General features: G+C 71.8%; 52 protein-coding genes and 1 tRNA gene (2 of these 53 running past the window's edge). 33 read left to right on the top strand and 20 right to left on the bottom strand.

Annotation, left to right across the window (positions count from 1 at the left end):
- From ABTW72_RS06350 to ABTW72_RS06330, 5 genes are all read left to right on the top strand, one after another.
- Positions 1 to 1,381, top strand: the 3' portion of a protein-coding gene (locus ABTW72_RS06350) for an MFS transporter (RefSeq protein ID WP_350855007.1). Its footprint begins 8 nt before the window's first position; the window shows 1,381 of its 1,389 coding nt (coding positions 9–1,389); its start codon lies off the left edge, out of view; its stop codon occupies positions 1,379 to 1,381.
- Between the two features lie 51 nt (positions 1,382 to 1,432).
- Positions 1,433 to 2,086 carry a GAP family protein gene (locus tag ABTW72_RS06345; RefSeq protein ID WP_350855004.1) on the top strand — a complete coding sequence of 218 codons (654 nt, stop codon included), beginning with the start codon at positions 1,433 to 1,435 and terminating at the stop codon, positions 2,084 to 2,086.
- A gap of 72 nt (positions 2,087 to 2,158) precedes the next feature.
- The gene (locus ABTW72_RS06340; RefSeq protein WP_350855001.1) at positions 2,159 to 2,941 is read left to right on the top strand and encodes an SDR family oxidoreductase; all 783 of its coding nucleotides are present in this window, start codon (positions 2,159 to 2,161) and stop codon (positions 2,939 to 2,941) included.
- A gap of 37 nt (positions 2,942 to 2,978) precedes the next feature.
- Positions 2,979 to 3,173, top strand: a complete 195-nt coding sequence (locus ABTW72_RS06335; RefSeq protein ID WP_030331904.1) for a hypothetical protein — start codon at positions 2,979 to 2,981, stop codon at positions 3,171 to 3,173.
- Positions 3,174 to 3,268: 95 nt separating this feature from the next.
- On the top strand, positions 3,269 to 3,817 hold the full coding sequence (locus tag ABTW72_RS06330) for a YbaK/EbsC family protein (RefSeq protein WP_091396461.1): 549 nt from the start codon (positions 3,269 to 3,271) through the stop codon (positions 3,815 to 3,817).
- A 74-nt stretch (positions 3,818 to 3,891) separates the two neighbouring features.
- On the opposite strand, the gene ABTW72_RS06325 is transcribed toward ABTW72_RS06330, so the two are convergent.
- From ABTW72_RS06325 to ABTW72_RS06310, 4 genes are read right to left on the bottom strand one after another with little or no spacing between them, the layout of a single operon-like run.
- The gene (locus tag ABTW72_RS06325; RefSeq protein WP_350854997.1) at positions 3,892 to 4,533 is read right to left on the bottom strand and encodes a DsbA family oxidoreductase; all 642 of its coding nucleotides are present in this window, start codon (positions 4,531 to 4,533) and stop codon (positions 3,892 to 3,894) included.
- Between the two features lie 20 nt (positions 4,534 to 4,553).
- Positions 4,554 to 4,982, bottom strand: coding sequence for a SufE family protein (locus ABTW72_RS06320; RefSeq protein ID WP_124858574.1), 429 nt, complete (start codon positions 4,980 to 4,982; stop codon positions 4,554 to 4,556).
- Between the two features lie 35 nt (positions 4,983 to 5,017).
- Positions 5,018 to 5,443: a CBS domain-containing protein gene (locus ABTW72_RS06315; protein WP_030487636.1), complete on the bottom strand. Its 426-nt coding sequence runs from the start codon at positions 5,441 to 5,443 to the stop codon at positions 5,018 to 5,020.
- Between the two features lie 57 nt (positions 5,444 to 5,500).
- On the bottom strand, positions 5,501 to 7,270 hold the full coding sequence (locus tag ABTW72_RS06310; RefSeq protein ID WP_350854993.1) for a proline--tRNA ligase: 1,770 nt from the start codon (positions 7,268 to 7,270) through the stop codon (positions 5,501 to 5,503).
- A gap of 231 nt (positions 7,271 to 7,501) precedes the next feature.
- Here ABTW72_RS06310 and ABTW72_RS06305 point away from each other — a divergent pair, with 231 nt between their 5' ends.
- The 3 genes from ABTW72_RS06305 to ABTW72_RS06295 are packed head-to-tail and all read left to right on the top strand — an operon-like array spanning position 7,502 to position 9,640.
- Complete coding sequence (locus ABTW72_RS06305; RefSeq protein ID WP_091396442.1) at positions 7,502 to 8,269, top strand: SGNH/GDSL hydrolase family protein; 768 nt, start codon at positions 7,502 to 7,504, stop codon at positions 8,267 to 8,269.
- Between the two features lie 2 nt (positions 8,270 to 8,271).
- On the top strand, positions 8,272 to 8,718 hold the full coding sequence (locus ABTW72_RS06300; protein WP_350854991.1) for an imidazolonepropionase-like domain-containing protein: 447 nt from the start codon (positions 8,272 to 8,274) through the stop codon (positions 8,716 to 8,718).
- Positions 8,719 to 8,737: 19 nt separating this feature from the next.
- Positions 8,738 to 9,640 (top strand): sulfurtransferase, encoded by a 903-nt coding sequence (locus ABTW72_RS06295; protein WP_112621191.1) that lies wholly within the window; start codon positions 8,738 to 8,740, stop codon positions 9,638 to 9,640.
- 103 nt (positions 9,641 to 9,743) lie between these two features.
- On the opposite strand, the gene ABTW72_RS06290 is transcribed toward ABTW72_RS06295, so the two are convergent.
- The 3 genes from ABTW72_RS06290 to ABTW72_RS06280 all read right to left on the bottom strand — a co-directional run bounded on the left by ABTW72_RS06290 (position 9,744) and on the right by ABTW72_RS06280 (position 12,134).
- Entirely contained in the window at positions 9,744 to 10,937 is a 1,194-nt protein-coding gene (locus ABTW72_RS06290; RefSeq protein ID WP_350854987.1) for a hypothetical protein, read from the bottom strand.
- Entirely contained in the window at positions 10,934 to 11,482 is a 549-nt protein-coding gene (locus tag ABTW72_RS06285; RefSeq protein WP_112678078.1) for a SigE family RNA polymerase sigma factor, read from the bottom strand. The genes ABTW72_RS06290 and ABTW72_RS06285 overlap by 4 nt, the downstream gene beginning before the upstream one ends.
- 70 nt (positions 11,483 to 11,552) lie before the next feature.
- Positions 11,553 to 12,134, bottom strand: coding sequence for a TetR/AcrR family transcriptional regulator (locus tag ABTW72_RS06280; RefSeq protein WP_350854983.1), 582 nt, complete (start codon positions 12,132 to 12,134; stop codon positions 11,553 to 11,555).
- A 107-nt stretch (positions 12,135 to 12,241) separates the two neighbouring features.
- On the opposite strand from ABTW72_RS06280, the gene ABTW72_RS06275 reads away from it, so the two are divergent.
- Positions 12,242 to 13,399, top strand: a complete 1,158-nt coding sequence (locus tag ABTW72_RS06275) for an FAD-dependent oxidoreductase (RefSeq protein ID WP_350854980.1) — start codon at positions 12,242 to 12,244, stop codon at positions 13,397 to 13,399.
- On the opposite strand, the gene ABTW72_RS06270 is transcribed toward ABTW72_RS06275, so the two are convergent.
- Positions 13,396 to 14,619: an MFS transporter gene (locus ABTW72_RS06270; RefSeq protein WP_350854977.1), complete on the bottom strand. Its 1,224-nt coding sequence runs from the start codon at positions 14,617 to 14,619 to the stop codon at positions 13,396 to 13,398. The genes ABTW72_RS06275 and ABTW72_RS06270 overlap by 4 nt on opposite strands.
- 120 nt (positions 14,620 to 14,739) lie before the next feature.
- Here ABTW72_RS06270 and ABTW72_RS06265 point away from each other — a divergent pair, with 120 nt between their 5' ends.
- From ABTW72_RS06265 to ABTW72_RS06245, 5 genes are all read left to right on the top strand, one after another.
- Complete coding sequence (locus ABTW72_RS06265; protein ID WP_350854974.1) at positions 14,740 to 16,527, top strand: HSP90 family protein; 1,788 nt, start codon at positions 14,740 to 14,742, stop codon at positions 16,525 to 16,527.
- Between the two features lie 2 nt (positions 16,528 to 16,529).
- Complete coding sequence (locus ABTW72_RS06260; RefSeq protein ID WP_350854971.1) at positions 16,530 to 19,412, top strand: hypothetical protein; 2,883 nt, start codon at positions 16,530 to 16,532, stop codon at positions 19,410 to 19,412.
- 99 nt (positions 19,413 to 19,511) lie between these two features.
- Positions 19,512 to 20,111 (top strand): TetR/AcrR family transcriptional regulator, encoded by a 600-nt coding sequence (locus ABTW72_RS06255; protein ID WP_030331931.1) that lies wholly within the window; start codon positions 19,512 to 19,514, stop codon positions 20,109 to 20,111.
- A gap of 71 nt (positions 20,112 to 20,182) precedes the next feature.
- Positions 20,183 to 21,520, top strand: a complete 1,338-nt coding sequence (locus ABTW72_RS06250) for an acetyl-CoA carboxylase biotin carboxylase subunit (RefSeq protein WP_350854968.1) — start codon at positions 20,183 to 20,185, stop codon at positions 21,518 to 21,520.
- Positions 21,521 to 21,689: 169 nt separating this feature from the next.
- A complete protein-coding gene (locus ABTW72_RS06245) occupies positions 21,690 to 22,610 on the top strand; it encodes a hydroxymethylglutaryl-CoA lyase (protein ID WP_350854965.1) in 921 nt (306 codons plus the stop codon).
- A 54-nt stretch (positions 22,611 to 22,664) separates the two neighbouring features.
- On the opposite strand, the gene ABTW72_RS06240 is transcribed toward ABTW72_RS06245, so the two are convergent.
- Positions 22,665 to 23,225, bottom strand: coding sequence for a snapalysin family zinc-dependent metalloprotease (locus ABTW72_RS06240; protein ID WP_091396410.1), 561 nt, complete (start codon positions 23,223 to 23,225; stop codon positions 22,665 to 22,667).
- Between the two features lie 168 nt (positions 23,226 to 23,393).
- Here ABTW72_RS06240 and ABTW72_RS06235 point away from each other — a divergent pair, with 168 nt between their 5' ends.
- The 3 genes from ABTW72_RS06235 to ABTW72_RS06225 all read left to right on the top strand — a co-directional run bounded on the left by ABTW72_RS06235 (position 23,394) and on the right by ABTW72_RS06225 (position 28,941).
- A complete protein-coding gene (locus ABTW72_RS06235) occupies positions 23,394 to 24,926 on the top strand; it encodes an acyl-CoA carboxylase subunit beta (protein ID WP_350854962.1) in 1,533 nt (510 codons plus the stop codon).
- Between the two features lie 78 nt (positions 24,927 to 25,004).
- Positions 25,005 to 26,153 carry an acyl-CoA dehydrogenase family protein gene (locus tag ABTW72_RS06230; protein ID WP_091396403.1) on the top strand — a complete coding sequence of 383 codons (1,149 nt, stop codon included), beginning with the start codon at positions 25,005 to 25,007 and terminating at the stop codon, positions 26,151 to 26,153.
- Between the two features lie 133 nt (positions 26,154 to 26,286).
- Complete coding sequence (locus ABTW72_RS06225) at positions 26,287 to 28,941, top strand: ATP-binding protein (protein WP_350854959.1); 2,655 nt, start codon at positions 26,287 to 26,289, stop codon at positions 28,939 to 28,941.
- Positions 28,942 to 29,170: 229 nt separating this feature from the next.
- Here ABTW72_RS06225 and ABTW72_RS06220 read toward each other — a convergent pair whose 3' ends face one another.
- Positions 29,171 to 29,689 carry a MarR family winged helix-turn-helix transcriptional regulator gene (locus ABTW72_RS06220; RefSeq protein WP_350854957.1) on the bottom strand — a complete coding sequence of 173 codons (519 nt, stop codon included), beginning with the start codon at positions 29,687 to 29,689 and terminating at the stop codon, positions 29,171 to 29,173.
- A gap of 99 nt (positions 29,690 to 29,788) precedes the next feature.
- On the opposite strand from ABTW72_RS06220, the gene ABTW72_RS06215 reads away from it, so the two are divergent.
- Both ABTW72_RS06215 and ABTW72_RS06210 read left to right on the top strand, forming a co-directional pair.
- Positions 29,789 to 30,370 (top strand): YceI family protein, encoded by a 582-nt coding sequence (locus ABTW72_RS06215; RefSeq protein ID WP_091396394.1) that lies wholly within the window; start codon positions 29,789 to 29,791, stop codon positions 30,368 to 30,370.
- A gap of 310 nt (positions 30,371 to 30,680) precedes the next feature.
- Positions 30,681 to 32,159 (top strand): glutamate-cysteine ligase family protein, encoded by a 1,479-nt coding sequence (locus ABTW72_RS06210; RefSeq protein ID WP_112583970.1) that lies wholly within the window; start codon positions 30,681 to 30,683, stop codon positions 32,157 to 32,159.
- 52 nt (positions 32,160 to 32,211) lie between these two features.
- Here the strand turns inward: ABTW72_RS06210 and ABTW72_RS06205 are convergent, their stop codons facing one another.
- Positions 32,212 to 33,636, bottom strand: coding sequence for a hypothetical protein (locus ABTW72_RS06205; RefSeq protein ID WP_350854953.1), 1,425 nt, complete (start codon positions 33,634 to 33,636; stop codon positions 32,212 to 32,214).
- Between the two features lie 123 nt (positions 33,637 to 33,759).
- On the opposite strand from ABTW72_RS06205, the gene ABTW72_RS06200 reads away from it, so the two are divergent.
- Together ABTW72_RS06200 and ABTW72_RS06195 are read left to right on the top strand one after the other, a co-directional pair.
- Positions 33,760 to 34,440, top strand: coding sequence for a PASTA domain-containing protein (locus ABTW72_RS06200; RefSeq protein ID WP_350854950.1), 681 nt, complete (start codon positions 33,760 to 33,762; stop codon positions 34,438 to 34,440).
- Between the two features lie 161 nt (positions 34,441 to 34,601).
- Positions 34,602 to 35,414 (top strand): PASTA domain-containing protein, encoded by an 813-nt coding sequence (locus ABTW72_RS06195; RefSeq protein WP_350854947.1) that lies wholly within the window; start codon positions 34,602 to 34,604, stop codon positions 35,412 to 35,414.
- A 7-nt stretch (positions 35,415 to 35,421) separates the two neighbouring features.
- On the opposite strand, the gene ABTW72_RS06190 is transcribed toward ABTW72_RS06195, so the two are convergent.
- Together ABTW72_RS06190 and ABTW72_RS06185 are read right to left on the bottom strand one after the other, a co-directional pair.
- Complete coding sequence (locus ABTW72_RS06190; RefSeq protein ID WP_502892161.1) at positions 35,422 to 35,883, bottom strand: hypothetical protein; 462 nt, start codon at positions 35,881 to 35,883, stop codon at positions 35,422 to 35,424.
- 98 nt (positions 35,884 to 35,981) lie between these two features.
- A complete protein-coding gene (locus ABTW72_RS06185; RefSeq protein ID WP_350854941.1) occupies positions 35,982 to 36,266 on the bottom strand; it encodes a hypothetical protein in 285 nt (94 codons plus the stop codon).
- Positions 36,267 to 36,890: 624 nt separating this feature from the next.
- Here ABTW72_RS06185 and ABTW72_RS06180 point away from each other — a divergent pair.
- From ABTW72_RS06180 to ABTW72_RS06170, 3 genes are all read left to right on the top strand, one after another.
- A complete protein-coding gene (locus tag ABTW72_RS06180) occupies positions 36,891 to 37,772 on the top strand; it encodes a helix-turn-helix domain-containing protein (RefSeq protein ID WP_091396372.1) in 882 nt (293 codons plus the stop codon).
- Entirely contained in the window at positions 37,742 to 37,963 is a 222-nt protein-coding gene (locus tag ABTW72_RS06175) for a DUF397 domain-containing protein (RefSeq protein WP_091396369.1), read from the top strand. Before ABTW72_RS06180 ends, ABTW72_RS06175 begins: the two co-directional genes overlap by 31 nt.
- A 215-nt stretch (positions 37,964 to 38,178) precedes the next feature.
- Complete coding sequence (locus ABTW72_RS06170) at positions 38,179 to 38,577, top strand: hypothetical protein (protein ID WP_350854938.1); 399 nt, start codon at positions 38,179 to 38,181, stop codon at positions 38,575 to 38,577.
- On the opposite strand, the gene ABTW72_RS06165 is transcribed toward ABTW72_RS06170, so the two are convergent.
- On the bottom strand, positions 38,545 to 39,144 hold the full coding sequence (locus ABTW72_RS06165; RefSeq protein WP_350854935.1) for a hypothetical protein: 600 nt from the start codon (positions 39,142 to 39,144) through the stop codon (positions 38,545 to 38,547). The two genes, ABTW72_RS06170 and ABTW72_RS06165, sit on opposite strands and share 33 nt — an antisense overlap.
- A 217-nt stretch (positions 39,145 to 39,361) precedes the next feature.
- Between ABTW72_RS06165 and ABTW72_RS06160 the strand changes: the two genes are divergently transcribed.
- On the top strand, positions 39,362 to 40,918 hold the full coding sequence (locus ABTW72_RS06160; RefSeq protein WP_350854932.1) for a S8 family peptidase: 1,557 nt from the start codon (positions 39,362 to 39,364) through the stop codon (positions 40,916 to 40,918).
- Positions 40,919 to 40,984: 66 nt separating this feature from the next.
- Here the strand turns inward: ABTW72_RS06160 and ABTW72_RS06155 are convergent, their stop codons facing one another.
- The 3 genes from ABTW72_RS06155 to ABTW72_RS06145 all read right to left on the bottom strand — a co-directional run bounded on the left by ABTW72_RS06155 (position 40,985) and on the right by ABTW72_RS06145 (position 43,053).
- The gene (locus ABTW72_RS06155; RefSeq protein ID WP_091397518.1) at positions 40,985 to 41,791 is read right to left on the bottom strand and encodes a WecB/TagA/CpsF family glycosyltransferase; all 807 of its coding nucleotides are present in this window, start codon (positions 41,789 to 41,791) and stop codon (positions 40,985 to 40,987) included.
- Positions 41,788 to 42,903, bottom strand: coding sequence for an NAD-dependent epimerase/dehydratase family protein (locus ABTW72_RS06150; RefSeq protein WP_350854929.1), 1,116 nt, complete (start codon positions 42,901 to 42,903; stop codon positions 41,788 to 41,790). Before ABTW72_RS06150 ends, ABTW72_RS06155 begins: the two co-directional genes overlap by 4 nt.
- A 64-nt stretch (positions 42,904 to 42,967) precedes the next feature.
- Positions 42,968 to 43,053, bottom strand: a tRNA-Leu gene (locus ABTW72_RS06145).
- Between the two features lie 206 nt (positions 43,054 to 43,259).
- Here ABTW72_RS06145 and ABTW72_RS06140 point away from each other — a divergent pair.
- From ABTW72_RS06140 to ABTW72_RS06105, 8 genes are read left to right on the top strand one after another with little or no spacing between them, the layout of a single operon-like run.
- On the top strand, positions 43,260 to 44,048 hold the full coding sequence (locus ABTW72_RS06140) for an FHA domain-containing protein (protein WP_007454122.1): 789 nt from the start codon (positions 43,260 to 43,262) through the stop codon (positions 44,046 to 44,048).
- Positions 44,049 to 44,054: 6 nt separating this feature from the next.
- Complete coding sequence (locus ABTW72_RS06135; protein ID WP_030487599.1) at positions 44,055 to 44,540, top strand: FHA domain-containing protein FhaB/FipA; 486 nt, start codon at positions 44,055 to 44,057, stop codon at positions 44,538 to 44,540.
- Positions 44,537 to 46,012, top strand: coding sequence for a PP2C family protein-serine/threonine phosphatase (locus ABTW72_RS06130; protein ID WP_350854925.1), 1,476 nt, complete (start codon positions 44,537 to 44,539; stop codon positions 46,010 to 46,012). The genes ABTW72_RS06135 and ABTW72_RS06130 overlap by 4 nt, the downstream gene beginning before the upstream one ends.
- 30 nt (positions 46,013 to 46,042) lie before the next feature.
- Positions 46,043 to 47,536, top strand: coding sequence for an FtsW/RodA/SpoVE family cell cycle protein (locus ABTW72_RS06125; RefSeq protein ID WP_350854922.1), 1,494 nt, complete (start codon positions 46,043 to 46,045; stop codon positions 47,534 to 47,536).
- A complete protein-coding gene (locus ABTW72_RS06120) occupies positions 47,533 to 49,038 on the top strand; it encodes a peptidoglycan D,D-transpeptidase FtsI family protein (protein ID WP_350854919.1) in 1,506 nt (501 codons plus the stop codon). Before ABTW72_RS06125 ends, ABTW72_RS06120 begins: the two co-directional genes overlap by 4 nt.
- Position 49,039: 1 nt before the next feature.
- Positions 49,040 to 50,449, top strand: a complete 1,410-nt coding sequence (locus ABTW72_RS06115) for a protein kinase domain-containing protein (RefSeq protein ID WP_350854916.1) — start codon at positions 49,040 to 49,042, stop codon at positions 50,447 to 50,449.
- Positions 50,446 to 52,263: a Stk1 family PASTA domain-containing Ser/Thr kinase gene (gene pknB / locus ABTW72_RS06110; RefSeq protein WP_350854913.1), complete on the top strand. Its 1,818-nt coding sequence runs from the start codon at positions 50,446 to 50,448 to the stop codon at positions 52,261 to 52,263. The genes ABTW72_RS06115 and pknB overlap by 4 nt, the downstream gene beginning before the upstream one ends.
- 19 nt (positions 52,264 to 52,282) lie before the next feature.
- Positions 52,283 to 52,978 (top strand): SanA/YdcF family protein, encoded by a 696-nt coding sequence (locus ABTW72_RS06105; protein ID WP_350854910.1) that lies wholly within the window; start codon positions 52,283 to 52,285, stop codon positions 52,976 to 52,978.
- A gap of 53 nt (positions 52,979 to 53,031) precedes the next feature.
- On the opposite strand, the gene ABTW72_RS06100 is transcribed toward ABTW72_RS06105, so the two are convergent.
- The 3 genes in view from ABTW72_RS06100 to ABTW72_RS06090 are tightly spaced (at most 4 nt apart) and all read right to left on the bottom strand, a layout consistent with a single transcriptional unit that may run on beyond the window.
- On the bottom strand, positions 53,032 to 53,682 hold the full coding sequence (locus ABTW72_RS06100; protein WP_350854907.1) for an aminodeoxychorismate/anthranilate synthase component II: 651 nt from the start codon (positions 53,680 to 53,682) through the stop codon (positions 53,032 to 53,034).
- Between the two features lie 2 nt (positions 53,683 to 53,684).
- Complete coding sequence (locus ABTW72_RS06095) at positions 53,685 to 53,966, bottom strand: hypothetical protein (protein WP_350854904.1); 282 nt, start codon at positions 53,964 to 53,966, stop codon at positions 53,685 to 53,687.
- Between the two features lie 4 nt (positions 53,967 to 53,970).
- Positions 53,971 to 55,445, bottom strand: partial view of a class E sortase gene (locus ABTW72_RS06090; protein WP_350854901.1) — the 3' portion only. The gene runs 223 nt beyond the window's last position; the window shows 1,475 of its 1,698 coding nt (coding positions 224–1,698); its start codon lies off the right edge, out of view; it ends in the stop codon at positions 53,971 to 53,973.

Raw genomic sequence — 55,445 nt, 5'->3', positions numbered from 1 at the left:
CACAGTCGTCACCGCCACGCCCGCCGCACGGGGACTCTTCGCACCCCGGCTGCGAGCGATGACGGTGGGCAGCGTCGCGTTGATCTCACTCCTCGCGTTCGAGGCGTTGGCGGTCGGTACGGCGATGCCGACCGTCGCGCGCAGCCTGGACGGGCTGGCGCTCTACGGGATCGCCTTCGGTGGCCCGTTCGCCACCGGTGCGCTGGCCATGGTGGTCTCCGGCATCTGGTGCGACGCCCGGGGTCCCCGGGGGCCGATGTGGCACGGCGTCGCCTGGTTCGTGGTCGGGTTGCTGATCGCCGGGACCGCCCCCGTGATGAGCGCGCTGGTCGTCGGGCGGGTCGTGCAGGGTTTCGGCTCCGGACTGCTCTCGGTGGCGCTCTACGTGATCGTCGGGCAGGCGTACCCGCAGGAGCTGCACCGGCGGATCTTCGCGGCGTTCGCGGCGGCGTGGGTCGTACCGTCGCTGGTCGGGCCGGCGGTTGCCGGCCTGATCGTGCAGTACCTGGGCTGGCGGTGGGTTTTTCTGGCGGTGCCGGCGGTGGCGGTGCCGGCGGTGTTGCTGATCCATCCCGGCCTGCGGTCGCTGGCCCGGAGTGCGGCAACGAGCCCGCCGGCGGGTGCGGCCGCGCGGATCGGTTGGGCGTGCGGGGCCGCGGTGAGTGCCGCACTGCTGCACATCGGGGGACAGCAGCGCGGCGCCACCGCCCTGGTGCTGGTCGCGTTCGCCGTGGTCGGCCTGCTGGTCTGTGCCCCGCGCCTGCTGCCGGCCGGGTTCCTGCGAGCCGCGCGAGGGTTGGCCACCGTGGTGGGGCTACGTGGTCTGGCTTCGGCGGCCTTCGTCGGCGCCGAGGTGGTCATCCCGCTGATGCTCTCCCGGGAACGGGGGCTCTCGCCGACCGCAGCGGGACTGGTCCTCACTGTCGGCGCGCTGGCCTGGTCGGCGGGATCCTGGTTGCAGGGCCGGATCCCGGTGCCGGCGTCGCGGGCCAGCCTGCCGCGTGCCGGGCTGAGCTGCATCACGCTCGGCACCGCCACGGTGGCGCTGGCCGTACGGCCCGAACTGCCGGTGGCCGTCGCCGTGGCCGGTTGGGCGATCGCCGGTCTGGGCATGGGGCTGCTCTATCCGTCGTTGTCGGTGCTCACCCTGGAGTTGTCCGCGCCGGGTGAGCAGGGCCGCAACAGCTCGTCACTGCAACTGAGCGACTCCCTCTTCGCGGCGACGGTGCTCGCGCTGACCGGGGCCGTGTTGGCGGCGGGAAGTGCGCCGGGCCCGGCCAGCTACACGACGACGCTCGTGGTGACCGCGGGACTGGCGCTGCTCGGGGCGCTGCTCGCCGGCCGGGTGGTGGTGGGCGGGGGTGCGAGACCCGCCGGGTGATCGGCGGATTCGGCCGCGTCCCACCTGCTCGTGCCGGGAGGATGGCGGGCGATGAACTTCCTGACCGTGCTGCCGCTCGCCGTGGTCATGGTCGCCGGGACGCAGTTGGTGGTGGCGGTCTTCCTGGCCTCGTCGGATCGGCCACGGGCGGCGTCGCTGGGCTTCCTCGCCGGCGCGGGGCTGGTGGTCGCCGCCGGGGTGACGGTGGCCTGGTTGTTGACGAAGCTGGTGGGTGGAGTGGTCGCCGACGCCAGCGCCGTGGCCGGGAGGGTCGATCGCGGCCCCGCCATCGACCTGGTGGTGCTCGCCCTGCTGGTGATCCTGGCCGTGCTGATCTGGGTACGCCGGGGCCGCTCCGGACCGCCGCGCTGGCTGGGGAGCATCGAGCACGCCGGTCCGCCGCAGGCGCTGCGGCTGGGTGCGCTGCTCTTCGTGGCGACGCCCACGGACGACCTGACCATGGCCACCGTCGGGGCGAGTGTGGCCCGCCACGACCTGCCGTGGTGGCACCTGGTGCCGTTCGTGTTGGTCACCGTGCTTCTGCTCGCGCTGCCTCTGCTGGCGTTGCTGCTGCTCGGAAGCAGGGCCTCGCGGGTGCTGACCCGGATGCGGGAGTGGGCCGAGGGGCACGCCTGGATCGTCAACGAGGTCGTGATCGCGTTCTTCGCGCTGCTCACCGTGTTGGACCTGATCCGCTCGGGGTGAGCCGCCGCCCACCCCCGTCACAGGATGCCGCGCCGTTTCGTCAAGGTCAGGTCAAGCGAGTGGGAGGACGAGATGAGGGTTCTGGTCACCGGGGCGTCCGGCAATCTGGGCCGTGCCGTGCTGGGTCGGTTGCGCGACGACGGGATCAATGTCCGGGCCACCAGCCGCCGGCCGCCCGCCGGCTCGGACGTGGAGTGGGTGGTGTCCGACCTGGCCACCGGGGACGGGCTGACCGAGGCGGTGACCGGAGTGGACGCCGTGCTGCACCTGGCGTCGGCCCCTCGGGGTCGGCAGACCCACCAGGTGGACGTGTTGGGCACCCGCCGACTGGTGGTGGCCGCCGGCACGGCCGGTGTGCGGCACATCGTCTACATCTCGATCGTCGGGGTTGATCGGGTGCCGATCCCGTACTACCGCCACAAGCTCGCCGCCGAGCAGGTGATCGCGGCCGGTCCGGTGCCGTGGTCGGTGCTGCGGGCCACCCAGTTTCCCCAGTTCCTGGACGACATGCTGACCGCCAGTGCGCGGCTGGGCCCGGTGATCGGGGACCGGGCGGTGCTCGCCCAACCGGTGGACCCGGGCGAGGTGGCTGCGCGGCTGGCGGCCCGACTGGTCGCCGGCCCGTTGGGCGGCATCGAGGAGCTGGGTGGGCCGCAGGTGCTCCGCTTCGACGAGGCCGCCCGGGCGTGGCGAGCGGCCCGGGGCTCGCGCCGACCGTTGCTGCCGGTGCGGATTCCCGGCCGACTCGGTCGCGAGCTGCGAGCCGGTGGTCTGGCCACCGAGGCGCTGCCCCGGGGCGTGCGTACGTGGGCCGACCACCTGGCCGACACGTACGGGGGAACCGGCCGGAAATGAGAGCAACAACGGTTCACGTTCGCCTTACCGTGACGCCATGTTCGCTGTCGTCACCACTGTGATCCTCTACGTCTTCGGCTTCGTCTTCCTCTACGGCGTGATCCGGCTGGGTGTCCGGCACGCGTTCGAGGATCTGGAGCTGCAACGGGCCAAGGCCCAGCGTGAGGAGGAGTTGGCTGCTGCTCGCGACCGCTCCTTCATGCGCGACAACGCTTTCCTCGCCGGCAGTTGAGCGCCGGATCGATCCGGCCCGGCTCGGTGGCGTCGCCGGGGGGCCGGGGAGCCGCTGGGCGGTTCGGCGTCGCGGATGCGAGGATCGCACCCGTGATGGGAACGCTGAAGACCGAACCGGCCCGCGCCCGCCTGGATCTGCTCGCCCCGCCGGTCGCGGAGGCCATCGCGCAGTGGCCGGCCGACGCGCCGGTGGACGTCAACGACGTGCTGGTCGCACCGATCGACGCCGACCTCGCCGACACCGCGGCGTTCTGCGCGGCGTACGAGGTGGGGTTGGACGTGTCGGCCAACTGTGTCGTGGTGGCGGGCAAGCGCGAGGGCGTTGTCCGCTACGCGGCCTGCATCATCCTGGCCACCACGCGGGCCGACGTGAACGGGGTGGCCCGCCGGGCGCTGGACGTCCGCAAGGCGAGCTTCGCCCCGATGGACGACGCTGTCGAGTTGACCGGCATGGAGTATGGCGGCATCACCCCGATCGGGTTGCCGGCGCAGTGGCCGATCCTGGTGGACGCACGGGTCATCGCCACACCGCACGTGATCGTCGGGTCCGGCGTACGGCACAGCAAGATCGCGCTGCCGGGGCCGGCGTTGGGCGCGCTGCCCGGAGCCCAGGTGGTGGAAGGGCTGGCCAGGCCGGTCTGACCAGGCATCGGCATCGATGTTGTTGCACGTGAAACATCGTGATCATCGATGCCGGACGCCCGGCCGTCGGTGACTCAGTGTGAGTGCGCTGCGGACTCGCGCTGCTCGACCTCGGCGAACGCGGCGAGCAGCGTCTGCACCTCCTGCGCACCGGAGACCGCGTACTTCCCGGCCAGCACGAAGGTCGGCACGCTGGTGATACCCAGATCCCGGGCGGCGGCCAGGTCGGCGGCGACGTCGGCGACGCGCTCGTCGGAGTCGAGGAACCGGCGTGCGTCGGCCGCGTCCAGGCCGATCTCACCGGCCAGGGCGGCCAGCGCCTCCCGTGAGCCGACGTCGACCCCGTGGTTGAAGTGCGCCTGGTAGAGCGCCTCCACCATCTCGGCCGCCCTGCCCTGGTCGGTCGCCCAGGAGACCAGCCGGTGCGCCTCGAAGGTGTTGGCGATCACCGCGCGGTCGTAGTCGAGCCGCAGCCCGTCGGCCGCCGCGACCTGGGTCACGTGGTCGACCATCTGCCGGGCGCGCTCGGGGCCGCCGAACTTGCCGGCCAGCGCCTCCACCAGCGGCTGGGGCTGCGGCACCGGCGACGGGTCGAGCTGGAACGGTCGGTAGCGGACCGTCACCTCACCCTCGTAGCTGGCGAGGGCCTGATCCAGGCGGCGCTTGCCGATGTAGCACCACGGGCAGATGACGTCCGCGTAGATCTCGATCTCCATGATCGGTGCCAACCTCGCGGTCAGCCGAGTTGTTCCCGGATCTGCCGCTTGAGACGGCCCAGGATCGCCGTGCCGCCGCGAATGCGCAGCGGGCTGATCGCCTGGGCCAGCCCCATTCGCTGATAGAGGTCGTCCGGCACGGCCAGCACCTGCTCGGCGCTCGCCCCCGCCAACCCTTCGGCGAGGATCCCGGCGAACGCCCGGGTGGTGGGCGCCTCCGGCGGGCAGTCGAAGAGCGTCTCCACGGTGCCTTCCGGGGTCACCCGGGCGCGCAGGAAGAACGCCGTCTGACACTCGGGCACCTGTTCCATGCCCTCGCGCTCAGCGGCGCCCTCCGGCAGCGCCGGGATGACGTCCGCGTACTCCAGGAGCATCTCCAGCACCAGGTCGCGCGGCGCGGCGGCGAACTCGTCGACGATCTCGGCCAGTCGGGCCGGCATGTCAGCCATGCGTCGAGGCTACCGCCGTCGTGCCGGGGCCCCGGTCACACGGTGGGCGACTGCTCGCTGATCTCGCTGAGCGCGCTGGTGGGGTCGAGCTGCATGGCCAGGTCGCCGAGCGAGACGATCCCCACCAGCTTGCGGTCACTGTCACAGACCAGCACCCGTCGAATGCCCCGATCCCGCATGAGCGCCGCCGCCTCACCCGCCGTGCAGTGCTGCTCGATCATGACGACCTCGCGGGTGACGATCGAGCCGATGGTGGTGGCCGCAGGGGAGCTGTTCTCCGCCACGGCCCGCACCACGATGTCCCGGTCGGTGAGCATGCCGGCGAGGCTGGCGCCGTCGGTGACCACCACGTCACCGATGTCGGCCTCCTTCATCACCCTGGCCGCCTCGTCCAGGGTGGTCTCGGCCGGCAGGTACACGACCTGCTTGGTCATCACGTCACTGACCCGGTAACCGGTCATGAGAGCCTCCGAAGACGTTTCCACCCGATCCGACTGCACTACCCCGTGACGCGACAGCTACACCAGGCTCGCACGTTCCTGGCGTACCTCGTGGACGAGTCGATCCACCAGACCGTCCAGCGGCAACTCGGTGCGCCCGTCGTCGGCCCGCTCGCGCAGCTCGACGTACCCGTCGGCGAGACGGCGGCCGACCACGACGGCCCGGGGGATGCCGATCAGCTCGGCGTCGGTGAACTTGACCCCGGCCGAGACGTGCGTGCGGTCGTCGACGAGCACCCGCAGGCCAGCGGCGGCGAGACGCCCGCCGAGCTCCAGCGCCGCGTCGAGCTGCGGGCCCTTGCCCGCCACCACCAGGTGTACGTCACACGGCGCGACCGCCGCCGGCCAGACCAGTCCCCGGTCGTCGTGGTGCTGCTCGGCGATGGCCGCCACCGCCCGGGAAACCCCGATGCCGTAGCAGCCCATGGTCGGCCGGACCGGCTTGCCGGCCGGCCCGAGCACGTCGACCGCGAAGGCGTCGGTGAAGCGGCGGCCGAGCTGGAAGATGTGCCCGATCTCGATGCCCCGCCGGATGGTCAGCTCGCCCGCCTCGCACTCCGGGCAGGGGTCACCGGCGCGGACGTCGGCCGCCTCGATGGTGCCGTCGGGGGTGAAGTCCCGTCCGCACACCACGTCGGTCGCGTGTCGGCCCGGCTCGTTCGCCCCGGTCAGCCAGGCAGACCCGGTCACCACCCGAGGGTCGACCAGGTAGCGGATGCCCAGCTTGTCGAGCAGTTGCGGGCCGATGTAACCGCGCACCAGCTCCGGATGCTCGGTCCACTTCTCGAAGACGGTCACCTGTGCCGGGTGCAGTGCGGCACCGACCCGCTTCAGATCGACCTCCCGGTCACCGGGCAGCCCGACGACCAGGAGTTCGGCCCGGTCGGCACCCGGCTGACGAACGGACAACACGACGTTCTTCAGGGTGTCCGCGGCGGTCCAGCCGTCCCGACCGCCCAACCGGCGCGCGTTGGCCAGCTCGACCAGGCTTGCGATCGTCGGTGTCTCCGGGGTGTCGTGCACCTCGACGGCCGGCTGCGCGCTCGGGTCACCGGCGCTCGGGACCCGGGTGGCCACCGCCTCGGTGTTCGCCGCGAAGTCGCAGGAGGTGCAGCCGACGAAGGTGTCCTCGCCGACCGGCGTCGCCGCCAGGAACTCCTCCGACGCGGAGCCGCCCATCGCGCCGGACATCGCCCGCACCACCGTGTAGTCCAGCCCCAACCGGTCGAAGATCCGCTGGTACGCGGCGCGATGCCGCCCGTACGCCTCCCGCAGCCCCGCCTCGTCCAGGTCGAAGGAGTACGCGTCCTTCATCAGGAACTCCCGGCCACGCAGCAGGCCGGCACGCGGCCGCGCCTCGTCGCGAAACTTGGTCTGCACCTGGAACAGCGTCACCGGGAAGTCCCGGTACGAGGTGAACAGGTCCTTGACCAGCAGCGCCGCCATCTCCTCATGGGTGGGCGCCAACAGGTGCTCGGCACCGCGCCGGTCGGCGAGGGTGAAGATGTCGTCGCCGTATTCCGTCCACCGGCCGCTGGTGCGGTACGGATCGGCGGGCAGCAGCGCCGGGAAGTGCACCTCCTGGTCGCCGATCGCCAGCAGTTCGCTCCGCACGACCTCGGTGATCCGATCCAGCACCAGCTTGCCCAGCGGCAGCCAGGTGTAGCCGCCCGGTGCGGCCCGACGGATGTAGCCGGCGCGCAGCAGCAGCCGGTGGCTCGGCACCTCCGCGTCGGCTGGATCCTCGCGCAGGGTCCGCAGCAACAGGGTCGACATGCGTAGCAGCATCCGCGCAGCCTACGGCCGGCGCGGCAGGATGAGCGATCCATTTCGCATCGTCCGACGTCGCGGTATCCGGGTGGCCGAGCACCCCGATATTGGTGATCCCGTTTCGAACAGGCTGCCGGGATTGGCATTGCGCAATGACCTCCGACACGTCGTGGATTCGGGGCGGCACCGAGCGTTCCTGCGGTGACAGACTGGTCGCCGCAGGCAACGAGTGGCGTGAGGGAGGCGCGGGTGCGCTGGGGCAGTTTTGTCGCGGTCGGGGACAGCTTCACCGAGGGTATGGACGACGCGTACCCGGACGGCACCTACCGGGGCTGGGCGGACCTGGTCGCGACCCGGCTCGCCGCCGAGGCGGGGCCCGACTTCCGGTACGCCAACCTGGCCATCCGGGGCCGGCTCTTTCCCAGCGTGGTCGCCGAGCAGGTGCCCTCCGCCGTGGCGATGAAGCCGGATCTGATCAGTTTCGCGGCCGGTGGCAACGACGTGCTGCGGCGCACCTTCGACCCGGACACGCTGGTCGCCCGGTTCGACGAGGTGGTCCGGCAACTGCGCTCGGGCGGCGCGGACGTGCTCCTCTTCCGGTTCGCGGACGTGATGGCCCGACTGCCCGGTCAACGCCTCGTCGCCCCCCGGGTGCAGTTGCTCAACCAGGCGGTCGGCGAGACCGCCGAGCGGCACGGCGCCATCATGGTCGACCTGTACGCCGACGACACGTTCCTCAACCCCATGCTCTGGAGCACCGACCGGCTGCACCTCTCGCCGGCTGGGCATCGGCGGGTCGCCGGGCAGGTGTTGAACGCCCTCGGGGTTGGTTGCGACGAGGAGTGGCTGATGGTTCCGCCGCACCCGGCGCCGTCGCCGTGGCTGGCCGCCCGTGCTTCCGACCTGCGGTGGGCCGGTCAGTACCTCGCTCCCTGGGTGAAGCGGCGGTTGACCGGTCGGTCGTCCGGCGACACGGTGACGGCGAAGCGCCCCCAACTCGGCCCGCTCGTCGACTGAGCATGCTCACCCTGCACACGGCGGCCCTGCTGCGGCGCGACCGGGACGGCGAGTCGTTGCCCGACCACGCCGTGCTGGTCAGTGGCGACCGGATCGAGGCCGTCGGCCCACTGGCCGAGCTGAGTTCGGCGTACGCCAACGCCCGAATTCGTCGTTGGCCCGGCACGCTGGGGCCGGGTCTGCTGCACGACCGTCCCCTGCCGCCCGCGCCAACCCCGCGTGAGCGGGTGCACGCGCTGCTGCGTACCGGGGTGACGGCGGTGCTGGCGGAACACCTGACCGACCCCGCCCTGCGGGCCGCCGCCGAGCGTGGCGACCTGCTGGTGCTGGCCACCACTGTGGCGCCGACGCTGCGGCCGGCCGGGCGGGCCGACCTCGCGGTGCACGGCGTCGACGGGGCCTGTCTGGTGACCGTGGTCGCTGGTCGGATCGCCCACCGTCGCGCCTGAACGGCGTACCTTGGGGATCATGTCTGTGCCGAACGATCCCGATCCCCGCCTCCAGTCGTACGCGGACCCGCAGCGGCTGGTCACCACCGAGTGGCTGGCCGAGCATCTGGGCGATGAAGGCCTCGTCGTCGTCGAGTCCGACGAGGACGTGCTGCTCTACGAATCCGGTCACATTCCCGGTGCGGTCAAGGTCGACTGGCACCTGGAGCTGAACGATCAGGTGACCCGGGACTACCTGGACGCCAAGAGCTTCGCCGAGATGTGTGCCGCGAAGGGCATCGGCCGGGGCGACACCGTCGTCTTCTACGGCGACAACTTCAACTGGTGGGCCGCGTACGCCCTCTGGGTCTTCACGCTCTTCGGTCACGCCGATGTGCGACTGCTCGACGGCGGCCGGCAGAAGTGGATCGCCGAGGGGCGCGAGGTGACCCGGGACAAGCCGGCTCGCCCGCGCGCCGACTACCCGGTGCCGCTGCGCGACGACGCGCCGCTGCGGGCCTTCCGTGAGCAGGTCATGGCGCACGTCGCCTCCGGCCGGCCCCTGGTCGACGTCCGGTCGCCGGGTGAGTACACCGGCGAGATGCTGCACATGCCGGACTACCCGCAGGAGGGTGCGCTGCGCGGTGGACACATCCCGGGCGCGGTCAGCAAGCCGTGGAAGTCCGCCGCCAACGAGGACGGCACGTTCAAGTCCGCCGACGAGCTGAAGGCGATCTACGCCGACCAGCTCGGGTTGAGCCCGGACGACGACGTCATCGCGTACTGCCGGATCGGCGAGCGGTCCAGCCACACCTGGTTCGTGCTGCGGCACCTGTTGGGCTACCCGCAGGTGCGCAACTACGACGGCTCGTGGACCGAGTGGGGCAACCTAGTCCGGGCGCCAGTCGTCAAGGGCGACCAGCCCGGCGGCCTGGCCGTCTGACCAGATCCTCGTGTGATCGACTCGGGTTTCCTGATGTCGGGCTGTCCCGCTCGCCCGGACACCGCGATATCAGCGAACCCGAGTCGATCACGTCGAGACGAGGTCAGCCAGCGAGTGCGAATACCCCGCGCAGGTCGCGGACGATGCCGGTGATCTCGCCGGTCTCCGGATGCCAACGGGCCAGGGCAGCCGGTTCCAGTCGGAGCAGCACCGCGCCCCTGTTGTCCCAGCCCAGCACGACACAGCAGCCCTTGCTGCGATCCCGGCCCAGGTCGAGCAGGTGGAGCACGGCACCGGTCCGTGCGTCCAGCACTGCCGCCCCCTCGGCGCCGTCGATCTCGCTGCTGGTGATCCAGGCCGCCCGGGCCAGTCGCTCGCCGTGCAGCCAGCCCCGGCCGTAGAACTCGTTGACCTGGTAGGGCGACGGCAGCGCCGAGGCGTTGACCGGCTGTTCGGAGCGGATCTCGCCCTCCCGGGCGGTCCGGCTGCGGAGCTTCAGGCCGGCCCCATCGCCGTACATGTCGATCAGTGGGGCCTCGCGACCGGCGGCCGGGTCGGGTGCGATCAACTCCCAGGTCGACACGTCGATAGTGCTGGTCGCCCCGGTCACCCGGTCCACCGCGTACGTCCGGTCGTCGCCCCCGACCAGCACCCGGTCGTGCGCCCACACCACCTGCTCCAGGTAGCCGTCGAGCGGTATCCGGCGGACGGCCGCCGTGGTGAGGTCGATCATGATCAGCTCTTTGGTCTGCGCGAACGCGGCCGACCTGCCGTCCGGCGACAGCATCCCCGGCTTCAGCGCGGGCGCCTCGTTGCCGCCCGCGTCCCGGGTCGGTGCCAGCGTCACCACGTCGATGCTGCGCACCACTCCGTCGTTGCCGAGCACCCGGACCGGGCCGTTCGCGTGATACTCCTCGTCCAGCGGCTGGAACAGCGCCAGTGCCCGCTGGACCGGTCGTTCGGAGAGCGGCACTGTCGCCGGGTCGCCGAGCTTGGCCAACGGATCGGGCGGGTAGGTCAGCTCGGCGGGCGGTTTCTGCACCGGACCCGCGTGGGAGGGGTCGACGGTCGGGGTCACCGTGGGACCGACCGGAGGGACCGGTGCCGGGTCGGCGGGCGGTCGCAGCGCGGCCACCGTGCCACCACCGACCAGCACCACGGCCAGGGCGACCACTGCGACGGCCCGCCGGGTCCGCCGGGTACGCCGAGCCCGCTCCCATCCGGCGGCGGCCGGCTGGCTGGGGAGCACGTCCTCGACGCTGACGGTCAGCAGTCGGCGCAGTTCCTGCTCGTTCACGGGTTCACCTCCAGGCCGCTGGCCAGATCGGCCGAGCCTCGGCTCGGTCGGGCATCGCGGACGAGGTCCGGCGCGACCTCGCGGAGTCGGCGCAGCGCCGCGTGGCACTGGCTCTTCACGGTGCCGACTGTCACCCCGAGCGCCTCGGCGGTGGCGACCTCGGTCAGGTCCTCGTAGTAGCGCAACACCAGCACGGCCCGCTGCCGCGGTGGCAGCAGGCCCAGCGCGTCGTGCATCGTCAGCCGTAACGCGCCGTCACGGTCGTGGGCCACCTGGTCCGGCGGTGCGGCACTGAGCCATTCCCGCCGCCGGCGACGCCACCACGACACCGAGTCCCGGTAGAGGATGGCGCGCACGTACGCGGAGGGGTCGCCGTCGCGGACCGAGGACCAGCGCAGCGCCAGCTTGAGCAACGCGTCCTGGAGGAGGTCTTCGGCCTGATGCCGGTTGCCGCAGATCAGGTAGGCCGCGCGGAGCAGCCGGTGCTGGTGGTTCTCCACGAAGGCGAGGTAGCCGTCGCGTCCGTCGTCCCTCGTCGGCGCCATCCGCCCCCCTCCCGGCCGTCGCGCTGTACGCGTCATCTGGCAGACGCACGGGAGGGGGGAAAAGGTTGGGTCAGCTCGGGGGCGTTCCGGTCAGATAGCGCTGGAGGGTCGGCGCGATCCAGGCGACCAGCTCGTCCGGTGCAGTGTCCACCATGGGCGGCAGGCGGACGATGTATCGGGTGAAGGCGAGGCCGAGGACCTGACTGGCCACCAGGCCGGCCCGGCGGGCGGTCAGCGCCGGGTCGGTGCCGAACGTGGCCACGGCGGCGGTGAGCTGGTTGGCGAAGATGCCGCGCATGCGTTCGGCCGCGCCGGGGTTGGTGCTGGCGGCCCGCAGTAGCGCCACCAGGGTCTCGTCGCCCTCCCAGCGGGCGAGGAAGTGCCGGACCAGCACCTCACCGAGTCGAGCGGGCGGCACCGAGGTCAGGTCGGGCAGGCGTAGGTCGAACTCGGCCGCCGCCGCGAAGAGCCCCTCCTTGCTGCCGTAGTAGCGCATCACCATCGACGGGTCGATCTGGGCGTCGGCGGCGATGGCCCGGATGGTGGCGCGTTCGTAGCCGTCCGCCGCGAACCGTTCCCGTGCCGCTCGCAGGATCGCCGCCCGGGTGGCGTCGGAGCGGCGGGGCTGGGTCGACTGCGCGGACGGGGTCATGCCAACGACCGTAGGCCAACAGGTGTTGACACGCAATCAGGGCCGCCCTAGCGTTGCCAACAAGTGTTTGCCAACGGGTGTTGGCAACGGTTTGTCTGGAGGTGGCCATGCTGCCCACGAGCACCGACGTCCTGGTGGTGGGCGCCGGCCCCACCGGTCTCGCCACCGCGTTGACACTGGCTCGGCGCGGGGTCGAGGTGACTGTGCTGGACCGGTTGGCCGCGCCGCCGACGACCTCCCGCGCCGCCGTCGTGCACGCGTACACCCTGGAGGTGCTGGACCGGATCGACGCCGCGGCACCGCTGATCGCCCAGGCGGTGCGGACGCCGCGCTTCACCGTGCGCGACCGGGACCGGGTGCTGCTGACGGTGCCATTCCACGAGTTGCCGTCCCGCTTCCCCTACGCGCTGCTGGTCTCCCAGGCGGTCACCGAGGCCGTGCTCACCGAACAGTTGGCTGAGCTCGGTGTCCAGGTACGACGGCCGTGCCAGCTCACCGGGCTGAGCCGCACCGGTGACGGCATGCTCGCGCAGGTCGACGACGAGGCGCTGCGGGCCCGGTTCGTGGTCGGTGCGGACGGCCTGCACAGCACGGTCCGGCAGTTGGCCGGCATCGGCTTCACCGGCGGCAGCGACGAGGAGTCCTTCGTGCTCGCCGACGTGCGGGTGCGCAGCGTGCTGCCCCGCGACGAGGCGGCGCTCTTCCTCGCCCGCTCCGGGCCATTGGTCTGGGCGCCGCTGCCCGGTGGGGTGGTCCGGTTGGTCGCCGCCGTGGCGAGCGCCCCGGCCGAACCGGATGCGGCCTACCTCCAGGCGCTGCTCGACGAGCGCGGGCCGGCGCGACGACCCGATCGGGTGACCGAGGTGCTCTGGGGCTCCCGGTTCCGGGTGCACCACCGGATCGCCGACACCTTCCGGCTCGGACCGCTGCTGCTGGCCGGCGACGCCGGGCACGTGCACAGCCCGGCCGGTGGGCAGGGCATGAACCTCGGCATCTGCGACGCGGTCGCGCTCGGCACCGCCGTGGCGGACGTCCTCGACGGTGGACCGGAGACGCTGCTCGACGACTACACCGCCCGGCAGCGGCCGATGGCCGAGGACGTGCTGAGCTTCGCCGCCGGGCTGACCAGGTTGGCCGCTGTCTCCCCGGCACGTCGGCCCGCCCGGGACGTGCTGCTCCGGCTGCTCGGTGCCGTCCCACCGGCCCGTCGGCGCATCGCGCTGCGCCTGTCCGGGCTGTCGCACCGGGAGCGGACGCCGGGCTAGCCCGCACGGATCAACACAGCCGGCGCGGTCGGTCGCAGTGTCCGCCACGCGGCGAGGGTCACCAGCGCGAACGTCGCCGCCGCCGCGCCCGCCACCGGCGCCGTGCCGTACGCCGAGGCCGCCAACCCAGCGAGCGCCGCCCCGAGCGGTGCGGTGAGCAGACCGACCATCCGCTGGGCCGCGCCGACCCGGCCCAGCAGTTCGCTCGGCACCTGCCGCTGCCCGTACGACGCCCACAGGCTGTTCCACACCACAGTGCCGGCGGCGAAGACGGCCAGCGCGATCCCGCCCGACACCGGATGCCGAGCCAGCGCGAAGCCGGTCAGCGCAACGGTCTCCACGGCCAGCACCACACGCAGCGCCGGCACCGTGCCGAGCCGGGTGGCGATCCGCCCCGCCCCGAGCGCCCCCGCCACGCCCCCGAGGATGGCGGCGGCCGCGAACAACCCGTACCCGGCCGGCGGCACCCGCAGCACGTCCAGCGCGTAGAGCACCAGCACCGCCATGATTCCGCTGATCGCCAGGTTGCTCGCGGCAGTGAGCACCGTGACCCGCCACAGGGTCCGGTGCGCCCGCAGCCAACGCAGCCCTTCGACGATCTCGCTCCACACCGAGCCGCGCCGCAGTGCAGTCCCCGGGGTGACTGCGGGAGGCTGACCGAGGGCCAGCACGAGCAGGGCGGCCACCGCGAAGGTGACGGCGTCGAGGGCGAACGGGAGGGCCGGGGCGACGGCGAACAGGACACCGGCGGCCGGCGCTCCGAGGAAGCCACCGGCCACCGCCGACCCCGCCTGGAGCCGACCGTTCGCCAGGGGCAGCGCGTCCGGCGGCACCAACGCGGGGAGCAGCGCGAACGAGGCGGAGTCGAAGAGAGTGCCCAGGGTGGCGAGCAGAAACGCCGCCACCAGCAGCACCAGGACACTGACCCGGTTGAGTGCGACCACCACTGCCAGCGCCGCCACCACCGCCGCGCGTACCCCGTCGACCACTGCCATCGTCCGACGGCGGTCCCAGCGGTCCGCGTACACGCCGCCGAGCAGGCCGAACAGCAGCGGCGGCACCTGCCCGGCCACTGTGACCGCCGCGATGATCCGCGGATCACGGGTCACGGTCGCGGCCAGCAGGGCCAGTGCCGGGGTGCGCAGCGCGTCCCCGAACCGGGACGAGACGGCCGCGGACCACAGGAGCCGGAAGTCCCGGCCCAGAGCGGAGGAAGTCATGCCGGCGACCGTGCCGGTTCGACCGGGTCGAGGGTCAAGCCGCCGGGTGAAGGGGGACCGCGCCTGTCGGTGATCATGGGTACGGTGAGCGCCGGCATCGGGACCGGGGAGACATCAGGCGTGGATCACACTTTCCAGGTCGACCTACGTGGCGTGGTTGACCTGCTCAGTCATCACCTCTACGGCAGCCCGCGGGTCTACGTCCGTGAGCTGCTCCAGAACGCGGTGGACGCGATCACCGCCCGACGCGGGGTCGAGCCGGACGCGCCGGCGCTGGTACGTATCGAACCCCCGGACAGCACCGGCGACGGCACGCTACGGGTGCACGACACCGGCATCGGTCTGACCGAGGCGCAGGTGCACGAGCTGCTGGCCACCATCGGCCGCAGCTCGAAGCGCGACGAGCTTGGTTTCTCCCGGCACGAGTTCCTCGGCCAGTTCGGCATCGGTCTGCTCTCCTGCTTCCTGGTGGCCGACGAGATCCAGGTGCTCACCCGGCACGGCGACAACCCCACGGTTCGCTGGACCGGGTACGCCGACGGCCGCTACGCGGTGACGGTGGCCCCGCCGGAGGCCGCCCGCGCCGAGCCGGGCACCACTGTCACGCTGGTGCCCCGCCGCGACGCGGACCAGTGGTTCACCACCGCGACCGTCACCGACCTGGCCCGGCTCTTCGGCGCACTGCTGCCGGTCACCGTCCGCGTCGGCGACGTCGTCACCACCACCGGGGAGCCGCCCTGGCCGACCACGCCGGGTGCGCCACTGGACCGCGCGGCGCTGATCCGGTACGCCCGGGAGACGCTCGGCGTGGACCCGTTCGACGTCCTGCCGCTGGCCGTGCCGGAGGCCGGGCTGACCGGTGTCGCCGTCATCCTGCCGACGCCGGTGAACCCGGCGGCCCGGGCCGGGCATCGCGTCTACCTCAAGCGGATGCTGCTCACCGAAAACGCCGACGGGCTGCTCCCGGAGTGGGCGTTCTTCGCGCACTGCGTGGTGGACGCGACCGAGCTGCGCCCGACCGCCAGCCGGGAGGCCCTCTACGAGGACACCCTGCTGACGGCGACCCGGGAGGCGCTCGGCGACCAGGTGCGCGGCTGGCTGGTCCGGTTGGCCCGGCACGACCCGCACCGGTTGGCCGAGTTCCTCCAGGTGCACCACCTCGGCGTGAAGGCCCTGGCGCTGCACGACGACGAGATGCTCCGGCTGGTCGACCGCTGGTGGCCCATGGACACCAACGTCGGCACGCTCACCCTCGCCGAGTTCCGCGAACGCTACGGCGTGGTCCGCTACGCGGCGAGCCTGGACGAGTTCCGTCAGCTCGCGGCGGTCGCCGCCGCGCAGGACCTGTCTGTGGTCAACGCCGGCTACACGTACGACACCGAACTGATCGAGCGACTGCCGGTGGTGGACCGCTCGGTGCTGATCGAGCGGCTGGAGCCGAGCGACCTCACCACCCGGTTCGACGCGCTCGACCCGCAGGTGGAGTTGGCGCTGCGACCGTTCCTCGCGGCGGCGCAGCGGGCCGTCGAGCGTTCCGGCTGCGAGGTGGTCATCCGGGCGTACGACCCGGTCTCGCTGCCCGCGCTCTACCTGGTCAGCCGGTCGGCGGCGTTCAACGACCAGCTCGCCGCCAGCCGGGACCGGGCCGACGAGCTGTGGGGTGGAGTGCTCGACGCGCTCGCCGCCACCGCCCCGCCGGACCGTCCGCAGTTGGTGCTCAACCACCGAAACCCGCTGGTACGACGGGTGACCATGCTGAACGACCCGGAGCTGGTCGGTCTGGCCATCGAGGCGCTGTACGGGCAGGCGCTGCTGCTCGGCCACCATCCGATCCGCGCAGCCGACGCCGCGCTGCTGAACGATTCCTTCCTCGGCCTGCTCGGCCGGGCTGTCCCGGGACGGGAGTGAGCATGAGCGACGAGGATCTGTGGCGGGTGCTGCGCGGCATCGCCGACATGCCGTACGGGGCGGGGCAGATCGCCGCCCTGGAACAGCTGCTGCGCCGGGTGGACGCCGCCGACGACAGGCACCTTGCGTTCGTCACGCGGATGCAGGCCACCACCGGCTACATCTACGGCGGTGAGCCGGCCAAGTCCTTCGTGACCTTCTCCTGGTGTCTGTCCGAGTTCGACCGGGACCCGCAGCCCTACCATCAGCGCCACCTGCACCAGTTGCTGTGGCACTTCAAGTACATGGCGTCCGGCCTGCTGAAGTTCCCCGAGGTGCCACTGGACCGCACGTACGCGGTGCTGGACGACATGGAGCGGCGCTACCGGGCCGGCGGGCACAGCCTTCAGGCCGTGCACAAGCACCGGTTCCGGGTCGCCGAGCACGTGGGCGACGTCGAGGCCGCCGCGCACTGGTACCGGCTCTGGCAGACCACACCTCGCGACGAACTCTCCGACTGCGCCGGCTGTGATCCGACGAGCCAGGTGAGCTACCTCGCCGACACCGGCCGGGACGCCGAGGCGGTGGCGCTGGCCGAGCCGGTGCTCGCCGGTCGGCTCACCTGCACCGAGCAGCCGCAGGCGATCCTCACCGCGCTACTCCTGCCGTACCTGCGCACCGGGCGGGCCGAGGAGGCGCGGGACGCGCACCGGGAGGCGTACCGCCGGCTGCGCGGCAACCTCGCGGACCTGTGGGACATCGCGGACCACGTCGAGTTCTGCACGCTGACCGGCAACGAGGCGCGGGCGGTCGAGCTGGTCGAGCGGCACCTGGACTGGCTGGACCGGCCGCCGTCGCCGGCCGCCGCCATGCACTTCGCGGCGGCGGCCTCCGCGGCGCTGCGGCAGGCCAGCCCGTCGACCGTGTACCGCCGGGCCGCCGAGGGCCGGCCGGCCGCCGAGGTGTCGGCGGCGTCGTTGGCGGACGAGCTGGCCGGGACGGCGGCCGGTCTGGCCGCCCGCTTCGACGCCCGTAACGGCACGAGCCAGCAGTCGGAGTGGATCGCGCGTCGGCTGGCCGTACAGGCGAGCGGGGAGCACGTGCCGCTGTCGGCGAGCGTCCGCCGCCGCCCGGCCCGCCCGACCCGTCCGGTCGGGGACGAGCCGAGCACACCAGCGTCGTCCACCGAGCGAGCCGAGCGAGTGCGAAGCGGCAAGGGTGAACCACCCGCCGTTACCGTGCCCGCCGACGCCGGCCCGGACGATCTGCTGGACCTCGCGGAGCAGAGCTGGGGCCGGCACGACCGGGCCACCTTCCGGGCGGCGCTGGTCGCCTTCGACGACCGGTTCGGCTCCGCCGAGCTGCCCGCCCGCACGTCCGCGCACCGGCTGGCGCTGCGCGCGTCGGAGCGTGGCGACGAGGACGACATCGATGGTGCGATCACGCTGAATCGGGCGGCGGTGGAGCTGTACCGGGAGGCGGGCGAGGAGGTGGCCGCCCAGACGGTCGCCGGGCGGCTCGGCGTGCTGTTGACCCGGTCCGACGAGGAAACCGAGGAAGGCCTGCTGCTGGTCCGGGAGGCGGCCGAGGTCCTGGACCGGCTCGGCGACGCCCGGCAGCGGGCGGCCGGACACGACCGGGTGGCGTTGGCGCTGCTGCACCGCGAGCGTTGGGCGGACGCGCTCGCCGCGCTCGACCGGGTACCGGCCGACGCGGGCGGCGATCGGCACCTGGCGGCCCGGATCGCACTGCACCGGGGGCACCTGCTGGAGCAGTTGGACCGCGTCGACGAGGCACGCGCCGCCGTCGACGAGGCACGCCGGATCGGCCGGGAGTTGGGTGTCGGCGAGGTCGTCACGGGCGCCGGCCTGGCGTACGCGCGGCTGGTCGACGATCCGGCGGACGCCGTGGCCGCCTGCGACGAGGCGTTGGAGGCGGCACCGGCGGACGCGGAGCTGCCGGTCCGGGTCGCCCGCGCCCGGGCGTTGCTCGCGGCCGGCCGGGCCCCGGACGCGGTGGACGACTTCGTCGAGGCGGTGACGCTGTGCGTGGAGCGGGGCGCCGAGGGGGACGCGTTCCTGCGATGGGAGCTGGCGAACGCGTACCGGATGGTGGGCCGGCTCGCCGAGGCCGCCGAGGTCGCCGAGGAGGCCGTGCTCGGCCTGGATCGGCTGGGCGCCCAGGCGGAGGCCGACCGCTGCCGACACCTGCTGGCCGGCGTCTACGCCGGACTTGGTGAGATCGATCCCGCGTTGGCCCTGTTGGAGCAGTTGGCCAGCAACCTGGACGGACCGGACAACCTTCCGCACCGGGCGCAGGTGCTGGAGGAGGCCGGCGGGATCCTCTACGACGCCGACCGGGACGCGGCGGCGGGCGAGCGGTTCGCCGCCGCGGCTGCGGCGTACCGGCTCGGTGACCTGCCGCTGGACGAGTTGCGTGCTCGTCGGCGGGAGACGTACGCCTGGCTCTGGGCCGACGAGCCGGACGCGGCGTTGCGCGCCGTCGAGGTGGTGGACGGGTTGGCGGCGAAGCTGGCCGGGCAGAACGATCCACCGGTGCTGTACGAGCTGGCGCTGGCGGCCGAGGCCGGAGCACGCGTGCTCACCCGGGCGGACCGACTGGACGAGGCGCTGGGCCGGCTCACCGGGGTGCCGGACCGGTTGCGGTCGATCGAGGCGTTCGGCGAGGCCGCCCAGGTGGAGGCTCTGATCGGTGAGCTGCTGCTGCGCCTGGACCGGCCGGCCGAGGCGGAGCCGCTGCTGCGTCGCGTGCTCGGTGGGTTGCCGGCCGCCTCGCGGCAGGTCCGCCAGACGGCCTGGCTGCTGGCTCGGGTGCTGGATCTGCTCGATCGGCCCACGGAAGCCGCCGCGCTGCGCGCGGAGCACGACCTGGACGAGGACGACTGACCTCGCTGGCCGCCCCTGGCCAGGTCAGGGGCGGCCAGGCCGGGGCGGACGGAACTGACCGGCGACCATCGCGGGCTCCTCGCGGTCTAGGCTTGCCCGGTGACGGTGGAGCAGCAGGCACGGGGTGCGGCGGGTGCGGGCCGGCGCAGGTCCCGCAAGGACGAGATCCTGGAGATCGCGGTAGGTCTGTTCGCGGCGCGTGGCTATCACGGCGTGTCGATGGACGACATCGGCGCGGCCGCCGGAGTCACCGGTCCGGCGCTCTACCACCACTTCGCCGGCAAGGAGGCCATGCTGGCCGCCGCGCTGATTCCGGTCAGTGAGGGGTTGCTGGCCGGTGGGCGGGAACGCGCCGCCGGGCGCTCGGACGACCCGCGCGGCGTGCTGGAGTCGCTGATCGACTTCCACGTCGAGTTCGCGCTGGCCAACCCGGCGGTGATCGCGTTGCACCTGCACGAGCTGGACCGCCTGCCCGAGGAGCCGCGGCGCCGGATTCGTCGCCTGCAACGGCTCTACGTCGAGGAGTGGGTGACGGTGCTCACCGCGCTGCACCCGGGGATGCCCGACGGTGAGGCGCGGGTGCTCGCGCACGCCGCGTTCGGCCTGATGAACTCGACGCCGTTCCTCGGTGGTGAGGTGGACCGGCGACGTCGCGCCGAGCTGCTGCGCGGCGCGACCCTGGCCGCGCTGCTGGCCTGAGCCGACTCGTCAGAACCGCGCCGGTCATGATTCCCTGACATCGTCCCACCATCCGGACGCCGGGAGGAAACATGATCGAGTCACTGCTGGTCGCCAATCGGGGCGAGATCGCCCGCCGGATCATCCGGACCGCCAAGCGGCTCGGCATCCGCGTGATCGCGGTGCACTCGGAGGCCGACGCCGATCTGCCGTTCGTCGCGGAGGCGGACGAGGCGGTCCTCATCGGCCCACCGAACCCGGCGCTGAGCTACCGCAACACCGAGGCGATCCTCGCCGCCGCGAAGTCGACGGGCGCGCAGGCGATCCACCCCGGGTACGGCTTCCTGTCGGAGAACGCCGAGTTCGCCCGTACCGTCGAGGCGAGCGGCCTGATCTGGGTCGGGCCCGACGCGGACGCGATCACCGCGATGGGCGACAAGATCAACGCCCGGAACCTGATGGCGGCGGCCGGTGTTCCGGTCGCGCCGGGTACCACCGACCCGGCCGCCGACCTGGACGCTGCGGTGACGGCCGCGGCCGAGATCGGCTACCCGGTGATGGTCAAGGCCGCCGCCGGCGGTGGCGGCATGGGCATGGGCGTGTCGGTCGACGAGACCGGGCTGCGCACCGAGTACGACAAGGTGCGCGCGTTCGCCGAGCGGATGTTCGGCGACGGTTCGGTGTTGATCGAGCGGTACTTTCCCCGGGTACGGCACGTCGAGGTGCAGATCCTCGGCCTGGCCGACGGCCGGGTGGTGGCGCTCGGCGAGCGGGAGTGCTCGGTGCAGCGGCGCAACCAGAAGCTGGTCGAGGAGTCCCCGTCGCCGGCGGTCTCGCCGGAGCTGCGATCCCGGCTGCTGGCGGCGGCGGTGCGGGCCGGCGAGGCGGTCGGCTACCGCAACGCGGGCACTGTGGAGTGCCTGTTCGACCCATCCACCGGCGAGTTCTTCTTCCTGGAGATGAACACGCGGTTGCAGGTGGAGCACCCGGTGACCGAGTACGTCTACGGCATCGACCTGGTCGAGGAGCAGTTGCGGGTGGCCTCCGGGTTGGCGCCGACGTTCGACCCGGACGCGTTGACCCCGAGCGGGCACGCCATCGAGATGCGGATCAACGCGGAGGACCCGAAGCGCTTCCTGCCCGGCCCGGGTGTGGTCAGGACCTGGGTGGAGCCGACGGGCGAGGGTGTCCGGGTGGACTCCGGCTACACCGAGGGCAACACGGTCACCCCGTTCTACGACAGCCTGCTGGCCAAGCTGATCGTCAGCGGCGCGACCCGTGAGGAGGCGCTCGATCGCGCGAAGGCGGCCGTCGCGGCCTTCCAGATCGAGGGTCCGAAGAACAACGTTCCCTTCTTCGCCGAGTTGCTGACCAACGACGAGTTCCTCTCCGGCGCCTACGACACCGGCATCGTCTCCCGCATGCGCTGACCGCCCCCACCCCCCGCCCGGGCCCCCGCCCCGGGTCGCCCGCCCCGGCGATCAAGAGGTTTGCGTCAGGATCTGCGCCGCGGATGACGCAAACCTCTTGATCAACAGCGGGGTGGCATGCTGGGAGGACCCCCTAGGCACTGCTTTCGTCACAGTGAGGTGACCCCTTATGGCGGACCTGCCAGATTCCGTCTCGATCCGCGAGGTTGGGCCGCGGGACGGGTTGCAGAACGAGGACCCGATCCCGACCGGCGCCAAGGTGCGGCTGCTCGACGCCCTCTCCGGCACCGGCGTACGCCGAATCGAGGCGGTGTCGTTCGTGCATCCCAAGGCGATCCCGCAGATGGCCGACGCCGACGAGGTGTGGCGGCGGGCGGTGAAGGCCGACGGGGTGCGGTACTCCGCGCTGGTGCCGAACACCCGGGGCGCCCAGCGGGCCCTCGCCGCCGGATTCACCGAGATCGAGGTGGTGGTCTCGGCCAGCGACACCCACAACCGGCGCAACGTCAACCGGTCCACGGACGAGTCGCTGGACGACATCGCCGAGCTGATCGACCTGCTGCACGGTGCGTCGGCGCGGGTCGAGGTGATCGTGGCCACCAGCTTCGGCTGCCCGTACGAGGGGGACATCGACCCGCAGCGGGTGGCCGGGATCGTGGACCGGGTCGTCCGCGACGGCGCGGACCGGGTCGCGTTCGGTGACACCACCGGCATGGGCACCCCACGTCGGGTCCGCGAGCTGCTGACCGCGGTACGTGACCGCAACGCGCACGTGCCGGTCCTGCTGCACTTCCACAACACCCGGGGTACCGCGCTGGCCAACCTGCTGACCGCGCTGGAGCTGGGCGTGACCGAGTTCGACGCCAGCGTCGGTGGCCTCGGTGGCTGCCCGTACGCGCCGGGAGCGAGCGGCAACCTGGCCACCGAGGAGGCCGTGCACATGCTGCACGACATGGGCATCGACACCGGCATCGACCTGCCGGCGCTCATCGAGGCGGCGGAGTTGGCCGAGGAGTTGCTCGGCAAGAAGCTGCCGTCCGGTGTGCTGCGGGCCGGCCCGCGTACCCGGCTGACGCCGCTGCCGAGCTGAGGACGCGACGAAGGGGCCGGCGCACGCGCCGGCCCCTTCCACGTGCCAGGGCGATCAGCTCACGGAGGTGAGCGCGCTCGGCCAACTGTCGCGGAAGATGTCCGCGCTGCGGTCGGTGGCGCTGAACGTGCCGGCGAAGAGGTTGCTCACCCGGCTCGCCTCGGCGGAGCTCGGGTAGGCGTTGGTGCAGCTGGTGCCGGCGCTGCCGCCGGACATCAGCAGGGCGCAGTTTCCGTTGTAGTTGTCCGGCAGGCCGAGGATGTGCCCGATCTCGTGGGTCATGATCCGCAGCACGCTGTACTGGGCGGCCTGCTGAGTGTCGATGTAGACCCGGCCGTTGCCGAGGCTGGTCCGCACGGCGTACGAGCCGCCGCCGGTGATCCGGTAGATGCGCAGGTTGGAGCCGCAGTTGGCGGAGAGCGTCAGGTTGACGGTGGCGTTGTTCCAGATCGAGGCGGCCTGGTTGGCGACGCTGGCGTAGCTTCCCGCCTGGCTGGTGTTGTAGCAGATGGTCATGGCGGCGGACGCGGGCGCCGGGTTGGCGACCGTGATGCCGAGGGTGGCGAGTGTCGTCGCGAGCAACGCGACGGCGAGCCGATTGAGTCGTGAGGTCATCGCTGACTCCGATCTGGGAGGAGGGGTGCCAGGAGCCTAGCGATTTGTATTCATGTTTTTCAATGTCTTGCTCTCGGCTTCGCTGTCTGCTTCGCTCGTAGGTCGCCGACAACCGCGCCGATGCGCTAGCCTAACGATCGTTCAGGTCAGTATGGCGGAGGAGTCGGCGTGACGCTCGACGGTGAGGCACTGGAGCAGCTGCGCAAGCGGGCCCGGTCCGGCGGCGCGGACAAGTACCACGCGGCCAACGCGGCCAAGGGCAAGCTCTTCGCCCGTGAACGGGTCGCGCTCCTGGTCGACGAGGGCTCCTTCGTCGAGGACGGCCTCTACGCCAACGCGCTCGCCGAGGGATTGCCCGCCGACGGCGTGGTGACCGGCACCGCGACGATCGACGGCCGACAGGTCTGCCTGATGGCCAACGACTCCACCGTCAAGGCCGGCAGCTGGGGCGCCCGCACCGTCGAGAAGATCATCAGGATCATCGAGCGGGCGTACGGCGCCGGCGTGCCGATGGTCTACCTGGTCGACTCGGCCGGCGCCCGGATCACCGACCAGGTCGATCTCTTCCCCGGTCGGCGTGGCGCCGGCAAGATCTTCTGGAACCAGGTCCGCGCCTCGGGCTCGATCCCACAGGTCTGCGCGCTGTTCGGCCCGAGCGCCGCCGGTGGGGCGTACATCCCGGCGTTCTGCGACGTGGTGGCGCTGGTCGACGGCAACGCCAGCATGTACCTCGGCTCCGACCGGATGGTCGAGATGGTCACCGGCGAGAAGACCACCCTGGAGGCGATGGGCGGGGCGAAGGTGCACACCGCCGAATCCGGCGTGGGGCACTTCCTCTGCAAGACCGAGGCCGACGCGCTCGACGTCGTGAAGACCTACCTGTCGTACCTGCCGGCGAACTGGACGCAGGCGCCGCCGGCCGCACCGCCGGTCGCCGCGTCCGCGAAGGCCGACCTGGCCGCGTTGGTGCCGGCCAGTGAGCGGCAGGCGTTCGACATGCGGCGCTACGTCAAGGGCCTGCTCGACGAGGGTTCGTTCTTCGAGATCCAGGCGCTCTGGGCCAAGGAGTTGACCATCGGCTTCGGCCGTCTCGACGGTCAGGTCGTCGGCGTGGTCGGCAACAACTCGATGTTCAAGGGCGGCGTGCTCTTCGTCGACTCGGCCGACAAGGCCACCCGGTTCGTGCAGCTCTGCGACGCGTTCAACGTGCCGCTGCTGTTCCTCAGCGACGTGCCCGGCTTCATGGTCGGCAGCGCGGTCGAGAAGCAGGGCATCATCCGGCACGGCGCCAAGATGATCACCGCGATCTCCGAGGCGACCGTGCCGAAGATCTGCGTGGTGGTCCGCAAGGCGTACGGCGCCGGTCTCTACGCGATGGCCGGCCCCGGGTTCGAGCCGGACGCCACGATCGCGCTGCCGAGCGCGAAGATCGCCGTGATGGGCGCCGAGGCCGCCGTGAACGCGGTCTATGCCAACAAGATCGCCGCCATCGCGGACGAGGACGAGCGGGCGGCCTTCGTCGCCGCCAAGCGGGCCGAGTACGAGCAGGACATCGACGTCGTCCGGCTGGCCAGCGAGCTGGTGGTCGACGCCATCGTCGAGCCGCACGACCTGCGCACCGAGCTGGTCCGTCGATTCGCGGCGGCGCGTACCAAGGATCGGCACTTCTCCCGCCGTCGGCACGGCGTCACCCCGGTCTGATCATCGACTCAGGCCCGCACAGCGACCCGCCTCCGGCGTCACGAGCGCCGAGGCGGACCGTCCTTACAGGAGGATGAGATGGACTTCCGGCTCACCGACGAACAAGCGGCGCTGCGCGAGAGCGTGCGGGAATTCGCCCGCGAGGTGATCGCCCCGGTCATCGCCGAGCACTACGAGCAGCACACCTTCCCGTACGAGGTGATCCGGCAGATGGGCAAGATGGGCCTGTTCGGTCTGCCCTTCGCCGAGGAGCACGGCGGCATGGGTGGCGACTACTTCGCGCTCTGCCTGGCCCTGGAGGAGTTGGCCCGGGTCGACTCCAGCGTGGCCATCACGTTGGAGGCGGCGGTCTCACTGGGCGCGATGCCGATCTACCGCTTCGGCACCGAGGAGCAGAAGGCGACCTGGCTGCCCCGGCTGCTCAGCGGCGAGGCACTGGCCGGCTTCGGTCTCACCGAGCCGGGCACCGGCTCGGACGCGGCCGGCACGCAGACCCGGGCGGTGCTGGACGGCGACGAGTGGGTGATCAACGGGTCGAAGGCGTTCATCACCAACTCGGGGACCGACATCACGGCCATGGTCACGGTCACGGCGGTGACCGGTACGAACCCGGACGGCTCCAAGGAGTTGTCGACGATCATCGTGCCGACCGGCACGCCCGGGTTCACCGTCGCGCCCGGCTACTCCAAGGTGGGCTGGACCGCCTCGGACACCCACGAGCTGACCTTCGACGACTGCCGGGTGCCGGCCGCCAACCTGCTCGGCGCCCGGGGCCGGGGTTTCGCGCAGTTCCTGCGGATCCTCGACGAGGGCCGGATCGCCATCGCCGCGCTCGCCGTCGGCCTCGCCCAAGGCTGTGTCGACGAGTCGATCAAGTACGCGAAGGAGCGGCACGCCTTCGGTCGGCCGATCGGTGCCAACCAGGCCATCCAGTTCAAGATCGCCGACATGGAGCTGAAGGCACACACCGCTCGCCTGGCGTACTACGACGCCGCCGCGCGGATGCTGGCCGGCGAGCCGTTCAAGCGGCAGGCCGCCATCGCCAAACTGCACGCCAGCACGATCGCGGTGGACAACGCCCGGGAGGCCACCCAGATCCACGGCGGGTACGGCTTCATGAACGAGTACCCGGTGGCCCGGTTCTGGCGGGACTCCAAGATCCTGGAGATCGGCGAGGGCACCAGTGAGGTGCAGCGCATGATCATCGCTCGGGATCTGGGCCTCTGACTGGCCCAGCCGAACTGATCGGCCGGTCGTCCCGGACGGACTGTCCGTACGGCTGTCGGGTTTTGGCGAGCGGGCGTCGGTAGCCCGACGTTCGACTGCCGACGGTCGTAGTCCATCCGTACTCTTCGTGCCCATGACTCCGGATCATGACTGGTCGCGGAGCCCGGCTGGACGTACCACTCTGCCGGAGCTGCTCCGCGGGCATCGACGCGCCGCCGGCCTCACCCAGGCCGAGCTGGCGTCCCGGGCCGGGGTGGGTGTGCGGACGGTGCGTGATCTGGAGCGTGGCCGGTCGAACCGGCCACAACGCACCACTGTCGAGCTGCTCGCCGGGGCGCTGGCGCTGACCGGCACCAGTCGGGCGGCGTTCCTGGCAGCGGCCCGCGGCGCCGGTGCCGAACCGGCCTCGCCGGACGCCACCTCGACGCCGTTCGCGGTCGGCGGCAACGCCACGTCGACGGCCGCACCCGCCGACCCGCCGGTCGCGCTCCCGCCGCCGGTCGCGTTGATCGGCCGGGAGCGCGACCTCACCGAGCTGGCCGGAATGCTGACCGCGGAGCGAGGACCCCGGTTGGTGAGCCTCGTCGGGTTGGCCGGCGTCGGCAAGACCGCCCTGGCGACGTCGGTGGCGCACCGGGTGGCCGCCGCTCACCCGGCCGGTGTCGCCGGGGTGCTGGTGGGCGAGGGCGCGGACGGTCCGGACGTGCTCGCCGCCTCGATGTCCATGCTCGGCGTGGCGCGCCTGTCCGAGCTCGTGGCGCTGCTCGCCGGACGACCGACGCTGCTGGTGATGGACGCGGTGGAGCGCGCCCCGGGCCCGGTGGCCGCGACAGTGCACCGGTTGCTCGGCGCACTGCCCTCGCTGCGGGTGCTGGTCACCGGGCGGCACCCGGTCGGATTGCCCGGTGAGCGGGTCTGGCCGGTCGCGCCGCTCGACGTGCCGCCACCGGAGGCCGAGCACTCCGGGCTCGAATCGTGGCCGGCGGTCGCGTTGTTCACCGCCCGGCTCGCTCAGGTCCGCCGGGAGCCACCCACCCCCGCTGAGCTGCCTGCGCTCGCCGCGTTGGTGCGCCGGTTGGGCGGGCTGCCGTTGGCCATCGAGCTGATGGCCGCCCGGGGCCGTCTCCTCGACCTCCCCGAACTGCTCGACCGGTACGGCGACCGGGTGCTCGACCTGGCCACTCCCGCCGAGGCGTCCGCCCACCCGGCCTGGGACGCGCCGGAGGCGCTTACCGGTCGGACGAGCCGACCCGACACCCGTGCGGCGGTCTCGGTCGCCGTCACCCTGCGGGATGCGGTGGCGTTCAGCTATCGCCTGTTGGCGTCGGACGAACAGGCCGCGCTGCGGCAGCTGGCCGTCTTCGGCAACCGGTGGTCGGTCGAGTTGGCCGAGGAGATGCTCGCCGACGAGGCCGACCGGGACGGCACTGTGGCGATCGATCCGGTTCCACTGTTGGACCGCTTCGTCGAGTTGGGGCTGCTGAGCGTACGCGGAACCGGGTCGTTCCGGTTCCGGCTGCTCGACGCGGTCCGTGACTACGCCGTCGAGCAGGCGGCCGGTGCGGGCGAGCTGACCTGCATCCGGCGTCGGCACGCGGAAGTCATCGCGCGTCTGGTGGCCCGTACCGCCACCGACCTGATCGGCCCACGGTTACCCGACGCGGTGCACCGGCTGGACGAGATGAGCAGTGACATCAGCTCGTCGCTGGCCCACGCGGCTACCGACGACCCGTTGACCGCGCTGCGGCTGGCGGCCTGCCTGACCCGGTGGTGGCGGTTCCGTGGACGCGACGTCGTCGGGCGGCAGTGGTTGCGGCGGCTGCTGGCGGACCCGCGGACCGCCGACGCCGATCCTCTTCTGCGTGGCTGGGCGGCCCTCGGTGTCGCCCGGCTGGCGGCGGAGCACGGCGCGGGCGCCGAGGAGTTGTCGACGGCTCGTGCGGCGTTGGACACCTTCCGGCAGGCCGGCGACGTCACCGGGGAGTTGGAGGCGCGAAACGTGCTCGGCACCCTGCTGATCTCCGTCGGGCGGCAGGACGAGGCTCGCGAGCAGGCCGAGGCGTTGCTGCGGTTGGCGGCGCGCAACGGGCGGGCCCGGGATCTGGCGGTGGCTCAGAACAGCCTCGCCTGGCACGAGATCCGCGTCGGCGATCTGGCTGCGGCCCGCCGCCGGCTCGCCGCGGTGGACCGACTCGCCGCCGAGAGTGGGGAGCAGCGACTGCGGGTGCTGGGCTGGGCCAACCGAGCCGAGGTCGCCCGGCTGGAGGGCTGGTACGCGGACGCCATCGATCGTGGCCGGCGGGCGATCGCGGCCCTGTCCGAGCTGGGTGATCCCGGGCGTCGTCGTCGGGTGCTCGGGACCGTCGGGCTGGCGCTCGCCCAGGACGGGCGGGCCGCGGAGGCGACCGAGGTGCTGACCGAGTTGCGCGCCGGGGGCGTGGAGGCGCTGCCGGCGCGACCGACCGTGCCGCGACCGCGCTCGGACGACGCGGCGCGGGCCTGGGGGGGGCCGGAGGCCGGGCTCTGTGCGCTGATCGAGGGGAACCTGGCGCTGCACCGGGGCGACCGGGAGTTGGCTGCCGAGTGGTTCGCGGCCGCCGCCGACCATGCGGGGCAGGATCGCCGCGACGTGGTGGAGGCGCTGGTTGGGCTGGCTGCGAGCACTGCCGACCAGTCGGTGCTCGATCGACTGGACCGGGTCTGCGCGGAGGGCGGCATCAGGCTGTTGCCGCAGGAGTCGGGCCTGCTCTACGCGCTGATCGCCGCCCGAGGTGGGCCGGCTCAGTAGCCCGCGCTCTCCCCGAGCGGATCGCGACGGGAGAGTGGCGCGGGCGAAGAGCCCCCTTTGGTGCTACCCCTCGCTGATCGCCCGCGCCGTCACCCCCCGGTGATCCCCGGTGCAGGAAGCCTGCCACCGGTGCGGTGGCAGAAAGTCGGCTTGGACCGAATCCTCCAGCTTGGCTGGGTCAGTTCTGCCGGTCTTTCTGCCGCTGCCGCCGCCCGACGGTGGGTGCTGATCAGGGCCGTCGGGTGGCGTTGTCGGTGGCGGCGACCTGCTCCGGACTGACGTCGTCACTGCCAGCGGTGGCGCACGGATGCGCGGCGTCGCGGACCCGCCGCAACCCGTCGAGGAGGGCCGCCAGCGCCTCGGGGTCGAGCTGCCCGGTGAACCACTGCTCGATCATCTGCAGATGCCCGGGCAGCGTCTCGTTCAGGCGCTGCATCCCGGAGGCGGTGACCACCGCGTACGAGCTGCGTCGGTCGTTCGGGCAGGCCCGGCGGGTGAGCAACCCGTCGCGCTCCATCCGGTCCACCACACGGGTCACTCCGCTGGTCGACAGGGAGGTCTGTGCGGCGAGGTCGGTCATGCGTAGTTGGTTGCCCGGCGAGCGGGCCAGTCGGGTGATGACCTCGAACTCGACCGCGGAGAGGCCGTGCTCCTCGAACTGGGCGTTGAACCGGGCTGACAGCCCGGCGTGTGCCTCGAAGAGCAGGCCGACGGCGGTGATCCGGGGATCGTCGAAGACGTTGGTCACCCGTTCATCGTACCAGTGCTTGACACGGGGAATGTTGTTGCAGTTATAGTTGCTCAAGCAGTCGTTGGGCTACTAAACAATCTCCTGGAGGACAGCAGCATGACCAGCAGCATCGATGCGGTTACCCGCGACTGGGACGGCCTCACCATCCCGGCGGCCGGCACCTACGCGCTCGACGTGGCGCACAAGCGGGTCGGCTTCGTTGCCCGGCACATGATGGTGAGCAAGGTTCGCGGTGAGTTCAACGAGGCGACCGCCACCATCACCGTCGCCGAGGACCCGCTGCAGTCGTCGGTCGTCGCCACCATTCAGGCCGCCAGCGTCGACACCACCCAGGCCGACCGGGACGCGCACCTGCGCAGCCCCGAGTTCCTGGACGCCGAGAAGTTCCCGACGCTCGAGTTCCGCAGCACCGGGGTCAAGTCCCGTCGCGGCGGCGAGTTCGTGCTCACCGGTGAGCTGACCATCAAGGACGTCACCCGCCCGGTCGAGCTGGAGGTCGAGTTCGAGGGTGTCGGCCGCAGCCCGTTCGGCCAGGACATCTTCGGCTTCTCCGCCAGCACCGAGATCGACCGCGAGGAGTTCGGCCTGACCTGGAACGTCGCCCTGGAGACCGGGGGCGTGCTGGTCAGCCGCAAGATCAAGATTGAGATCGAGGGCGAGGCCGTCCGCCAGGCCTGATCCTCGGGGATCGCCGGAGGGCAGGGGGAACCCTCCCGGCGATCCGGTACGCAGGGCCCGCGCCGCACGTCGGCGCGGGCCCTGCGTCGTTCCCACTGGTGGTAATTGTCACGGGTTGTTCGCACCGCAATCGGGTCCGGCCGGTCGACGACGGGGTACAGATGGCGCCACGAGCGCGTCCGCCCCGGCCGACGTCGGATCACCGCCGTGGGCCTCTGGTCCCGGTCAGGTGGGCGCTCTTACCGTGGATGCTTCACAAAGCGCTTCCGGGACGGCAGGATCCCGACCGCGCCGGCCGTCGGGAGGACACATGGGCAGGGACGTCTCAGAGGGCGCCTTCACCCGGGATGATCGCGTCCGGTATCGGCAGAAGGTGCGGCGGTGCCTGGACGTCTTCGCCCTGATGCTGGACGACTTCGGCTTCGACGCCGACCGGCCGATGACCGGCCTGGAGATCGAACTCAACCTGGTCGACTCGGCCGCCGAGCCGGCGATGCGCAACGAGGAGATCCTCGCCGACATCGCGGACCCCCTCTTCCAGACCGAGTTGGGGCAGTTCAACCTGGAACTCAACGCCGAGCCCCGACTGATCGAGGGCACCGGCTTCGCCGACTACGAGCACGACCTGCGCGGCAGCCTCTCCCGGGCCGACGAGCGCGCCGCCAGGTCCGACGCGAAGATCGTCCTGGTCGGCATCCTGCCCACCCTCACCGAGGGGCACCTGGTCGAGGACAACCTCTCCACCAACGAGCGTTACCGGGTGCTCAACGACCAGATCGTCGGCGCCCGGGGCGAGGACATCGAGCTGGACATTCGCGGCGTCGAGCAGTTGCGCACGCACACCGACTCGATCGCCCCCGAGGCCGCCTGCACGAGCCTCCAGTTCCACCTCCAGGTCGCCCCGGACAGCTTCGCCGACTACTGGAACGCGTCCCAGGCCATCGCCGGGGTGCAGGTGGCGGTCGGAGCGAACAGTCCCTTCCTGTACGGCCGCCAACTGTGGGCCGAAACGCGGATCGCCCTGTTCCAGCAGGCCACCGACACCCGCCCGGACGAGTTGAAGGCCCAGGGCGTACGGCCGCGGGTGTGGTTCGGCGAACGGTGGATCACCTCGATATTCGACCTGTTCGAGGAGAACGTCCGGTACTTCCCGCCGCTGCTGCCGATCTGCGAGGACGAGGACCCGGTGGAGGTTCTGCACGCCGGCGGTGTGCCACAGCTCGGGGAGCTGCGGTTGCACAACGGCACCGTCTACCGATGGAACCGTCCGGTCTACGACATCATGAACGGCCGCCCCCACCTGCGGGTGGAGAACCGGGTGCTGCCGGCTGGTCCGACGGTGGTGGACATGCTGGCCAACGCGGCCTTCTACTTCGGGCTGGTACGCGGTCTGGCCGAGGCCGACCGGCCGATCTGGAGTCAACTCACCTTCAGCTCCGCCGAGGAGAACTTCCACGCCGCCGCCCGACGTGGCCTCGACGCCGTGCTGCACTGGCCTGGGCTCGGCGACGTGCCGGTCACCAAGCTGGTCCTGGACCAACTGCTGCCCACCGCCGCCACCGGCCTGGACGGGTTCGGTGTCGCCCCGGCGCAGCGGGACCGGCTGCTCGGCATCATCGAGCAGCGCTGCCGTACCGGCCGCAACGGCGCCGCCTGGCAGACCGAGGCGGTCTGGGCGGCGGAGCGGCACCACGGCATGGACCGGACGGCCGCGCTGCACCACATGGTCCAGCGCTACGCCGAACTCCAGCGCACCAACCAACCCGTCCACACCTGGCCAACCACCTGACCCGCCCCGCCCCGAACGCGCGCCGCTAGGGCTCAAGGGGTGTGGCGGGCGGTCAGTCGGTGGTGGGGCGGGTGGTGCGGCGGGCTGCTCGGGTGCGCCGGCTGGTGGGGGCCAGGTCCTCTGCCGCTGCTGCTTCGGTGGGACGACCGGCCGGATCCGCCAGGTCCGGGTCCGTACGCGGGGCGGGAACCTGCGGTGCGGCGGTGGCGTCGCCCGGCAGTGAGCCCGTCCGGGGCGTCTGCGGTGGGGCGTCGGCCCTCCTGCGCCGCGCTGCGGTTGCGGCGGTCGAGGCCGAGGTTGTGGTCGTCGAGCCGGAGACCGGCGGCGCGGGCTCGCTCTCGGCGATCGGGGCCGGGTCGGCCACGGTGTCCCGAGGCAGCGCACTCGGCTTGGCCGAGCGGCTCTGTTCCGCCGGGCGGTTCCGTTCGCTTCGCTCGCCGAGGCGGGCGGCCAGCACCGAGCCGCCGATACCGGCGATCACCGCGTACGGGGCGATCAGCTGGGTGGACAGCTGCGCGGGGCCCAGCGTCGACCAGTGCGGCAGCGTGGTCAGGTAGGCGAGCGCGACGAGCACCGGGCCAGCCGCGCCGGAGGCCGCCGCACCCACGCGGTGCCCGCCCGAGCGGGCGGAACGCCGGGCGGCCAGGACGCCGATCAGCAGCGCTGGCACCAGTGCCAGCAGCGCGCCGGGCCAGTAGAGCTGGCCCCCGATCCAGTACCGGGCGTGGTCCGGGTCGAACTGCCAGGTGCCGAGTTGCGCGCCAGTCAGCCCTCGTCCGACGCGTACCCCGTCGATCACGGAGATCACCGCGAGCAGCCAGAGCCAGGCGGCCGTCGCGGTCACATTGACCGCGGCGGCTCGGGAGCGAAGCGCCCAGACCGCGACGAGGACGCCGATCAGGATGCCCAGCGCCGCCTGTACGGCGGCCGTCCGCTGCGGAGCGCCGGTGTCCGCGCCGGTCGCGACCCGCGCGGGTACCGCGATCAACAGCACCGTGACCAGCCCGCCCAGCCCGGCGCCAAGCGCCAGGGCCACTCGGCGCAGCAGGCCACCGCGGTCGTGGACCGGCGGCTCAGCCACCGGTGGTGGCGTGTCCACCGCCTCCGGCCGGGTGGTGCCGGCGGCCGGTGGAGGCCTGTTGACCGGGCTCTCGTGCTCCGGCGCCCGATCGTCGAGCTGCGGGCCCTCGTGCCGGGCACCACCGTCGGGCGACGTCTCCGAAGGGACCACGGCCTTCGCCGGGGTGTTCCGCTGGTGCAGCCGCTGGGCGCACACCGCGCCGAGGACCGTCGAGCTGGCGGCGAGCCACGTGGCCCAGGCGAGGCCGTCCGCCCAGGCTGTGTCGGTCGCACCGGCATCGGTGGGCGTCCAGGTGATGACGCCGAGCCCGTAGCCGAAGCCCAGTTGTGCGGCACCCGCGCCGGCAGCGACCCCGATCGCCGTCGCGATCGACACTCCCCAGCCCTGTCTGGCCATGCCGGGCAGCGTAACGTCCCGTCGTCGGCGCGGCGAGTCGCAAAGACCCGCCGGTGTGGACTGCCGGTGCGGGCGGGTTGGGCGGCGGGCGGTACGGTCGCCGGTGATGAGGCGGTGGGCGTTATGACGGACACGAACACGGGCCAGCAGAATGCCGCCGGTGGCGGTGCGGGCCGGGCCAGCGTCGTGCTCGGTGGTGGGTTGGCGGCGGTGCTGCTCGCCGCCGTGGGCGCGACCGGCGGCTGGTTGCTGGCCGGCGAGGACGACGCACCCTCTGGTGATCCGCTGGCCGTTGCGACCACGGCTGGCGCGTCGACCAGTAGGGCCACCGCACCCCGACCGAGCAGCGGCCGGCCGACACCGTCGGAGGTCCAGACCTCCGCCACCTCGACCAAGGGGGCCGGCCTGACCGTGCCGCCGGTGATCGGCACCGACTTCGAGCAGGCCCGCGAGACGCTGCGCAAGCAGCGGCTGGGTTGGCGGCTGGTCTTCGGTGGCGGCGTCGGCCGTACGGTCGAGAGCACCACACCGGACGTGGGCACCGAGGTCGCCCGGGGGACGACTGTGCAACTTCAGGTCGCCGGGCCGGCGCCGGCCGCAGAGGTGCCGGACGTGGTAGGCAAGAGTTGCGCCGATGCCGCCGACGAGTTGGTCGACGAGGGCCTCTACCCGCGCTACCTCAGCGGACGCACGGGCAAGGTCAGCCGGCAGGAGCCCGCCGAGGACGGCCCGGCCCGGTGGAACGACCAGGTCAGCATCTGGTGTGGCTCCGACGGTCAGCCGACCGCGAAACCCACGTCCTGATTCCAGGCCGGCGGGGTTCGAGCCTCCCGGCTCCTACTCGCGTCCTGTCTCGCCGACAGCCGGCGCGGCTCGGCACGCTGATCCCCGCCGATGGCGGTGTGGGCGACTAGGTTGGCGGTCGAGGGCCATGACGCCCGTCCGGGTTCGGGAAAGGACGTGCGATGAGCGACGACCGCCAGGAACCTCCCGCCGGCGAGCACGACGACCGGACCCGCCCGCTGCCCTCCGCCGCTGATCGGCCGGCCCCGACCGGGCCCGCCGCCGACGGACCAGACGACACGGCACCGATCGACCGGACTGCCGCGGCTCGTCCTGACCTGTCGCCCGACCAGACCATGCCGATCGACCGGTCCGCCGGCACCCGGCCGGGTCCGCCGGCCGACCGGACGGCCCCGATACCGCCGTCGTGGTCCGGTCGGGCCGAGGTGCGCTCGCCCCGACCGGATGACCCCGCGGGCGAGTGGTACGTCGAGGAGCAGGGTGGTCGGCGGTGGTGGTTGCCGATCCTCTGGGGCGTACTGGCGCTGTTGCTCGCCGGCCTGCTCGGGGGCGCGCTCTGGTTGGTGCGTGCCCAGCAGGAGGACGACCGCAACGATCGGGGGCCCACCCCGTCCCTTCCGCCGACCAGTGCCCCCAGCCTGCCGCCGACCAGCGCACCTCCCACGTCGGCGGCGCCCACCAGTGAGTCGCCGAGCAGTTCGCCGACCACGGACGCTCCGGACGAGCTGCCGGTGCCGCCGCTCTCCGGCCTGCCGCAGGCCACCGCCGAGGGGCTGTTGACCCGGCTCGGCCTGGCCTACCAGGTGGTGTACCGACCGTCGGAGTTGCCGCCGGGGACGGTGGTGGGCACCGAGCCGGAGGCGGGTACGTCGGTGTCGACCGACGACGAGGTGTTGTTGATCATCTCGCAGGCCGAGCCGCCGGCCGGGGCGAGCCCGACCACGCCGAGCCCCACGGTGACGAGCACGCCGTGACCGCTGGTCACCACATTCGGCGGCGGGTGCCGACGAGGCCGATGCCGGCCAGCGAGATGGCGAGGCCGAAGATGCCGGACCAGAAGAGGGAGCGGCGGATGTCCGTGGCGCTGTGCCCGGCGGGAGCGGCTTCGGTGAGTTCCTGACGGCCGTCGGACTGGCCGCCGGCACCCAGGCCGGACACCGGCCCGGTCGGGTCGGCACCACCAGCGCGGTCGGCCGGGGAGCCGGTGTCGATCCAGCCGGGTTCCTCGTAGACCGACAGACCGTCGCCCGTCGGCGGGTCGGAGTCGAGCACGGTGATCTCCGGTGCGGGCACCGGTGTGGTCAGCCGGGTGGACGACATCGCCGGGTCGTGGACGAGGACCAGGAGTGTCGCCATCGCCCCGAGGAGGGCGAGGAGTCCGAAGGCATAGGCGATACGGGAGCGGTGGTGCCGCCGCAGGGCGGGCTGATTGACCATGACCATCCCAGGGTCAGGGTCCTGGACGAGCGGGTGGAACGGTGCCGGGGTGGGCGTACCGATTCTATGGCGACGGCACGCCCACCGGCGGCGGTTCGGGTCGGTCAGCCCACCCGGAGCGGGGTACGCGCGACCGGGCGGCGGGTCCGCACGGTGTGCGGGCGGGGTTCGGGGGCGGCGTGCAGTTGCTGCAGCCCTTCCCGCTGGACGAAGATCGACCGTCGGGTGACAGCGTCACCCGCGGCGTTCAACTCGTAGCCGTCGAGCCAGAGCCAGCCGTCATAGGTCGGCCAGTCGAGCACCCGGATCACCCGGAACTTGATCGGCCTGAGGAACTGGACACTCGCCGCGCGTGTCACGTGCAGTACGTCACCGGTGCGGGGAAGCACATGGGCTCCTGGGGAGGATCGGCCGGCGGTTGCGCCGGCGGTGCCTGAACGGGGGACGTCTCGGCCGGTGACGGGGTCGTGCCTCGTGAACCGGTGGTGCGGATGGCGGTGGTCGGGCCGTACCCCGCTGGTGACGTGCCGCCACCCGACCACCACCCGGTTGCTTCCGGGAACGCGCCCGCCGCCGCAGCTTGCCGGCTTGCAGCGGCGGGGTCCTACCCCGGAGCAGGTCTCGTTGTCGTCGGCCGGGCCGGCGCCGTGCCCGGCTTCCCCAGAGCGGTGGGGTCACCACTGCGCGGGGCCGAACGGAGACGCTGAGTGATCCGTGCCATACGGACAGAGTGCATCAGGGACGTGCTTCATGCAAGTTGCACGTCGACTTTTGCCGATACGTGAGCGTGTCGCGCGAAAGGCCTATTGAAGCCATCCGCGTCCGGGCGGCAGACTGGGGGCCGGTTTCGCCCGTCGCGGCCGGCCGAGGACCGGCACCACCCCCTTCGTCGCGAACGCTCGCCGGTCGACGGTCGCGCCCCCGGCGGGTGTCACCCAGTGGCGCGTTACCGGAGGTAGCCCGAGTGGGGTCGAGCAGCCAGCGGCGGGGACCAGTGACTCACGGGTCGCGCGATGAGTGAGCGGCGCAGTCCGACCATCAGACGGCGGCGGCTCGGGGCCGAGCTGCGCCGCCAGCGGGAGTCCGCCGGAATCACCATCGAGGTGGTCGCCGAACAGTTGGAGTGCTCGGCGTCGAAGGTCTCCCGGATCGAGACCGGGCACACCACTGCCACACCACGCGACGTGCGGGACATGCTGCGGATCTACGGCGTGGTCGGCGCCGAGAGCGACGAGCTCGTGCAGATCGCCCGGGAGGCCCGCCAGAAGGGCTGGTGGCACCCCTACAGCACGGTGCTCGTCGGCGCGTACGTCGGGCTGGAGGCGGCGGCCAGTTCGATCCGGGCGTACGAACAGCAGGTCGTTCCGGGTCTTCTGGAGACCGAGGAGTACGCCGGGGCCATGATCCGTGCCGCTCGGCCGGACTTCACCGCCGATCAGGTGCATCAAAGAGTGCGTGTCCGTTTGGGCCGTCAGTCGTTATTGACCCAGGACGATCCGGTCGATCTGTGGGTGGTGCTCGATGAGGCGGTGGTAAGTCGGCCGGTGGGCGGGGACGAGGTGATGCGCGGCCAACTCAAGCGGTTGGTCGAGGTGGCCGAGTTGCCGAACGTGACGCTGCAGATCCTGCCCTTCGAGGTGGGTGCGCATGCCGGCATGGACGGCACTTTCACGATCCTCAGCTTCCCTGAGCCCGGTGATCCGGATGTTGTGTACGCGGAGAACGCCACGGGTGGGCTTTTCCTCGAGAAGAGCGACGAACTACAGAAGTACAGCTTCATCTTCGATCACATCCGCGCTGCGGCCATACGTCCGGAGGAGTCCGTCGCACACATCGCAAAACTGGCAGAGGAGCCGTTGTGGAAATGGCGACCAAAGGGTTCCCCGTGGACCTGACGCAGGCAGCATGGTTCAAGAGCTCGAAGAGCGGGCCGAACTGTGACAACTGCGTGGAGGTGGCGTACGTGACGGGGGCGGTCGGAGTGCGGGACTCGAAGGACAAGGCGGGCCCCGCCCTGGTCTTCGCACCGGGTGACTGGCACTCCTTCGTTGCCGGCACCAGGGGTGGTGTGTTCGGCGCGGTCTGACCGACTGGTCAATGGAGTCCCCGTCCGGTTCGCCGGACGGGGACTCTGCCGTGTCCGCGGTAGGAGCGGCTGACGGGTCGCGTCGCGGCCGGGGGTCGGCGAGGTTCCGTCGGGATTCCCGTCGCCAGAGCGTCCCCGTCTCGTTGAACCGGTCGGTACGGCGCTGGTCGACGACCCGCCGCACCGACCCGCAACCGAGCGAGTAGGCGAGACGGATGACGACGATCGGTTCAGACAACCTCACCACCGGTCCGGCAAAACCGGAGCGGTTCGGTGGCAAGTACCGCGGCGCTCGTCGGGACACGGTTCTGACCGAGGTGGTCTCGACCGACCAGGAGGTGAGCGGGCGGGAAGGTGCTTCCGAGACGACGGATCCCCCGCTCTCGCTGCCCTCGCTGGACCCGAACCCGCTGATCGAGCCGTCGTTCCCGCCGACGGGCTGGCCGATGGAGCCGCCCGAGTCCCTGGCGGACCACCCGTTGCTACGTGGTCTGCTGATGGAGTTGCCGCCGAAGGGCACCGTGCCCTCGCAGGACTGGCTGGACCGCTGGTTCGAGGCGACCAGGTCGATCCTGGAGCTGCTATACGTGCAGAGCGCCAGCCGCCCGCGTTGACCCTGCGACGGCGGGCCGGGCCCGCTCCGCGAAGCGGTTGTGGCGCAGCGCGTGCCGGACCCCGATGGCGATCACCGCGAGCGCGCCCACGGTGATCGCCGGCCCGGTGACGCCGGGGTCGGCTCCGAGGTCGGCGCCGGCGGCGGCGATCAACGCCGGCACCGTGGCCAGGGCGGTGACCTGTAGTGGCAGCCCGACGAGCGGGTGGGCCGCAGCAGCGCGCAGTCCGTGCGGCGCGGGAGCGGCGGGGGCACTGGCGAACGCGCCCGCACCGGCCCACAGCCGGCGGATCCGTCGTACCGAGCAGACCGTCGCCACGAGCGCCGGGCCGGCGGCCAGGGTGAGCCCGGCGGCGGCCCGGTCGACCGGCGCGGTGCCGGCGCTGAGCAGCCCGCCGCCGAGTACGGCCGCGGTGAGCGCTACGCCGGTGAGGGCCAGCACCAGCAACCATCCGGTACGTCGACGCAGCATGCGGGTGTTGCGCAGCCGGGGAAGGCCGTCGGCAACGACGCCGGCGGCCAGCCAGACGGCGGCGACCGGGAGCAGGATGGTGAGCTGACTCTCCATGTTCGAGAGTCTTTCCCGAATCCCGGCGAGGCGAATCCGGGCGTGTCCCCCGTTCGCCCCGGACGCCGGGCCCGTAGGGGGCCATCACTCGAAGGTTATGGCTGTTTCGACATGTTCAACTGCCCGACGCCTGACCTACTCTCAGCTAGATCGGCGAGTGTCGATTGATGTTGGGACCGGTGGTCACGTTCCACTGCCGGTCAGAGGGAGGTAGGAAATGGGTCTTCCACGAAGGTCCGTACTGATCGGGGTGGCCGCGGCGACCGTGCTGGCCGTCGGTACCCCGGCCCTGGCCGCCGAACCCGTGGGTGTGGTTCGGGCCGCCGGCGGAGCCACCGCCGTGCCGGACAGCTACATCGTCGTACTCAAGGACAGCGCCGTCGCCCGGGACCGGGTCGGCGACACCGCGAAGCGGCTCTCCGGCCGCCACGGCGGCACGGTGGCCCGCACCTACGGCGCGGCGCTGCGCGGCTTCGAGGTCACTGTGAACGCGCGCGCGGCGGCGCGGATCGCGGCCGACCCGGCGGTGGCGTACGTCGAGCAGAACCACACCGTCTCGATCTCCGGCACACAGGCCAACCCGCCCTCCTGGGGCCTCGACCGGATCGACCAGCGCAACCTGCCGTTGGACAGCTCCTACACCTACCCCAACACGGCGAGCAACGTGCACGCCTACATCATCGACACCGGCATCCGGTTCTCCCACAACGACTTCGGCGGCCGGGCCACCTCCGGCTACGACGCGGTGGACGGCGGGTCGGCCGACGACTGCAACGGGCACGGAACGCACGTGGCCGGCACTGTCGGCGGGTCCGCGTACGGGGTGGCCAAGGCCGTCCAGCTCGTCGGCGTACGGGTGCTGAACTGCTCCGGCAGTGGCACCAACGCCGGTGTGATCGGCGGCGTCGACTGGGTCACCGCGAACGCGATCAAGCCGGCGGTGGCGAACATGAGCCTCGGCGGCGGCGCGAACAGCTCACTGGACAACGCCGTCCGCAACTCGATCGCCTCGGGTGTCACGTACGGCCTGGCGGCCGGCAACGACAACGGCGCGAACGCCTGCAACACCTCGCCGGCGCGTACCACGGAAGCCATCACGGTGGGCTCGACGACCAGCTCGGACGCCCGGTCGTCGTTCTCCAACGTCGGCACCTGCCTGGACATCTTCGCGCCCGGCTCGTCGATCACCTCGGCCTGGTACACGAGCAACACCGCTACCAACACGATCAGCGGCACCTCGATGGCCACCCCGCACGTGGTCGGAGCGGCGGCCCTGGTGGCCAGCGCCAACCCGAGCTGGACCCCGGCCCAGGTCCGCAACCAGTTGGTGGCCAACGCCACGCCCAACGTGGTGGGCAGCCCCGGCTCGGGCTCGCCGAACCTCTTGCTCTACGTGGGCACCGGCAGCACCCCGCCGCCGCCCACCGGCTGCACCGGCACCAACGGCACCGACGTGTCGATCCCGGACGCCGGCTCGGCGGTGACCAGCTCCATCACCATCTCCGGCTGTGGTCGCAACGCCTCCTCGGCCTCCACCGTGGCGGTGAACATCGTGCACACCTACCGCGGTGACCTGGTCATCGACCTGCTCGCCCCGGACGGCAGCTCGTACCGGCTGAAGAACAGCAGCACCTCGGACAGCGCCGACAACGTGAACGCCACGTACACGGCCAACGTGTCCGGTGAGGCCGCCGACGGCATCTGGCGACTCCAGGTGCGGGACACCTACTCGGCCGACACCGGCTACATCAACACCTGGACCCTGACCGTCTGACCGGTCTTCCACGACCGAGGCCCCACCCGGCACGCCGGGTGGGGCCTCGCGTCGTACGGATCGGGGTCAGACCGAGAAGGTGGCCGGTCGCTCGGTGGCCGGGGCCGGCGGGCGGGCCTTCCACAGGCCGATCTTCTGCGCGGCGAGCCGGCTCAGGTAGGCCGGGTTGAGGATGACGTAGCGGCGCCAGAGCCGCTTCGGCTCCAGACCGAGGCGCCAGAACCACTCAAGGCCGACACGCTGCATCCACGGCGGGGGCTGGCGCAGCAGCCCGGCGTGGTAGTCGAAGGCCGCGCCGACCGCCATCAGCGGCATGTCGAGCAGCGGCCGCATGGCGTACGCGAAGACCTCCTGGCGCGGGCAGCCGAGCCCGACCAGGACCAACCGGGCACCGCTGGACCGGATCCGGTCGGCGATCTCGGCGTCCTCACCGGGCTGGACGGCACGGAACTTGGACGGCTCCACCCCGGCGATCTTCAGCGCCGGGAACATCCGCTCCAGGGCCGGGATCAACCGGGCGAGGGTCTCCTCGGTCGAGCCGTACAGGTAGACCGGCAGCCCCTCGTCAGCGAAGCGCGACAGCACGTGCAGGGTCAGGGTCGGCCCGTAGACCCGGTCGCTGAGCCCGGCGTGGTGCAGCAGGTTGAGCGCCCACCGCACCGGCTGCCCGTCCGGCGTGACCACGTCGAAGGAGTTGAGCCGCGCGTTGTGCGCCGGGTCGAGCACCCCGGTCATCACACCGTGCACGGCCAACGCGGTCAGCGCGAGGGGACGCCGCTCGTGTGCCGCGGTCACCACCGCGTCGGTCGCCGTGGCGTAGTCGGTGGCGTCGACCAGGACGCCGAGCACGTTGCGCTTCGTCCGGGCGCTCATGGCTGGGCCACCCACTTGTCCACGTTGGCCTCGTAGATTTCCCGCAGGATCATCGGCACGTCGTAGGTGATCTTCCAGTCCGGATACTGCGCCTCGAACCGGGCCATGCTGCTCACGTACCACTGGTGGTCGCCGGTGCGGTTCTGCTCGACGTAGTTGATCCGCGCCTCGCGGCCGGCGATCTCCTCCGCGATCCGGAACGCCTCGATGTGCGAGGTGTTGGAGTGCCGGCCGCCACCGAGGTTGTAGACCTCCGCGGAACGCGGGGCCCGGAAGAACGCCTCGAACGCGGTCAGCACGTCGCGCGAGTGGATCGCGTCCCGGACCATCTTGCCCTTGTAGCCGAAGAGGTTGTACGTCCGGCCCTCCATGACGCAGCGCATCAGATAGGCCAGGAACCCGTGCAGCTCGGCCGCGGAGTGCGCCGGGCCGGTCAGCGTGCCGCCCCGGAAGCAGGCGGTCTTCATGTCGAAGTAGCGCCCGTACTCCTGGACCATCACGTCCGCGGCGACCTTGGAGGCGCCGAAGACCGAGTGCAGCGAGTGGTCGATCGACATCTCTTCGGTGATGCCCTGGTACCAGCGGTGGTCCTCGGGCAGCTCGTACCGGGTCTCCAGCTCGATGAGCGGCAGGCTGTTGGGCCGGTCGCCGTACACCTTGTTGGTCGAGCAGTGGATGAACGGCGCGTCGATCGCGTGCCGGCGGGTGTTCTCCAGGATGTTGAGCGTGCCGCCGGCGTTCACGTCGAAGTCCGTGTACGGCTCCTTGGCTGCCCAGTCATGGCTCGGCTGGGCGGCGCTGTGGATCACCACGGCGATGTCCGAGCCGTACTTCTTGAACACCTGCTCCAGGCCGTCCCGGTCCCGGATGTCCACCGCGTAGTGGGTGTAGGCGTTACCCAGGTCACGGCCGAGCCGTTCCAGGCTCCACGAGGTGGAGCCGTCCTCGCCGAAGAAGTACCGGCGCATGTCGTTGTCGATGCCGACGACATCCAGACCGAGGCCGGCGAAATGCCGGACCGCCTCGGAGCCGATCAGACCACCCGACCCTGTCACCAACGCGACACTCACACGCCACTCCTGGTCCATCGGAGGCAGAATCCATCGGAGCATAGCGTGACGTCCAGCACGCCCCGATATGACGGAAGGGCCCCGCATCAAGCGGAGCCCTCGTCGGTGGTGGGGATGGGGGGAGTTGAACCCCCACGCCCTTTCGGGCACACGGACCTGAACCGTGCGCGTCTGCCATTCCGCCACATCCCCGTGGCACAACCCGGAACACTCTAGCCGCCCGGCCCCGCTGTCTCCAACGGGCCTCGGGAATACTACGCTGTCCCTGGCGCTCGCCACGAACGATTACCGTTCGTGGCGGACGAAAGATTAGCACGACAGTCCCGGCCCTTCCGAACGGGTCGAGAGCAGCCGGCCGAGCGGCGTGTGAGCTGCGCGCGCGCCGGCCGGATACCATCATGTCCTCGGGACCCGAGGAGGAGCCGGTGAGCGTGCTGCAACGCTTCGAGAAGCGTCTGGAAGGCCTGGTCGAAGGGGCCTTCGCCAAGGTCTTCAAAGGGGTGGTCCACCCCGTGGAGATCCTCAACGCCATGCAGCGGGAGGCCGAGGCGCACAAGGCGATCCTGGCCGGTGGGCGCACGTTGGTGCCCAACCGCTACGTGATCGATCTCTCGCCGTTCGACCACAGTCGGCTGGCGCCGTACGCCGCCGCGCTGGCCCAGGAGTTGGCCCAGTCGCAGGCGGAGTTCATCGGCGAGCAGGCGTGGACGGTCTACGGCGACGTGATCGTCGAGATCGAGCGAGGCGAGGGCCTGGACACGGGCATGTTCCGTGTCACGGCCGAGGTCTACACCGGCGGCGAGGTCGCTCCGGTGTCGGCACCCGGCTACGACGCCGGCCCGCCCGCCTACCCCGCGTACGACCAGGGCGGTGGCTACGGCCCGCCGCCCGGGCACGGTGGCGGTCGCAACGTGCGGCTGGTCTCCGGCGACGGACGCACCTACCCCCTCCAGATGGGGTCGACGGTGATCGGTCGCGGCGACCAGGCCAACCTGCGTCTGCCCGACGTCGGCATCTCCCGGCGACACGCCCGGCTGGATTTCGACGGGGGCCAGGTCGTGTTGACCGACCTGGGTTCGACCAACGGCACCATGGTGAACGGGCAGCGGGTCTCCGCCGTCGCGCTCAACCCCGGTGACATGGTCCAGCTCGGGACGACGACGCTGACCTTCCGCGTGGACGGCTGACCCGCCTTGCCGGAACTGGTCATCACCGTTGCCCGGTTCGGGTTCCTGATCCTGCTGTGGATCTTCGTGTTCACGGTGGTCGGCGTGATCCGCCGGGACCTCTTCGCGGGCGCCCGGTCCGGTCGCCTGGTGGCCGCGCCACGCGCGGTGGGCGCCTCGACGGGGCAGGCGGCCAAGCCAGCGAAGGTGAAACGGGGCAGAGCGGCGCACCAGTTGGTGGTGACGGCCGGTCAGCTGGCCGGCACCAAAATCACTCTGGGTGAAGCGCAGATCACCATTGGTCGGGCTGAGGACTCCACCCTGGTCATCACCGACGACTACGCCTCCGCGCGACACGCCCGGCTCGTGCCGCGTGAAGGGCAGTGGTACGTCGAGGACCTCGGCTCGACTAACGGCACGTACCTCGATCGCGCTAAGGTCTCCGGACCAACCCCCGTCCCCCTCGGCGTGCCGATCCGGATCGGCCGCACTTCCCTCGAATTACGGCCATGACTCTGACCCTGCGCTATGCGGCCCACAGCGACCGCGGTCTGATCCGAGACGGCAATCAAGACTCCGTCTACGCCGGGCCGCGGTTACTCGCCGTTGCCGACGGCATGGGCGGTATGGCCGCCGGTGACGTCGCCAGCAACATCGTCATCGGTGCCATGGCGCCGCTCGACGAGGACGTCCCGGGGGACGCCCTCGTCGATGCGTTGCGTTCGGCCGTGGGCACCGCCAACCAACAACTCCGCGACACGGTGGACGCCAACCCACAGCTGGAGGGGATGGGCACCACGCTGACGGCGACCCTCTTCACCGGCAGCAAGCTGGGAATGGTCCACATTGGCGACTCGCGGGCCTACCTGCTGCGCAATGGCGAGTTCGCGCAGATCACCAAGGACGACACCTACGTCCAGATGCTGGTCGACGAAGGCCGGATCAGCGCCGAGGAGGCGAGCAGTCACCCGCAGCGGTCGCTGCTCACCCGCGCCCTCGACGGTCGGGACATCGACCCGGAATACTCGGTCCGCCAGGTCATGCCCGGCGACCGGTACCTGATCTGCAGCGACGGCCTCTCGGGCGTGGTCAGCGCCGAAACCATCGGCGAGACCCTGCGGGAGTACACCGACCCGCAGCAGTGCGTCGAGCGGCTGGTGCAGCTCGCGCTGCGCGGCGGTGGCCCGGACAACATCACGGTGATCATCGCCGACGCCACGGACCAGGACATCGTCGAGGCGACCCCGATCGTGGGCGGCGCCGCCGCCCGGGACCGCGGCATGGCCACCTCCGCCGACGACTCCACTCCGGCCGCCCGAGCCTCGGCGCTCTCCGCGCCGCGTCCGGCCGCGCCAGAGGAGCCGGCGGCCTCCGACGATGACGCCGACCGGCCGAAGCGACGCCCGGTCCGGACCGCCGCCATGGCGCTGGCCCTGCTGGTGATCGTCGGCGGTGCGGCGTTCGGTGGTTGGACGTACACCCAGCGGCAGTACTACGTGGGAGCCACCGAAGAGGGCCAGGTCGCCGTCTTCCGGGGCGTCCAGGGTCAGATCGCCGGGATGGACCTGTCCAGCGTGCACCGCCGCAGCGGCACCCGCCTGGACGACCTCACCGTCGCCGCACAGGACACCGTCAAGGTCGGAATCCGGGCCAAGAGTGAGCCGGACGCCGAGCGTCAGCTCGCCGAGTTGACCAGCGACACGCCGAGCAACCCCAACCTGAAGCCGCTCTGCCCGCTCGACCCGACCGCCGCCGGGGTCAACACGCCGACGCCGACTCCGACTCCGGTCGGCACGAGGCCGACCCCGAACGGCAGCCCGAGCGCCAACGCGTCGCCGACCCCCAACGGGGTCGTCAGCGCAAGCCCGACCGCCGGTGCCACCACCGCTCTCGGTGGGGCCGGCGCGACCACCACACCCGACGTCACGCCCTCCGACTCGGCCACGCCGGCGCTCGACCCGGCCGGCTGCCGGTCTCCTGAGTGAGCGTCGGCTGAGATCCTGAGGACCCCACCCGTGACCGTAGCGGCCACACCGGCACCCTCGCCCGCCACCGCGGGCGAGCAATCCGGCGTACGCCTGGCGCGGTCGCGCCGCAACGCCGAGCTGTACCTGTTGTTGCTCGCGATGGTGCTGGTGGCCGCGTACGGGGCGACTGTCGAGGCGAACCTGCTGGACACGGTCACCCCGGACTTCTGGATGCCGGCCGCCGCGCTCGGCGCGGTCTTCCTCGGCCTGCACCTCGTCATCCGGTTCCTCGCCCCGTTCGCCGACCCGGCGCTGCTGCCGGCGGTGGCCCTGCTCAACGGGCTCGGGGTGGGCTTCCTGCGCCGGATCGACCTGGGCGACGCCCCGGTGGCCGAGCGGGAGAGCCTGGCCGTCTTCGCGGGGCAGGGCGGGCGTCAGCTGGCCTGGACGCTCGGTGCGGTGATCCTCGCCGCCGGCCTGCTCGCGATCATGCGCGACCACCGGTCGATCTCGCGGTACGCGTACACCCTGGGGTTGGCCGGCATCGTGCTGGTGATGATCCCGGCGGTGCTGCCGTCGAGCATCTCCGAGATCAACGGCGCGAAGCTGTGGGTCCGGGTCGGCAGCTTCTCCATCCAGCCGGGTGAGTTCGCCAAGCTGGCGCTGCTGGTCTTCTTCGCCTACTACCTGGTGCGCAAGCGTGAGGTGCTCTCGCTGGCCAGCCGGCGCTTCCTCGGCATCGACTTCCCGCGTGGCCGCGACCTCGGGCCGGTGGTCGGCGTCTGGCTGATCAGCGTCCTGGTGCTGGTCTTCGAGAAGGACCTGGGCACCTCGCTGCTCTACTTCGGCATGTTCGTGGTGACGCTCTACATCGCCACCGAACGGGTCAGCTGGCTGCTGATCGGCCTGGTCCTCTTCTTCGGCGGCGCGTACCTCGCCTACGTCCTCGGCTCGACGGTCGGGGGGCCGTTCGCCAACTTCTACGTGCGGGCGGAGATCTGGCTCGACCCGTTCGCCGACCCGACCGACAAGGGCTACCAACTCGTGCAGGGCCTGCTCGCCCTAGGCACGGGCGGGCTCTTCGGCGCGGGGCCGGGCGGTGGTCAGCCGGAGATCCTGCCCGAGGTGCAGAACGACTTCATCTTCGCCGGCATCGGTGAGGAGATCGGCCTCTTCGGCCTGTCGGCGCTGCTGGTCGTCTACCTGCTCATCGTGGAGCGCGGGCTGCGTGCCGCGCTCGCGGTACGGGACTCGTTCGGCAAGCTGCTCGCCGGTGGTCTCGCGTTCACCCTCGGCCTCCAGGTCTTCGTGATCGTCGGCGGGATCAGCAAGCTCATCCCGCTGACCGGTCAGACCACCCCGTTCCTGTCCGCCGGTGGGTCGTCGTTGATGGCCAACTGGCTGCTCATCGCGGTGCTGCTGCGGGTCTCCGACGGCGCCCGCCGACCGGTGACCGGAGGGGGCGGCGGCAAGGCGGCTCGTCCCAGCGGTGGCCCGCCCGAGCAGCTGCACGGTGCTCCCACGGAGGTGATCAAGCCGTGAACGCACCCCTGCGCCGCGTTGGCGTCGTCGTCATGGTCCTGTTCGGTCTGCTCTTCGCCAATCTCAACTGGATCCAGGCCTACAAGGCGGACGAATACCGGACCAGCGACTACAACGGTCGGGTCCAGGTCGCCGAGTACGACCGCAAGCGCGGCAACATCGAGGCTGGCGGCACGGCCGTGGCCACGAGCAAGGAGACCACCGGCAACCTGAAGTTCCTGCGCACCTATCCCAGCGGCGCCAAGTACGCCCACGTGCTCGGCTACAAGCCGGTCAACCTGGCCGACCAGGGCATCGAGCAGGTGGAGAACGACTTCCTGGCCGGCACCAGCGACCAGCTGATCGGCGACCGGTTGAAGGACATGTTCACCGGCGACGACACCGGCGGCGGCAACGTGCTGCTCACGCTCTCCAAGCGGGCCCAGGACGTGGCGTACGACCAGCTGCGCAACAACGAGGTGGGTGCGAAGCGGGGCGCGGCGATCGCCGTCGACCCGCGTACCGGTGCCGTTCAGGCGCTGGTCTCCATGCCGAGCTTCGACCCGAACCCGTTGGCCAGCCACGACACCAACGAGGCAGCGGCGGCGTACAACAAGCTGGAAAAGGACCCGGAAGGTCCGCTGAAGAACCGCGCGCTTTCCGAGACGCTGCCGCCGGGCTCCACCTTCAAGATCGTGGTGGCCGCAGCGGCGCTGGAGAACGGCGTCACCAAGACCACCCAGATCCCGGCCGGTCCCAGCTACACCGCGCCCACCTCGGGCACCCCGATCCGCAACGCCGATCCGTCGATCTGCCCGGGTCGGCAGGTCACCCTGCTGGAGGCGGTCACCGAGTCGTGCAACACCGGCTTCGCCCAGCTCGGTGTGCGGCTCGGTGCCGAGACTGTCAAGGAGAAGGCCCGCCAGTTCGGCTTCGAGCAGGAGGACCTCACCGTCGGCCAGCTCGGCGAGGGCGGCCTGCCCACGGCGGCCAGTCGGACCGGGACCATGCAGAACCAGGACGGCAGCACCGACCCGGCCGCACTGGCCCAGTCCTCGATCGGCCAGAACAACGTCCGGATGACGCCCCTCGAAGGCGCCATGATCGCTGGCGCGATCGCCAACAACGGCAGTCAGATGCGGCCGTACCTGGTGCGGCAGCTGCTCGCGCCGGACCGGACCACCAGCTACTACAGCGCGAAGGCGCGGGAGCTGCGCCAACCCGTCGAGCCGCAGGTCGCCGCCGATCTGCGCGAGATGATGGTCAGCGTGGTCCAGAACGGCACCGGGCGAAAGGCCGCGATCAACGGCTACACGGTCGGCGGCAAGACCGGCACCGCCCAGTCCGCCCCGGACCGGCCCGACCACGGCTGGTTCATCGGCTTCGCCCTGGACAAGAACGGCAACCCCGTCTCCGCGGTCTGCGTGGTGCTGGAGCAGGCCGGCCCCGGTGGTAGTGGCGAGGCCGCTCGGATCGCGGGTCAGATCATGAAGGCCGCCATCGCCGACCCAGGGGGTCGCTGACATGCTCAGCCCCGGCGTGCAGCTCGGCAACCGCTACCGTCTCGACGAGCGGATCGCCAGCGGCGGCATGGGCGACGTCTGGCGCGGCACCGACCAGGTGCTCGGCCGGACGGTCGCCGTGAAGAGCCTGCTCCCCGCCCTGCTCGACGACCCGGACTTCGGCGAGCGGTTCCGCGGCGAGGCCCGCACCATGGCCACCATCAACCATCCCGGCGTGGTGGACGTCTACGACTTCGGCAACGACCAGCAGATCGCCTTCCTGGTCATGGAGTACGTCGAGGGTGACGCCCTGTCGTCCACGTTGAGCCGGGTCGGCCGGCTCACCCCGGCCCGGACGATGGCCCTTGTCGCGCAGGCCGCCGACGCGCTGCACGCCGCGCACGAGAAGGGCATCGTGCACCGCGACGTGAAGCCGGGCAACCTGCTGGTCCGGCCGAACGGCACGCTGGTGCTGACCGACTTCGGCATCGCCCGCTCCGACATGGTCGGCCAGCTCACCGCCGCCGGTTCGGTGCTCGGCACCGCCTCGTACATCTCGCCGGAGCAGGCCACCGGCGGCGTGGCCACCCCAGCGTCCGACGTGTACGCCCTCGGCGTGGTCGCCTACCAGTGCCTGGCCGGTCGGCGGCCGTTCGAGGGCGACAACCCCCTCGACATCGCGATGCGGCACGTCCGGGAGACGCCCCGGCCACTGCCGGCCGACATTCCTCCGCAGGTGCGCGCCCTGGTCGAACGGGCGTTGGCCAAGGACCCGGCCGCCCGCTGGCCGAGTGCCGCCGCACTCGCCGGGGTCGCCCGTCAGCTCAAGGCCGCGCTCTCCCAGCAGGCCCGGGCCGGTGCCAACTCCGGGCCGGTCTCCGCGGCGCCCGCCTCACCGGCCGCACCCGGCCGGGCCCAGGTGCCGCAGGCGCACCAGATGCGTCCGCCGGCTGCCCGCCCGCCGGTGGCCGGAGCGAGGCCGACCGCGATCGCACCCGCCCAACAGCCACGCCCCACCGCCGTCACGCCGGCCGTCCAGCCCGTCCGGCCGCAGGGCGCCCCGAACGGTTACCCGCGCGGTGCGGCAGCCGTGCCGTCCGGGCCGCCCCGGCAGGAACACCCGCCGGCGTACGTCCGGCAGGCCGGTCCGGCGACACCGTCACCGCAGCCCCAGCGGTCCCGGCCTGGAATGGTGCTTCTCGCCATCCTGCTGGCCGTGCTGGTCCTGCTCTGCTCTGGCGTGATTTCCTACAACCTACGGAAGCAGTCGCAGGCCGGTGTATCCGCCGGGCTGGCGCCGCGCACCGTGGCGTCCGGCGCGCTACGACTCGACGGACGCGACGATCCGACCTGGACGTCGTACCGTCGGGAGGTACGACTCCAGCCGGACGACGGCGGGACGACGACGAGCGAAGGACGACAGACGCGATGACAGCGCAGGCCCGCCTGCTCGGTGGCAGGTACCAGGTCGGCGAGCTGCTCGGCTATGGCGGCATGGCCGAGGTGCACCGTGGTCGCGATCTCCGGCTCGGTCGGGACGTCGCGATCAAGATGCTCCGCACCGACCTCGCCCGGGACGCGACGTTCCAGATGCGGTTCCGCCGGGAGGCGCAGAACGCCGCCTCGCTCAACCACCCGGCCATCGTGGCGGTCTACGACACGGGCGAGGAGACCGCCCCGACCGGTGAGACGCTGCCGTTCATCGTCATGGAGTTCGTCAACGGGCGGACCTTGAAGGAGGTCCTCGGGGCCGAGGGGCGACTCCAGCCGCGCCGCGCGTTGGAAATCTGCGCCGACATGTGCGCCGCACTGGAGTTCAGCCACCGGCACGGCATCATCCACCGGGACATCAAGCCCGGCAACGTGATGCTCACCCAGACCGGCCAGGTCAAGGTCATGGACTTCGGCATCGCCCGGGCTCTGGCCAGCGGCGCGACCACCATGACGCAGACCAGCGCGGTCATCGGCACGGCGCAGTATCTCTCCCCGGAGCAGGCACGCGGCGAGGCCGTCGACGCCCGCTCCGACGTGTACGCGGCCGGCTGCGTGCTCTTCGAGTTGGTCTGCGGGCACCCGCCGTTCGTCGGGGACAGCCCGGTCAGCGTCGCGTACCAGCACGTACGGGAGACGCCGCCGACGCCGAGCGACATCAACCCGGACGTCACCCCGGCCGTCGACGCGATCGTGCTCAAGGCGCTGTCGAAGAACCCCCTCAACCGCTACCAGAGCGCCGGCGAGATGCGGGCCGACCTGCTCCGCGCCGCCGCCGGCCGGCCCGTGCTGGCCACCCCGGTGCTGCGCGAGGCGGAGACGGTGGCGATGGCCCCGGCCGGCGGCGGTGGCGGTTATCCGGCTCCCGGGCGCGGGCCGCAGACCGGGCAGATCCCCGCTCGGGTCGGCGACCCCCGTCAGCGCAAGGCGTCCTCCTGGCTGATCGCGATGTTCAGCGCGGTCGGCGTGCTGGCGGTGATCGCACTGGTCGCCGCCCTGCTCTGGAACATGCAACAGGACAAGGACCTGAAGTCGGTGCCCACCCTCACCGGCAAGACCCGGGACGTGGCGATCGCCGAGATCCAGAAAGCCGGTCTGTCCGCACAGGTCGGTGACCCGGTACTGGCCAGCGACTGCACAGTGGGCACCGTCGTCCAGCAGAACCCGCTGCCGACCACCCAGGTGGAGCAGAACCGCACGGTCACCATTCAGATTTGTGGCGGCAAGCCCGAGGTGCGCGTCCCCGCCGGGCTCAAGGGCAGCAAACGGGAGAGCGCTATCGCCCGGCTCACCGAGGCGAAGCTCAAGTACGACGTCAAGACGGTGAACGCCGAGGCGAGCGAGGACGAGGTCCTGGAGGTCGACCCGCCCTCGGGCGAGAGCGTTCCCGAGGGCACGATGGTCACGCTCACGGTCTCGAACGGCAAGGTCCGTGACGTGCCGGACGTCGTCGGACTGGGCCAGGAGGAGGCCACGCGCGTCCTCAAGAACGCCGGCTTCACTGTCGTCGTGCAGGACGGGCCGGAGGTGCCCGCCGCCCAGGCGGGGAAGGTCACCGACCAGAGCCCGAACGGCAACGAGAAGAAGCCCACCGGCACGAAGGTGACCATCAAGGTGAGTCAACCGGAACCGGAGACCGACCCGACGCCGACGATCACGCCGACGGGCACACCGACGGGCACGCCGACCACTCCCGGTAACGGGGGCGGCATCGGTCTGCCATTCCCACCCCCGCCGAGCCGCCCTCAGGACTAGGCCACCTCCGGGCATCGGCATGACGCAGGCGGAAACGTCACCGGCCGGGCCGGTGCGGCGGTGGCCCCGACGCCTCCGCCGGCTGGCCGTCGCGGGCCTCGTCGTGCTGGCGCTTGCCAGTTCTCCGTGGCTGTGGACGACGCTCGCCGCCCGCGGCCACCTGTACGCCGCCGCCGACGCGCCGGCCGCCGACGTGGTGATCGTGCTCGGCACCGAGGTGGCGGCCGATCGACAGCGGCCGGGGGACCGTCTCGCCGGCCGCCTGGACACCGCCGCCGAGCTGGTGGCCAGCGGGCGGGCCACTGTCGTCCTCGTGTCGGGCGACGGCGGTGGCGCGTCCGGCGACGAGCCTGCGGTGATGACGACGTACCTGGCCGAGCGGGGTGTCGACAGGCGTCGGGTGGTGGCCGACAGGTTCGGCCTGGACACCTACGACAGCTGCGCGAGAGCGCGCGAGGTGTACGGCGTGGAGCGGGCCCTGATCGTCACCCAGTCGTACCACCTGTCCCGGGCGGTGACACTGTGTCGGCAACTCGGCCTCGACGTCGACGGGGTGACCGCCCGCTGCGACGGTTGCAGCGCTGCCCTGCTCGCCGAGAAGTCGGTTCGGGACTACTTCGCCAGTGGCAAGGCGGCGTGGGACGCGGTGCGCGACCGACCGCCAGCGGTGCGGTCGCCTGCGGACCCCGCGATCCAGAACGCGCTGCGGGGCTGACCCGGCCGGGGAGGGTCCCGATGATCCGGTGACCGTGCCCTGACGTGCGACCCTCAGGCGGTGGCGAAGGCCGCCAGGCGACGCGCGTCCACCTCGGCGGCCAGCGCGGGTGCCCGCTCCAGCGCCTCGGGGTGACCGCAACTGGCCAGCCAGTTGGCCAGCATCAGGTGACCGCCCTCGGTGAGCACCGACTCCGGGTGGAACTGGACGCCCTCGATGGGCAGCGTGCGGTGCCGCATCGCCATCACCACGCCGGAGCCGGTCCAGCCGGTGACCTCCAGCTCGTCGGGGAGCGTCTCAGGCAGCACGGCGAGCGAGTGGTACCGGGTGGCGGTGAACGGGTCGGGCAGACCGGCGAGTACGCCGACCGAGTGGTGTCGCACCTCGGAGGTCTTGCCGTGCAGCAGCTCGGGGGCGCGCGTCACGGTCGCCCCGAAGGCTTCGCCGATCGCCTGGTGGCCGAGGCAGACGCCGAAGATCGGCAGCTGGCCCGCGTACTCCCGGATGACGTCCAGGCAGATGCCGGCCCGGTCCGGGCTGCCCGGTCCGGGCGACAGCAGGATGCCGTCGGCGCCGACCCTGCCCACCTTGGCGACGTCGATCTCGTCGTTGCGGCGGACCTCGCAGTCCACGCCGAGCTGGCCCAGGTACTGCACCAGGTTGAAGACGAACGAGTCGTAGTTGTCGATCACCAGGACGCGCATGGTCACCTGCTCGGGGAGGGAGGCGCTGGGTTGTTCTGGTCAGTGTCGTACGGCAGGTCGTGCTCGTCGCCGGTCGGGGTCTCCCCGGTCAGCGGGTCGCCGCCGCCACCCGTCTCGGCGGGTACGCCGGACTCGACCTGCACGTCATCGAAGGGCAGCAGGGGCTCGGCCCAGGGGAAGGCGACGTACCAGAGCAGGGCCACGGTGGCGGCGACCAGCAGCACCGAGCCGGTCAACTTCCCGACCACGCCGAACGGCAGCTTGCGCCAGATGAACGCGTACATCGGATCAGCCTCCCAGCTCCGCCGGGCGGCCAGCGGACTTGGGTTGGGTACGGTCGAGTTCAGCGTGGATGATCAGCCGCTGGTAGTTGTCGAACTTCGGGTTGCACGTGGTGAGGGTGAGCATCCGCCTGGTCGGCTTCTTGTCCGGCTCGCCGGGCACCGGTGCCACCACCTCGACCTGGGTCGGTCGGACGATGCGGGACTGCGACACCCGGTAGACGTACCAGTCGGTCTTGCTCTCGACCACGATCGGGTCGCCCTCGTCCAGCTCGTCCAGCCGCCAGAAGGTGGCCCGGTTGCGGTGGCCGGCGACGGAGAAGTTGCCGATCTGACCGGGGAGCGCGCTGGTCGGGTAGTGGCCGGGGGCGAACCGGATGTCCTGCTGGGTGACCCCCTCGACGACGACCCAGTTCTTGTCGAGCTTGGGGATGTAGAGGCCCGCGAGCGGCTTGCCGCGTACCGGTGGTGAGGGTTTGACGCTCGGGCCCACCGACGGGACGACCGTCGGGTCGTCGGTCGGGGCCCACGCCTGAGCCAGCTCGTTGTTGAGGTCGTTCTGGTGGGCGTCGACGATGGCCGACTTGCCCCAGACCTCGTAGCCGGCGAAGAGCAGGACCACCAGGCCGAAGGTGATCAGGATCTCGCCGGTGACCCGGACGCCGGTACGCAGTCGCGAGCCGAACGACGGGCGGGTCAGCTCGGAGTAGACGCTCTTGTAGCCCTCGCCGGTCTGGTGCGGCCGGAGTTGCACCACCCGCTCGCCGCGTCGGGGTTGGGGAGGGTCGGCGGGGTTGGCACCGGCAGGCTCATCCGGGACGGCGGTGCGGGGGACGGCACCCATCAACGCGGTCGAGTCCATGGTCGGCGGCCTGGTGGCAGGAGTGGCGGGTACTGCCGGAATCAACGCGGTGGCGGCCGGGTCGGCGCCACGATCCCCGCCAGCGCTCGGCGGGACCCGGCCGGGCCCGGTCGACGGGAAGCCTTCCGGCCCGGCCGCTGCGACCCGGTCGGGGGTGGCCGGGGAGCCGGTGGGCCGGGCGGTGATCTGCGGAATGTACGCGGTCGGCGAGTCGGCCAGCGGCGGCGTCGCGGGCCCGGAGGAGACAGGCCGGCTCGGCGTGCCGGAGGCCGCCGGTCGGGTCGGCATCGGCATCCCGCCGGGCGTGGCCGGGCGGGTCGGTGCGGCACCTGGTGGGTTGCCGGCGCCCGGCGGGCGGGTCGGTGCGGCACCCGGTGGGTTGCCGGTCGTCGGCGGTCGGGTGGACGCGGCGTTGGGCGCGGTCGGTCGGGTGGACGCGGCGCTGGGCGCGGGGGGTCGGGTCGGGGCGTTGCCGGGGGCAGCGGGCCGCACCGGGCCCTGGTTGCTGGCCGTCGGTCGGCTGGGGGTGGTCGCGGGGGGAATCCCGGCGCCGCCGTGTGAGCCCGGCCCGGTAGCTGCGCTGCCCGGCCAGGGCGGCGGCGCTTCGGCACCCGGGCGGC

The organism is Micromonospora sp. NPDC127501, assembly GCF_040302185.1.
Taxonomy (GTDB): domain Bacteria; phylum Actinomycetota; class Actinomycetes; order Mycobacteriales; family Micromonosporaceae; genus Micromonospora.
This window is presented reverse-complemented; position numbering and strand designations above follow the sequence as displayed.

Excerpts from the sequence above, each read along its gene's own strand:
- ABTW72_RS06340 (WP_350855001.1), top strand. The coding sequence starts at position 2,159 with ATGAGGGTTCTGGTCACCGGGGCGTCCGGCAATCTGGGCCGTGCCGTG.
- ABTW72_RS06260 (WP_350854971.1), top strand. The coding sequence starts at position 16,530 with ATGAGCGACGAGGATCTGTGGCGGGTGCTGCGCGGCATCGCCGACATG.
- ABTW72_RS06190 (WP_502892161.1), bottom strand. The coding sequence starts at position 35,883 with ATGGTCATGGTCAATCAGCCCGCCCTGCGGCGGCACCACCGCTCCCGT.
- ABTW72_RS06295 (WP_112621191.1), top strand. The coding sequence starts at position 8,738 with ATGTCTGTGCCGAACGATCCCGATCCCCGCCTCCAGTCGTACGCGGAC.
- ABTW72_RS06215 (WP_091396394.1), top strand. The coding sequence starts at position 29,789 with ATGACCAGCAGCATCGATGCGGTTACCCGCGACTGGGACGGCCTCACC.
- ABTW72_RS06245 (WP_350854965.1), top strand. The coding sequence starts at position 21,690 with ATGGCGGACCTGCCAGATTCCGTCTCGATCCGCGAGGTTGGGCCGCGG.
- ABTW72_RS06180 (WP_091396372.1), top strand. The coding sequence starts at position 36,891 with ATGAGTGAGCGGCGCAGTCCGACCATCAGACGGCGGCGGCTCGGGGCC.
- ABTW72_RS06195 (WP_350854947.1), top strand. The coding sequence starts at position 34,602 with ATGAGCGACGACCGCCAGGAACCTCCCGCCGGCGAGCACGACGACCGG.
- ABTW72_RS06115 (WP_350854916.1), top strand. The coding sequence starts at position 49,040 with ATGCTCAGCCCCGGCGTGCAGCTCGGCAACCGCTACCGTCTCGACGAG.
- ABTW72_RS06335 (WP_030331904.1), top strand. The coding sequence starts at position 2,979 with ATGTTCGCTGTCGTCACCACTGTGATCCTCTACGTCTTCGGCTTCGTC.
- ABTW72_RS06300 (WP_350854991.1), top strand. The coding sequence starts at position 8,272 with ATGCTCACCCTGCACACGGCGGCCCTGCTGCGGCGCGACCGGGACGGC.
- ABTW72_RS06095 (WP_350854904.1), bottom strand. The coding sequence starts at position 53,966 with ATGTACGCGTTCATCTGGCGCAAGCTGCCGTTCGGCGTGGTCGGGAAG.
- ABTW72_RS06205 (WP_350854953.1), bottom strand. The coding sequence starts at position 33,636 with ATGGCCAGACAGGGCTGGGGAGTGTCGATCGCGACGGCGATCGGGGTC.
- ABTW72_RS06105 (WP_350854910.1), top strand. The coding sequence starts at position 52,283 with ATGACGCAGGCGGAAACGTCACCGGCCGGGCCGGTGCGGCGGTGGCCC.
- ABTW72_RS06250 (WP_350854968.1), top strand. The coding sequence starts at position 20,183 with ATGATCGAGTCACTGCTGGTCGCCAATCGGGGCGAGATCGCCCGCCGG.
- ABTW72_RS06345 (WP_350855004.1), top strand. The coding sequence starts at position 1,433 with ATGAACTTCCTGACCGTGCTGCCGCTCGCCGTGGTCATGGTCGCCGGG.
- ABTW72_RS06325 (WP_350854997.1), bottom strand. The coding sequence starts at position 4,533 with ATGGAGATCGAGATCTACGCGGACGTCATCTGCCCGTGGTGCTACATC.
- ABTW72_RS06175 (WP_091396369.1), top strand. The coding sequence starts at position 37,742 with ATGGCGACCAAAGGGTTCCCCGTGGACCTGACGCAGGCAGCATGGTTC.
- ABTW72_RS06200 (WP_350854950.1), top strand. The coding sequence starts at position 33,760 with ATGACGGACACGAACACGGGCCAGCAGAATGCCGCCGGTGGCGGTGCG.
- ABTW72_RS06140 (WP_007454122.1), top strand. The coding sequence starts at position 43,260 with ATGTCCTCGGGACCCGAGGAGGAGCCGGTGAGCGTGCTGCAACGCTTC.
- ABTW72_RS06310 (WP_350854993.1), bottom strand. The coding sequence starts at position 7,270 with ATGCTGCTACGCATGTCGACCCTGTTGCTGCGGACCCTGCGCGAGGAT.
- ABTW72_RS06150 (WP_350854929.1), bottom strand. The coding sequence starts at position 42,903 with ATGCTCCGATGGATTCTGCCTCCGATGGACCAGGAGTGGCGTGTGAGT.
- ABTW72_RS06280 (WP_350854983.1), bottom strand. The coding sequence starts at position 12,134 with ATGACCCCGTCCGCGCAGTCGACCCAGCCCCGCCGCTCCGACGCCACC.
- ABTW72_RS06230 (WP_091396403.1), top strand. The coding sequence starts at position 25,005 with ATGGACTTCCGGCTCACCGACGAACAAGCGGCGCTGCGCGAGAGCGTG.
- ABTW72_RS06130 (WP_350854925.1), top strand. The coding sequence starts at position 44,537 with ATGACTCTGACCCTGCGCTATGCGGCCCACAGCGACCGCGGTCTGATC.
- ABTW72_RS06270 (WP_350854977.1), bottom strand. The coding sequence starts at position 14,619 with ATGACTTCCTCCGCTCTGGGCCGGGACTTCCGGCTCCTGTGGTCCGCG.
- ABTW72_RS06160 (WP_350854932.1), top strand. The coding sequence starts at position 39,362 with ATGGGTCTTCCACGAAGGTCCGTACTGATCGGGGTGGCCGCGGCGACC.
- ABTW72_RS06320 (WP_124858574.1), bottom strand. The coding sequence starts at position 4,982 with ATGGCTGACATGCCGGCCCGACTGGCCGAGATCGTCGACGAGTTCGCC.
- ABTW72_RS06315 (WP_030487636.1), bottom strand. The coding sequence starts at position 5,443 with ATGACCGGTTACCGGGTCAGTGACGTGATGACCAAGCAGGTCGTGTAC.
- pknB (WP_350854913.1), top strand. The coding sequence starts at position 50,446 with ATGACAGCGCAGGCCCGCCTGCTCGGTGGCAGGTACCAGGTCGGCGAG.
- ABTW72_RS06210 (WP_112583970.1), top strand. The coding sequence starts at position 30,681 with ATGGGCAGGGACGTCTCAGAGGGCGCCTTCACCCGGGATGATCGCGTC.
- ABTW72_RS06330 (WP_091396461.1), top strand. The coding sequence starts at position 3,269 with ATGGGAACGCTGAAGACCGAACCGGCCCGCGCCCGCCTGGATCTGCTC.
- ABTW72_RS06275 (WP_350854980.1), top strand. The coding sequence starts at position 12,242 with ATGCTGCCCACGAGCACCGACGTCCTGGTGGTGGGCGCCGGCCCCACC.
- ABTW72_RS06170 (WP_350854938.1), top strand. The coding sequence starts at position 38,179 with ATGACGACGATCGGTTCAGACAACCTCACCACCGGTCCGGCAAAACCG.
- ABTW72_RS06285 (WP_112678078.1), bottom strand. The coding sequence starts at position 11,482 with ATGGCGCCGACGAGGGACGACGGACGCGACGGCTACCTCGCCTTCGTG.
- ABTW72_RS06165 (WP_350854935.1), bottom strand. The coding sequence starts at position 39,144 with ATGGAGAGTCAGCTCACCATCCTGCTCCCGGTCGCCGCCGTCTGGCTG.
- ABTW72_RS06240 (WP_091396410.1), bottom strand. The coding sequence starts at position 23,225 with ATGACCTCACGACTCAATCGGCTCGCCGTCGCGTTGCTCGCGACGACA.
- ABTW72_RS06225 (WP_350854959.1), top strand. The coding sequence starts at position 26,287 with ATGACTCCGGATCATGACTGGTCGCGGAGCCCGGCTGGACGTACCACT.
- ABTW72_RS06155 (WP_091397518.1), bottom strand. The coding sequence starts at position 41,791 with ATGAGCGCCCGGACGAAGCGCAACGTGCTCGGCGTCCTGGTCGACGCC.
- ABTW72_RS06100 (WP_350854907.1), bottom strand. The coding sequence starts at position 53,682 with ATGCGCGTCCTGGTGATCGACAACTACGACTCGTTCGTCTTCAACCTG.